We start from the raw sequence: 57671 nt of genomic DNA on the forward strand, positions 1-57671 counted from the left end.
AGCCAACAACAACAAAACAAAAAACGACACACTATCGAGTTCTCAAACAACACAGTCCAACCACAACAACCGGAAGCTATTTTCAGCCCCTGTCGCGGTGACTCGATTAAATGTACACACAAGCTTAACGCTTGACAAATCCGCAGCGCAGAGGGCGTTTCTTGGGTTCATCAAACGCGAAACCCCGCACCGCGTTGCGGGAAAATGCAACGTCGGGTGCGGGGCGTCGACAAGCGCCTTAAGGGCGGATAAGTGCGCCGGCGAAGTTTTTCTTACCTCGCCGCAGCACCAGCCACTGCCCATGCAACAAATCCTCAGGCCCGGGGCGCCAATCCTCGGCAGCGACGCGGTTGTTGTTGACGTAAATGCCGCCCTCCTTAATAGAACGGCGCGCGGCACCGCGGGAATCGGCGAGACCGGCGGCTACAATGAGGTCGATAATTCCGAACTGTTGTTCTGGGCTAAATTCCGCGACCGTAGTTTCGGAAAGCGCCCCGGCGAGGGTCGCCTCGTCAAGGTCTGCAAGCTCCGCCTTGCCAAACAACGCTTGGGCGGCCAGCTCCACGGACTCCGTTGCCTGGGCACCGTGCACCAACGTGGTCAACTCGCGAGCCAAGCGACGCTGCGCTTGCCGCTGGTGCGGACGCTCCGCAACCTCCACCTCATACGCGGCGATTTCCTCCTGCGTGAGGAAGGTAAACCAGCGCAGATAGTCAATCACCACAGCGTCGCCGGCGTTCACAAAGTACTGGTACCACGCATACGGGCTGGTCAGTTGTGGGTCCAACCACAGCTTGCCGCCACCGGTCGACTTGCCAAACTTCTGCCCCTCCGCGTCCGTCACCAGTGGCACCGTCAGGCCGTGGGTGCGCTGCTGGTCCATGCGTCGATTCAAATCCACGCCGGAAACAATGTTGCCCCACTGATCGCCACCGCCGATTTGCAGTACGCAATCGAACTCACGTCGCAAATGCACAGCGTCGAACGCCTGAAGCAACATATAGGAGAATTCGGTGTAGGAAATGCCGTCGCTTTCCAAACGCCGCTTCACGGTTTCCCGGTCAAGCATGGTGTTCAGCGAGAAGTTCTTGCCAACATCGCGCAAAAACTCGATCACGCTCATGCTGCCGATCCAATCCGCATTGTTGACCATAATCGCGCGACCGTCAGTGTAATCAATAAAGTTACGAATCTGCGCCTGGATGGACTCGACATTGCTTGCGATTTCCTCGCGGCTCAGCATGGAGCGCTCACCTACGTCGCGCGGGTCACCGATCATGCCGGTCGCGCCGCCCGCCAAGGTAATCGTGCGGTGACCCGCGTCCTGGAAGCGCTTCAACATAATCAGCGGCACGAGGTGACCGGCGTGCAATGACGCCCCGGTAGGGTCAAAACCGCAGTACACGGTGATGGGTTGCTCGGCGGCTTCGCGCAGGGCGTCGATATCCGTGGATTGGTTGATTAGCCCACGCCACGTGAGCTCGTCAATGATGTTCATTACCATGCCTTAGAAAATGAGTCCGGTTCAGGAGTTGGAGGCGGAATCCGCAGGCCACGCGAACGCTTCGTCGATCAGCATGACAGGGATGCCGTCGTCGATGCGATACGCGATACCCAGTCGCTCGTTGACAAGCACCTGCTCGTCCTCGAGATATCGTAACGGCCCGTGATCCTGCGGGCAGGCTAACACTTCCAACAACTGGGGGTCGATACTCATGCTTGGTAATTGTAGCCGGTCACCACGGGGGTAAAGACATAGGAGGCGCCAATCAGACCGGCGTCTCCGCCCAGGTGCGATGCTCTGCCGCTGCTTGTTGCACCCGCGCACGTTGTTCGGCAACGCGCACGCCGGCGGTACCGCCTCGAGTCGTACGGGACGCCACGGAACCAGCCACCGTGAGAACCTCACGCACCGCCGGAGTAAGTGTGGCGTGCACGCTCGCCAGCTCCTCGTCGGTAAGTTCGTCAAGTCCCACGCCGCGAGCCTCGGCGATGCGCACGCAGGCACCGGAAGCTTCGTGCGCCACCCGGAACGGCACACCTTCCCGCACCATCCATTCGGCGAGGTCCGTCGCCAAGGTATATCCGGCGGGCGCGAGCTCCAAAAGCCGGTCGGGATGGAAGGTAAGCGTGGACACCAAACCGGTCATGGCGGGCAGCAAAAGATTCAGCTGCGCCACCGAATCGACGATTGGCTCCTTATCTTCCTGCAGGTCACGGTTGTAGGCCAACGGCTGGGCCTTCAACGTGGCGAGCAAACCGGTGAGGTTGCCAATCAAACGTCCGGACTTGCCGCGCGTTAGTTCCGCCACATCGGGGTTCTTCTTCTGCGGCATAATCGAACTGCCAGTCGACCAAGCATCAGCCAAGGTGACGTACCCGAACTCTGGCGTGGACCACGCAATGATTTCCTCCGCGAGCCGCGACATATCCACGCCGATTTGCGCCAACACAAACGCGGTTTCGGAAGCGAAATCGCGGGAACTGGTGGCATCCAGCGAATTGTCCGCCGCGGAGTCAAAGCCGAGCTCTGCGGCGATCGCCTCCGGGTCGAGGTGTAGCGAGGAGCCCGCGAGCGCACCCGAACCATATGGGGAAACGGCGAGTCGCTTATCCAAGTCACGGAGGCGATCCAAATCCCGCAGCAGCGGCTGCGCGTGCGCCAACAATTGGTGCGCCAGCAGCACCGGCTGCGCGGCCTGGAAATGGGTCTTGCCAGGCATGATTACCTCAGGGTGCGCCGCCGCCTGCCCCACGAGGGCGTAGATGAGGTCAACAACGCCCGACGCGATTTCCCGCACGGCATCCCGAATCCACATTCGGAACAGGCATGCCACCTGGTCGTTGCGGGAGCGCCCAGCACGCAACCTGCCGCCGACCTCAGCGCCGACGATTTCGATCAGTCCGCGTTCCAGCGCGCCGTGCACATCCTCATCGGTAGGCGCCGGGGTGAACTCCCCCGCCGCAACCTGCTCGCCAAGCTTGGTCAGGCCAGCAAGCATGACGTCCAAGTCTTCGTCGCTTAACAACCCCGCAGCCGACAACACTTTCGCATGGGCCTTCGATGCGCGGATATCGTACGGCGCGAGAACCCAGTCAAAGTGGGTGGAGACGCTCAGCGCGAACATCGCCTCGGCGGGGCCGCCCGCGAACCTGCCGCCCCACAGCGCACCCTCGTTGGTTTTCTGCCCCTGCATTAGCGAGCCTCTCGGTCCCGACGGCAAGCGATCTTCGAGGACAAACCATGCAGCTCAACAAATCCGCGGGCAAGCGTCTGGTCGAAAGTATCGCCGGTGTCGTAGGTGGCCAGGTTGAAATCGTACAAGGATTGCTCGCTCCGGCGGCCGTTGACCACTACCTTGCCAGCGTGCAGCACCAGCCGGATATCGCCGGTGACGTTTTCCTGCGTGGAGTTAATAAACGCATCCAACGAACGCTTCAGCGGCGCGAACCACAAACCGTCGTACACTTCTTCGGACCAGCGGGCGTCGATAAGCCGCTTGTAGCGGGCGAGTTCACGCTCCATGGTGACGTCCTCCAGCGCCTGGTGTGCGGCGATCAAGGTCACCGCGCCCGGGGCCTCATACACCTCGCGGGATTTGATGCCTACGAGGCGATCCTCCACCATGTCCAACCGGCCAACGCCCTGGGCGCCCGCGCGGCGGTTAAGCTCTTCGATTGCCTGCAACACGGTGACGGGGCGGCCGTCGATAGCCACGGGCGCGCCCCCTTGGAAGGAAATAATGAGCTCATCCGGGGCGTTACCAAGTGCGGGGTCCTCCGTGTAGGCGTAGAGGTCCTTTGTCGGCGGGTTCCACAGGTCTTCAAGGAACCCGGTCTCCACGGCGCGGCCCCACACGTTCTGGTCGATGGAGAACGGTGACTTTTTCGATTGCTCGATGGGCAGGTTCACCTCTTCCGCAAATGCGATCGCCTTGTCACGGGTCCACGCATAGTCCCGCGCCGGGGCAATGATTTTCAGATCAGGGTGGGTATTGGCGAACCCCACTTCGAACCGGACCTGATCATTGCCCTTGCCGGTGCACCCATGTGCGACATGCGTGCCGCCGAACTCTTTTGCGGCTTCCACCAGGTGCTTGACGATCAACGGCCGGGAAATCGCAGACACCAGCGGGTACTGCTTCATGTACATGCCGTTGGCTTTGATGGTGGGTAGGCAGTATTCCTCGGCGAATTCGTCTTTCGCATCCACAACGATTGACTCGACTGCGCCGCAGTCCAGAGCGCGTTGCCGCACGGACTCCATGTCTTCGCCGCCTTGACCGAGGTCGAGGGAAACGGCGACCACTTCACCGCCTGTCATCTTGGCCAAATACGGAATCGCCACCGAAGTGTCGAGGCCGCCCGAGTACGCGAGTACGACGCGATCAGTCATGAAAAGAATCTCCTTGCGAATAAAAAATTAACGAAAACTCAACCTATTGTATTGTGCCGCATGACACGGCCGAACAGCACACCGCACCCGCTAGCGCCGTTGGAACATCTCTGCCAGCTCTGCGCCGGTGAGCGGGTCACGCGCCAACACAAAAATCGTATCGTCGCCGGCGATGGTGCCCACTACTTCCGGAAGCTGCACGCGATCAATGTAGCTGGCCAGGTATTGCGCGGCACCCGGCGGGGTGCGTAAGACCGCAATATTGGCGGAGGCGTCCACGCTCACCACCAAATCATCCAGCATGCGGCGCAGCTTTTCGCGGGGTCCGCGCAGAGTTTCCAGCAGCACTGTGTCCCCAGAACCCACCGCATAGTAGGCGCGGCCGGATTCCGGGCGAACCTTTTTGGCCCCGAGTTCATCGAGATCGCGTGACAGGGTGGCTTGGGTGATGTCAATGCCATCGTCGAGGAGCAATTCCGAAAGCTGCACTTGGCTGGAAACCCGGTATTGCGACAAAATTTCCAAGATTCGGGCCTGCCGCGCCGTCCGGCTCACCGGTTGCGCCACGGGATGCGACTCTTGACCAGCGCCCAGAAAATCCTTGTCCATATGTTTGCGCTTCACTTTCTAGCAGCTCGTCTTGTCGTACTGCTGTTCCAATAGCCACACCATGAGTGCCTTTTGCGCATGGAGGCGGTTTTCCGCTTCGTCAAACACCACGGATTGCGGGCCGTCGATAACGCTTTCGGTGACCTCGTTGCCGCGATACGCGGGCAAGCAATGCAGGAAAATAGCGTCCCCGCCCGCCCGCTGCATCACCGCATCATTCACTTGGTACGGCAGCAGCGGGGTACGACGATCCACGCCGTCATTCTCCATGCCCATCGACACCCAAGTATCGGTAATCACCACATCCGCGCCGTCCACCTCGTCAAGGGAATCAGTAACATGCACGCGGGCACCGGTGTCCTGGGCGCGCGCCTCGGCCCTTGCCACATACTCCTCCTGAGGCTGGAACCCCACCGGAGCCACGATCGAAATGTCCATGCCGGCGGTGGCGAACCCCAACAGGTAGGAATGCGCCATGTTGTTGGCGCCGTCACCCAAGTACACCGCCTTGCGGCCGCGCAGGCCAGCCGGCCCTTGTTCGGGGCACAGCTGCTCCACGCAGGTTTGCAGATCCGCCAGGATTTGGCAGGGGTGTAGATCGTCGGTGAGCGCGTTAATGATCGGCACAGTCGCGGTTTCCGCCATATCGAACAAGTTTTGGTGGGCCGTGGTGCGCCACACGATCATGTCCACGAATCGGCTCAACACCGCACCCGTGTCCTGGAGGGTTTCCCCCTTCCCGGTCTGCGTGCTGTTGCTATCGGCGACGATTGGGTGTCCGCCAAGTTGCGTAATTCCCGCTTCGAAGGAAAACCGGGTGCGGGTGGAAGTTTTATCAAACAGCACGGCGACGCTGCGGGGCCCCTCAAGCGGGCGCCGCGCGTAAGGCCGTGCCTTCAACTCCGCGGCCAGCGACAACACCGTCGCCTGTTCGGCGGGCGTCAAGTCATCGTCTGCGAGAAAGTGACGGACGTTGGGGGTGGGGCTCATGCTTACTGTCCTTTCAGAGTTTCCAACAATTGCGCAATGCGTTCACTACCCTCCCGCATCTCGACGCCGCTGATCACCAACGGCGGCGTCAAGCGGATGACGTGGTCACTCGGAGCATTGATAATCACCCCGAATTCGAACGCGCGGCTGGCGGCCTGCTTCGCGATGGGTTCACGGAGCACCACCCCCAGCATCAATCCACGACCGCGAACCTCCGCTACGGCAGGCAACGTTTCCAATGCGTGGCGCAGCCACGCACCCTTGGCGCGCACCTGCTGGCAGAACTCCTCGTCGATGACGTCGAGTACCACCTGGGCCGCCGCGCAGGCGATGGGGTTTCCGCCGAAGGTGGTGCCGTGCGAACCCGGCGTAAACAAGGTTGCAGCCTTGCCGTGCGCCAAGGTTGCCCCCAGTGGAAGTCCCCCGCCTAGACCTTTGGCCATAGTGACCACGTCCGGAATGACGTCGTCGTACTCGTGGGCGAAAAAATTGCCGGTGCGACCGACGCCGGTTTGCACTTCGTCCACAACCATAAGGATGCCATGCTGGTCGCACAGCTGGCGCACCGCGGCCAAAAATCCTTCCGGTGCGGGGATCACACCCGTCTCACCTTGGATAGGTTCCAGGAAAATCGCGGCCACGTCCGTCGGATTGATCGCCACCAACTTGGACAAGTATTCGACGTCTCCGTAGGGGAAGAACTCCACCCCACCCGGCAGCGGGGCAAACGGCGCGCGCTTATCGGACTGCCCGGTCAAGGCCAAGGCCCCCATGGTGCGACCATGGAACCCCTGGGATGCGGCGAGGATTCGCGAACGGCCAGTCAAGCGAGCAAGCTTGAACGCAGCCTCATTGGCTTCCGCGCCCGAATTGCAGAAGAATACGCGGGTGGATGCGGCCAACGCGGCGTCGTCACGCGCAAAACGTTTGATAAGCGTATCTGCAACACGAAGCGCGGGTTCGGCAGCAAACAAGTTGGAAACGTGTCCAAGCTTTGCGGCCTGCTCCGCGACGGCGCCCACAATCCCTGGATGCGCGTGCCCCAAGGAATTCACGGCGATCCCCGCGAGCATGTCGATATGGCTGCGGCCTTGCTCATCCACAACCGTCGCCCCGGAACCACTCACCAACGCCAACGGTGGCGTGCCGTAGTTATTCATCATGCGCTGTGGCCACTGCGCCAGCATGTCACTCATTCGCGGCTACCTCCTCTCGAAAGACCATATGTTCGGGATAGTCGCCGCGTTCGAAGCTGTCGGGCACCACCATGGTGCCGATGCCGCCTTCGGTCAGCAATTCGAGCAACACGGAATGAGCGACGCGGCCGTCGATAACGTGTGCGGCAGAAAGCCCGCCGCTCACGGCGTGCAAGCACGCCTCCATCTTCGGAATCATCCCCGCATCCAACGACGGCAACAACGGTGCCAACTCGCCCGCCGTAATCAACGAAACCAGCGATGAACGATCCGGCCACTTGGTGTACAAACCCTCCACGTTTGTGAGCATCACCAAACGTTCCGCGCCCAACGCAACCGCCAGCGCACCCGCCGCCGTGTCCGCGTTAATGTTGTACACCTGCCCTTCCGCATCAGGGGCGATGGTTGAGACGACGGGGATACGGCCGGCGTCGATAATATCCATCAGCGCCGCCGGGTTCACCTCCACAATGTCACCGACCAAGCCGATATCGGTGAGCTGACCATCCACCTCCACGAGGCGTTTGGTGGCGGTAAACAACCCAGCATCCTCGCCGGAAGTGCCCACCGCATACGGCCCGTGGGAATTGATAAGCCCCACTAAATCGCGGCCTACCTGCCCAAAAAGCACCATGCGCACCACATCCATGACCTCCGGCGTGGTCACACGGAAACCGCCGCGAAACTCCCCCTGTAACCCCAACCGGTTGAGCATGGCAGAAATCTGTGGGCCACCGCCGTGCACCACCACCGGCTTCGCACCGACCGTGCGCAGAAACACCATGTCCGCCGCGAATGCCGCCTTCAGCGTCTCATCCACCATGGCGTTGCCGCCGTATTTCACCACCACGATCTTGTCGCGGAAATATTGCAACCACGGCAAGGCTTCCGCGAGTACGTTCGCGCGAATTTCCGGCCCGATGCCGGCGAGCATTTTATTCAACTTCAACCGCCTTTACGTGGTGTACGCCGAGTTAATTTCCACATATGCGTGGGATAAGTCCGTGGTGCGCACCGTCGCCTGACCGGGACCACCGGTGCCGAGATCGATGACCACCTCTACGTTCGATCCGCTGAGGTCCACCTCGCGGGCATTCGGGGTGGGGCCGGAGCGTTCGCACACCGTGTGCCCATTGAAGGTGACGCTGATGTTTTCCGGATCCATGTCCGCCTCGGCCATGCCCACCGCGGCGAGCACTCGGCCCCAGTTCGGGTCCGCACCAAACATGGCACACTTGAACAGATTGTCGCGCGCGACGGTGCGCGCGGCGGCTCGGGCCTGATCATCCGTCGTCGTGCCGGCAACTGTCACGTTCACCCGCTTGGTCACACCCTCCGCGTCAGCTTGCATCTGCCCCGCCAGGTCCGCGCATGCTTCCAGGACCGCCGCCGCAAACTCCGACGCGTCTGGGGTCACACCAGAGGCACCGGAGGCCAACAAAAGGACGGTGTCATTGGTCGAGGTAGATCCATCAATATCCAGCAAATCAAAGGTTTGCGCAGTAGCGGCGCGGAGGGCTGCATCAGCGACGGCCGGGGTTACCGCAGCATCCGTGGTCAAGCACACCAGCATGGTAGCCAACGAGGGCGCCATCATCCCCGCGCCTTTCCCCATACCTCCGACCGACCAACCAGCGCGCTGCACGAACGTCTGCTTGCACACCGTATCAGTGGTCATAATCGCTGTAGCTGCAGCTTCCCCGTGATCGCCAAGCTCTGCGGCGAGCGTGGCCACGCCTTCGCGAACCGCCTGCATTGGCATCGGCTCACCGATAATGCCTGTAGAACACACCGCAATGTCTCCTTGCGAAACATCTAAAAGCGCGGCGGCTTGGGCAGCCATTTCGTGCGCATCCGCGTCACCTTGAGCACCCGTGCAAGCGTTCGCGTTGCCGGAATTGTAGACGACCGCGCGGAGCTTGCCATCCGCAATCGCCCGGCGAGTAAGTTTCACCGGGGCCGCCACCACACGGTTGCGAGTAAACACGCCAGCAGCGGTAAACATCGGGCCCTGGTTGCACACCAATGCCATGTCCGGATTCCCAGAAGCCTTGATTCCCGCCGTCGTGCCGGCGGCAAGAAAGCCTGCTGGGGCACTGACACCCGTGGTGCTTGCAGTGCTCGTCATGTGTGGTTCTCCTTGTACGTATTGGGCATGTAGCTGTCGATTGGTGAGGTGCTGGTTGCTCGTTGGTTACGGTGCCACACCCGCGCGCGGCAACCCCGCCGTTTCTGGGAACCCAAGCGCAATGTTCATGCATTGCACAGCAGCCCCGGCCGTCCCCTTGGTGAGATTATCAATCGCACTGGTGGCTAAGAGACGGCCAGCCCCGTTATCTACTTCCACCTGTATCTGACACATGTTTGAACCGACGACATGTTGGGTCTGCGGCTGCTGTCCCGCAGCCACAAGCTGCACAAATGGCTCAGACTCATACGCCTGGCGGTATACCTCGCGGGCTTGCTCCTCGCTGACCGTTCCGCGAAGCGGCGCGGAGGCCGTGGTGAGAATGCCCCGCGACATCGGCGCTAGGACGGGAGTAAAACTCACCGTCACCGACTCGTCCGTATATTCGCCGAGGTTTTGCATGATTTCCGGCGTGTGACGGTGCTTGCCGGCGGTGTTATAGGCCTTCGCGCTGCCCATGGTTTCCGAACCAAGCATGGCCACACTTGCCTTCTTTCCAGCACCGGAGACGCCGGTAATAGACACCACCGCGACGTCGGGAATAATCAACCCGGCGGCCACTGCTGGCAGCATTGCAAGCGTCGCCCCCGTGGGGAAACACCCTGGGACAGCGACCCGCTTGGTGTGTTGCAGCTGCTCTCGGTGGCCGGGCATTTCGGGGATCCCGTAGGGCCACGAACCTGCGTGCGAAGTTCCGTAGTATTGCTCCCACGCCGTCGCGTCCCGCAACCGGAAATCCGCCGCGCAATCGAGCACCAGAACATCCTCGCCAAGCTGCTGCGCGATTTCCGCCGAGTGGCCGTGCGGTAGGCCAAGGAACACCACGTCGTGTTCGGCCAGCGTGCCTATATCCGTCGGCTCGATGACGCGATCCGCGAGTTCCGGCAAGTGCGGCATGAGCTCGCCGACACTGCTTCCGGCGTTCGAGGCGCCCGTCAGTGCGCCTATTTTCAGTTCACCGCTCGCGTATGCTGGGTGGCTGAGCAATAGCCGCAAGATCTCACCACCCGCGTAGCCGCTCGCGCCAGCTACCGCAACAGAAAGAGTCATGCCGGCAAGCATAACATTTATGCAGAGAAGTGCAAGTTATGCATTATTTGGTGAGGAACCAGCTCACAACATGGACCAGCACCAACACCGGCAAAACCAATACCGCAATGGCAAAAGCTTGCGGATCATTATCACGCAATCCTTCCTTCCGCAACGCACTTCGAGCATAAATCCAATAAGGAATCACAATGATTGGTGACGTAGCTACACCCGTTGTGTAACGCCCAGCAATCACGGCAAAGAGAATATGGGTAAACCCATGCAAACCGAACGCCAAGAGCGCACCCCGAAACAATGGCGAAGCGCAAACACTGAGGCAAAAGCAAACATTTCGGCATTCGCGGCAAACAATCCACCGCTCACTTTGTCTACGGTGTTCATCAATCCAGCCCCTAATTAGGGAATCAGTTCACAGTAATAAAGTCACCCTAGGTAGCGTTTCTTATATATAAGCTGTAAGGCATGGCACAACGTACTGGACGCCCACAAGACGAAACAATTGACCACAAAGTTTTGCAGACAACCCTCAGGTTGATGCAGCTTTACGGATATACAGGCTTACGCATCAATGAAATCGCTCACCGCAGCGGCATCGCCAAAACCACCATTTACCGCCGCTGGCCGTCACTGGCACACCTCGCCGTCGCCGCAATCCAACAGGAACTCGGCGAGCGTACCGTCGACCTCAGCGGAGACTTTGACAAGGATCTCGATACCTTTATCAGCGCCTACGCAGACCTGATTAACAGCCCCAACGCCACCCTCGTTGCCATCAGCCTGGATATCCACCGGCAAAACAACCCCGAACTTTCCAAGCTCTACCGCGAAACCATTATCCAACCCGTGCGCAGCCAAGCGGTGGAGCTGGCCAAGCTCGCCGACATCAAGCCCGCCAGCTTTACCGATCTCACCGATTCCATTATCGGCGGCCTCATCTACCGATCCGCAATTTTGGGCGAACAAATGGACAATAACGAAATCAAGGAATACATCCTCAACCTCCTGAAAGGTTACACAAGCGCCCCGTGATCGATTGGGCCGTGACCAGTACCCACCTCCAATGCGTCCGCGCCCTCCAGCGCAGCTTGCAACCAAGGTTTGACCAGGCTCAGCGCCTCATCCCAACGCCCCGTCCGCACGAACGCCGTCGCCATCGCGGACGATAGTGAGCACCCCGTACCGTGGGTACAGCGAGTGTTTACGCGGGGAGATTCGCACGGAAACACACCACTGCGATTCACCACCACATCGGAAACCACGTCGCCATCGAGGTGCCCACCCTTGACCAACACCGCCAGCGCAGTGCCACCAATCAGGCGCTTCGCCTGCAATACCGCCGCGGCCGAAGTTTCCGCAGGCTCCTCCCCCACCAACCGTGCCAGCTCCGGAATATTCGGGGTGAGCAATACGCCGCCGTGCCGTTCCGCGAGTTCGCCAATCAGTTCACGTAGCGCGCTTTCCGCATCCGCCGCCAATAACGAGTGCCCCGAGGTAGAGACCATCACCGGATCGAGCACCACCGGGGCATCAATATCTCGCAGCCACTCCGCAACCACCGCAATCGTCGCGGTATCGCCTAGCATGCCTATTTTCACGGCGTCGATATGCACGTCTTCGCTCACAGCGTCGAGCTGCTCGCGGATCCACGTCGGCGCCAACGAATGCACGTGCCGCACCCCCTGCGTGTTTTGGGCAACGATTGCAGTCACCACCCCCATGCCGTAGCCGCCAAGCGCCATAATTGCCTTCAGATCCGCGTGGATTCCGGCGCCCCCAGTGGGATCCGTGCCGGCGATTGCCAAGATGCGTGGTCTCGCTGCAGTCATGCCGTACATAGTAATAGCTTTTCCACGGGACGATCCGCCTCTCGACGCCGCGGCCGCCACCCCCGCAGCACTCCTACGCGAACGCGCGCTTCCCGGCCACGCAGTGAGTGGCGCATGACGCAATATCACCGGTACATCCGCATGAAGTAGTTCACATGTCGATGCAATAATCTCCCATCACAGCTGGCTGCCGAACCACGCACAGGGGCAACCTTGGAAAAGAGACGGTATTCACAGTAGCCGTCGTCGCGGCTATTGCGCTACACTACAGGCTGAGCATTTGCGTAGTAAATCCTAAGGCAGCGAGTGATTCATTCACGTCGCACTTGCGGGTTTTTGAGTTGTGGTATCGAAATCAAGGAAAGCGCCGAACATGAATCAAGGTCACAGTGAAAACTCTCACCATTCGGGAGGTGGGCAGCGCAATGACCACCAAGCTTTTCCCGAAACCATGCAATACCAACCCGTGACCCCGCCACCGCAATACCCAATGATGCCCGCGCCAGCCCCGAAAAAGCAAAGCAACCTCGGCTGGATCGTTGCTGGTGTCGCCGTCGTCAGCTGCTTCGCAATATTGGTCACGGTGGTGATCGCAAGCGCGGTATTCATCAAGTCCAACCAGCGGGTGGATGCAAGTCCCGAACGCACCGTCACCAATACGGAACGCAACCGCCCAGCACCGTTACCCGCGCCGCCAAGCGATCGCACCGTCCGGCAGTCCTCTATTACGACAGCCCAACAGCGAGAAATCCAGCGTTCGATCCAGCACTCGTTTCCGCCAGCGGTGGGTCGCGAACTCATCATGGATTCCTGCACCGAAGTGGAGTTCCTGCTGGAACCAACATTTCGGCAATTGGAATGCTCGTTCCCCTCGCCGATTCGGAGCGGGAAGGTGGAATATGCCGGCATTGTCACGGACCCAGGCGCGTTGAACGTCCTGCTCAACGATTTTGAATTCGATGAATTCCGCCATATTCGTTCCGCACCGAACCATGATTTTCACCTCATCGCAGAGGTGTACGGCGAAGAGTTCGGTTACGCCACCTATGCCTACGATCTGCACGGGCCGGACCTCGCCACCACCTATATCGTGTTCGCGGATGAGGCAACTGCCTCCGACTTTTTCGTCGACGTCGGCCTAGCCGAACCGAAATTCGAGCGCACTTCCTAACGCCAATCCCCTACCCGCAAGCACGAAGGGCGAAAACACCATGTCCTGGACTCCACCACCACACCAACCGCCACCTCCAGGGCCGCGACCGGCCGCGGGGCACAGCAACCTGATCACGTGGCTGATCGTCGGGGCGACCTGCGTGCTATCCATATTGATATTTTTTGTTCTTGCGCTCAACCCCCCGCTGTTTCGGGCGCAACCGAAAGACACCGGCAATGGTGAGACAAACACCCGCGCAGATACCGTGGGATTGGAATCGGAGCGCCAGCGTTCACAGGTCTATCGGCTGAGCCGCGGGTTCGAGTTTCTGCGACACCCGGGTGGTGTGATCCCGGGCGGCCGGTACATCAACATGGACAAACAACTCGAGTGTTCCTTCGGCTGGACTGTGGTCTCAGACGAGATGCCAGGCACGTATCTGAACCTCACGGCTGGGCACTGCGGAGACGAGGGCGACAAGATCGGCATCGAAGAGCAGGACGGCAGCCTTGTAGAAATCGGCGAGGTCGTGTGGACCACCGGCTGGAATGGGAAACGGCAACCGGATTGGGCGCTTCTAAAAATCTACGATGACAATGTGCAAACGGCGTTACCGGTGGAAGGTTATCGCGTTGTTGATTGGGTGGGCAAAGACTACTTAGTGGAGAAACGCCCATACGCGTGTGCACTCGGGTTTCGGTCTGGGATTTCCTGCGGCGATTTCGTGGAAATGAGCAATGACATCACATTGTCGTTTGAAAGCATCTCCGACCACGGGGATTCCGGCGGGCCGATCTGGGTGTTCGACCCAGACACCGACGAGGTGCATGCCGCGGCGGTCAACAGCTGGGGCGAAAGTACGAACGCGACGGTGTCGCGCGTAGTTACGATCGAGCCCGTCATGCACGAATTTGGGTTGAAGTTGGTGATCCCGGACTAGCACGCCGGAATCACCAACGGGCGCGGACTAGCGCATGTCTGCACCGCAATGCTGCTTGGCGGCTTCGGCCGCAGCGAGACGCGCGGTGTTGCACTCCTCGTCGGTAAGTGTGCGGTCGGGGGCACGGAAGCGCAGCGAAAACGCGAGGGACTTCTTGCCCTCACCCAACGATTCGGAACGGTACACATCAAACAGGTGTACGCCTTCGAGCAACTCGCCTGCGCCCCGTTCAACCGCAAGGCGTACGGATTCCGCGGGGACGGATTCGTCGACCACCAACGCCAGGTCCTGCAGGAGTGCGGGGAATGCAGACAACACCGGCGCGGGCAGGCTGGGCGCCACCGGCAACGAGGACACATTCAGTTCCATCGCACAGGTGCGCGCCGGAAGTCCGGCCCGCTCCAGCACCTGCGGATGCAACTCACCGGCGTAGCCCACCAGTGTCTCCCCCACATACAATGCGGCGCACCGGCCAGGATGCCACGGCAACTGCTCCGCATTTTCCACCCGCAGCGAGACATCCGCGGCGCGGGCAACCATGCGCGCAGATTCAATGGCATCCGCGTAGGTATAGGCACGCCCCTGGCCCCACGGACCCTCCAACTCCCAATTCCCGCTGCCCACGGTAGCCACGTGAAGTGGTTGCAGCGGCAGGGAGTCCAACAGTGCGGACACTTCGTCATCGGCGGGACGCGCAGACACATCAGGCATTGGGGAAATCCCGTCGCCGCGGGCGATACTCACCTGCTGTACGCCGAAAAGGTGTACGTCTTTATTGCCGCGCGCCACATTGCGCTTCAATGCATCCAACATGCTGGGCAGCAGCGTGGTACCCAACATCGCCCGGTCAGACTCCAGCGGGTTTTGCACGGTGACAACGCGGCGACGTTCATCGTCCGCATCCAAGCCCCACACGTCGAACACATCATTGGCAATAAACGGAGTGGGCAAAATTTCCGCATACCCGCCATAGGCGAGTGCGTGACCGATGGCACGGCGTCGTAATTGCGTGTTGGACAGGCCACGACCAGCGGGCGCGGTGGGAACAATGGAGGGAATATCCTCGAGCCCCTCCAAACGCAGCACTTCCTCGACAAGGTCAGCGGTCATGGTGAGGTCACTACGCCACGTCGGGGGCGTAACCTCCAGCTTGCAGCCACAAGCGAGCACATCAACGGCACACCCAACCTCCTCCAGGCGAGCAATCACGGTTTCGCGCGAGTACTCGACGCCGGCGATGTCGCCGGGGTGGGAGGCGGACATGGTGATCACGGGCATCGACGCAACCTCCCCAACAAGCGTGCGTTCCGGAGCAATCGTGCCGCCGCCGTAGGTGGCAAGGAGGTGACAGGCCAAATCGAGAGACGCCTCAATCACCGCGGGGTCAACACCACGTTCGAAACGACGGGAGGCTTCGGAACTCAACTTGTGGCGCCGCGAAGTCCGTGCCACGGTGATCGGATCCCAATTCGCCGCCTCAAACAACACGTTGACGGTGGTGTCCGCGATTTCGGAGGTGGAGCCGCCCATGACACCGGCCAGCGATTGGATACCGTTGGCGTCGCAAATCACCACGTCGCCCTCGTCGAGCACGCGGGTGACGTCGTCGAGGGTAACGAGCGTTTCGCCGAGGTTTGCGTTGCGCACCACGAGGCCGCCGCTAATGCGATCGGCATCGAATGCGTGCATCGGCTGCCCCAAAAGCAGCATCACATAGTTCGTGATATCGGTGGGCAGGTTGACGGGGCGCTGGCCGCACAACATGAGCTCGCGCTGCATCCAAAACGGGGTTTCCGCCTGCGGGTCCACGCCGGTGACGCTGCGCAGCCCGAAGCGTCGCGCCTTCGTCTCCGCGCCAAGGTCCACGGGCAACACGTCCGCCTGCGTGGTGGGGACGTCGAGCTGTTGCGCGGCGGGGTCCACGAACTTGAGTTCAAATGCAGACGCCAACTCGCGCGCCAAACCACGAGCGGAAAGCGCATATCCGCGATCCGGCGTGATATTCACCTCGAACACAGTGTCATCGAGGCCGAGGATCGGGCGGGCGTCGGCGCCTGGCTCCCCCACGGCTGGGTCCAAGGTAATAATGCCGGCGTTTTGCTTTTCCGCCAAGCCCAACTCGGCGGCGGAACAAATCATCCCGGCAGACATCCTGCCGTATGTTTCGCGCGCGGAGATAGCGAAATTGCCCGGCAGTACCGCACCCGGCAAGCACACCACCACTGTGGAACCGACGGTGAAATTCCGTGCGCCGCAGATAATGGACTGCAATTCGCCGGTACCGTTTGCGTCGCCGACGTCGACCATGCAATGGCGGATCGGCTTTTTAAACTCGGTGAGCTCTTCGATGGATTCCACACGGCCGAGCACCAGCGGGCCGGTCGTTGCGGGGATTGGTGCGTAGCCCTCAGTTTCAAAACCAACGCGGATGAACCCAGCGTCGAATTCTTCTGGGGTAACGGACCAGCCGGGGTTTGCCTGCTGCAGCAACCCCGTCAACCAGCTTTGAGCGATGAACATGTTGGAGTACTCCTGATGTGAACGGGGTGGATTTATGCTTGGATGCCGAACGGCAAAGTAAAGCGAACGTCGCCTTCAACCATGTCGCGCATATCGGCCAAACCATTGCGGAATTGCAGCGTGCGTTCGAGGCCCATGCCGAACGCGAAACCGGTGTACTCCGCGGGGTCGATGCCCGCGGCGCGCAGCACGTTCGGGTTGACCATGCCGCAGCCGCCCCATTCAATCCAGCCGGCCCCGCCTTTTTTGTTGGGGAACCACACGTCCACCTCCGCGGAGGGTTCCGTAAACGGAAAGTAGTTTGCCCGCATCCGCGTGTGCGTCTCTGGGCCGAACAAGGTTTTGGCAAGGTGATCCAGCGTACCGCGCAAGTGCGCCATGGTCAGCCCCTTGTCCACCGCCAGGCCCTCGATTTGGTGGAACACCGGCGTGTGGGTGGCGTCCAGCTCGTCGGTGCGGAATACGCGGCCGGGGCAGGCAATGTACATCGGTACGTCCCGCGAGAGCATGGTGCGCATCTGCACCGGCGATGTGTGTGTACGTAGCACTTGGCGGGAACCGTGCGGCGCGATGTGGAACGTGTCCTGCAAGGTGCGCGCGGGGTGATCCGGAAGGAAGTTCAGCGAATCGAAGTTGAAGTATTCCGCCTCCACCTCGGGGCCCTCGGCGATTTCCCACCCCATGCCAACGAAAATGTCAGCGATTTGCTCGCTGAGGATGGTAATGGGGTGCAGCGCTCCAGTTTGGCTTCGCGTGGTGGGAACGGTCACGTCCACCCGCTCCTCAACGAGCACCTCAGCGTTGCGTTTTTCCTCCAGCGCCACCTTCGCCTGTGCAAACAGCTTTTCCACGCGCCCGCGGGCCATATTGACAGCCCGCCCGGCATCCTTGCGCTCGGCCTTCGGCAACGAGCCGAGTGCTCGTCTGGCTTGCGGGATTGGGGCGTCGTCGCCAAGGTGCGCGCGGCGAGCTTCAGCCAATTCGGCCAAGTTTTCGGCGGCTTGAAATGCTCGCTCGGCGGCGTCTGCGGCGGCGTTCAAGTGGGCTTCGGTTAACTGGATTTCTGACACCTTCTGTTTCGGCCCTTCACAATGTTTATAACGACTACGCTAACCGCACTATCATAGCCGAGACGTGCCAAGCTGCGAATATAGGGCCTTCGCAGACTCGTAGAGGCATATCGACGCCGCGGTAGCAAGGTTCAACGATTCGGCGCGGCCACGGATGGGAATGCGCACCCGATGGTCCGCAGCATCAAGCAACTCTTGGTCCAGTCCATGCGCCTCATTGCCAAACAGCCAAGCAGTTGGCTGGGTAAGCAACTCGGCGGCGTGGTCAAGGTCCACTTCCCCATCAGCCGTGGTAGCAAGAATTTGCAGCCCGCCCCCGCGCAGCTTGTCCACCAACGCCGAGGCGTCAACCGCCCGCGCAACGGGGATGTGGAACAGTGAGCCAGCGGACGAGCGCACCGCTTTCGGGCCCTGCGGGTCCACGCTGTCACCCGCAAACACCACCGCATCCGCGCCGACTGCGTCGCTCACCCGAATGAGCGTGCCCGCGTTGCCAGGATCGTTGGTGGCAACAGGGACGGTAACCAACCGTGGTTTCGCTTTTAGTACTTGGGTCGTTTGCCACAGCACGGGCGAACATACGGCAAAAATGCCTGGGGTGGTGACGGTGTCAGCGAGTGCGCGGGCCGCGGTGTCGGTAATCGGGTGCACGTAGCAATTCATATGCCGCGCCGCCCGCAGCAGTTCACTATAACGATCAGCTGCCTTCTCGGTGACGTACACGTCAATGGCAGCCCCCGTCGCGATCGCAGAATCGACCGCGTTTTCCCCCTCGGCGAGGAATCGATTCGCTTTCCTTCGCCCGGCCGTGCGATGCAGTTTCGCCGCTTGAACGATGCGTCCGGTACGTTCCGTAAATGCTGAATCAAAATCCAAGTGCATGCGACTAAGGCTAGCAGTATGCACGCGGTTCACGGGCTGGTGCGAACAACCTTATGCCGCACCATCACGCGCCCAAGTCGCGTTACCGGCGCAACGGCACATTGTTCGAATCGCGGTCAAAGGGGCTAATTCCCAGCAGCACCATGATGAACTCAACGAATGCCCAAATGCTCACGATAAACAGCGGAATAAAACCAATCAATATAAATGAGGTAATACTGCCACCCAAGAACAGTCCCAGCTGTACCATGCCTCGCTGCGTGTTCCCAAGGTAGAAGTTGTGCAAACCGAAGGTGCCAAAGAAAAACGCCAGTAGCACGGCCACGATCCATTGCTTCTGCGGGGCTCCCACAACCCCGTATCCACCAGCACCATAAGGCACCGGCGTGTTCATGAACGCTTGCGGTTGCTGCGGCAGGGGCACATTTGGGATCGCCGAAGCACTCGGGTCAGCGAACCCGGCCGTTGGTTGCGAGAACGGATCTGCGTACGGGTTCGGTTGTTGCTTCGGGTTGTTTATCGGCAAGCCATCGCGATCATAGTGGACTTCACCGAAAGGATTTGTCATTGTTCCTTGTCCATCTCCCTATGTTGAAAAGTCTGCTCTAGTCTACAGACGATTGCCCACAAGCGTAGTCTCTCGGATAGCCAAAACCCCCTCGCCGGATCCGGCGAGGGGGTAAACGAGACACTAGCTCATGTGCTCCAATTAGGCTGCCTTCGGCGCGTTCACATCGGCGGGCAGCGCGGCCTTCGCGGACTCGCAAATTGCGGAGAACGCGGCAAAATCATTGACGGCCAGCTCGGCCAAGATCTTCCGGTCCACCTCGATGCCGGCGAGACGCAGGCCCTGGATAAGGCGGTTGTAGGTGATGCCGTTCATGCGGGCAGCAGCGTTGATACGCTGGATCCACAGTTTACGGAACTCGCCCTTACGTGCGCGACGATCGCGGTAAGAGTAAGTCATGGAGTGCAGCCACTGTTCCTTGGCCTTACGGTAAAGGCGGGAGCGCTGGCCACGGTAACCCTTGGCGGATTTGAGGATTACGCGACGCTTCTTCTTGGCGTTGACGGACCGCTTGACACGTGCCACGGTGGTACTTCCTTAATACAATCTTCGGGGGTAGAGGGGTTGACGGGCGTGGGCCGTATCTTAAGCCTTGCCGAGCAAACGCTTCACGCGCTTGACATCGACCTTGTCGACATCGGCAGTGCCCTTCAGGCGACGAGTGCGGGTGGAGGGCTTGCCCTCAAGGAGGTGACGGCGATTAGCCCTCTCGCGACGGAGTTTGCCGGAGCCGGTGACCTTCACGCGCTTGGCGGTGCCCTTGTGGGTCTTCTGCTTCATGAGATGAGTGTCCTTGAAACTTGAAACTTATGAGGTATTTACTTCTTGCCTTTGCGCAACGGACCAATGACCATCGTCATATTTCGCCCGTCTTGCTTGGCCTTCGTCTCTACGACGCCGAATTCAGCGACGTCCTGCGCGAGTCGGTCCAGAAGACGGAAACCGAGTTCGGGGCGCGATTGCTCACGGCCACGGAACATAATGGTGACCTTGACCTTGGAGCCCTTCTCCAGGAACCGGATCACATTACCCTTCTTCGTCTCATAGTCGTGATCGTCGATCTTGGGACGAAGCTTTTGCTCCTTGACCACAGTCTGTTGCTGGTTCTTTCGAGCCTCGCGCGCTTTCTGCGCGGCCTCATACTTGAACTTTCCGTAATCCATGATCTTGCAGACCGGGGGCTTTGCGTTCGGGGCGACCTCTACGAGGTCGAGGTCTGCATCGTATGCGAGCTTGCGAGCATCCTCGATACGGACGATGCCAACTTGCTCACCACCCGGGCCAACGAGGCGAACCTCGGGGACACGGATACGCTCATTAATGCGAGCTTCAGCGCTGATGGGTACTCCTAAGTCGCAGCGAATGGGTAATGTGTATACCGCACCGCAACCGGTTGCCCGCTCCCCCAACACACAACTAAAACCCGTTCACTGCAAGCGAACGGGAGATCTCCGTGGGCATTGCCGCGACACGCGCGGGAAATGCTTGTTGTTACCATGATCCAGTCAGTTTCCTGACGGCCTCTGGTGGGAGGGACCTCCACTTGCGGCCTTTGCGCACACACAGGGTTGCGCGTACACAAAGGCGGTAGTGGTGAAAACGTAACACACATGAAACTCAAGCACAAAATTAAGGCCCCAACATAGGTAGACACCCTCAATGTTGCGCCCCCAAAAACAACTGCCAGGACACGGATATTCGAACCCACATGGTGCCTAATAAGAACCTAGAATAGTGACTTATGAAACACTGGGAAGCTGAGCGCACGCCCCCTGCAACGGCGCGGCGTGCGACCATTCCACTGCCAGAATTCGGGCCGCGAGCAACCCACACGGTTGAGCTTCATCGCGAGCCTGCCATTCTTCTCACGCCCCCGGCACCAATTCCACACCCGGCGCCTTCCGGCACCCTCGGCCAACCCGATTCCCGCCTCTCGACGCCCTCCCCTGCCGCGCCGCGGCCGCAGTGGAAAGTACCAACAATCCCCTGGTGGGACAAAGAGCAGTTGATTTTGCGGGCCTTGGCATCGTCGGGCGGACTGTCAATTCTCATCGGCGCAGTGCTGCTGGTGATCCGCTTCCCCGAGCTGTTTTCGTTCACCCCTCCGGTGCGGGTGATGCTCGCCTCCGTGCTCGGGTTGCTCTTGTTGGCTTTGGCTGTGTGGCTGCGCCGCAAGCAGGCGCATTCGACTGTGGTGGGAGCCCCATTTGTCGCCTCCGCCGGGATTCTTTCGAGCATGCCGTTGATCTCCACGTTCTATTACACGTGGGTCGCGGAATGGCTGTGTTTGCTCCTACTACTCGTGGTGATCGCGTGCTATCTTGCCTTATCGCGGCGCTGGAGCGAACAGTATTTCGCGCTACTCGTGGGCTGCATCTTCGCCTTAGCCGCGCTGGTGTTTAACTCTTCCAGCTCCATTGGGTTCTGGCTCCCGGGCGCACTTGCGGGCATCGGCCTCGTGTTTGTAAGCCGCGGAAACAATTGGCGCACCGCCCAGTGGACCGGCGGACTCCTCTCCCTGTTCGGAATTTTGTTCGGTGACCGTCTTGCCATGTCGCTTGACGCCGTGCACCCGATGCAATTCGGCAACGGGATCGCGGCGGCAATCGCCTTGGTGTGCATCACGCACTTAGACCGCGCGATCAGCCGCCCCATCTACGTTATCAATGGGTTGATCGTCGCCTCCGCCATGTTGGCTACCCTTGCCGCCAGTGCGGCAAACGCCACGCAAAGCTGGATTTGCGTGGCACTGGCCGGCGCGTGGGTCGCGTTCGGGCACCTAAAGGAAAAACTCGCAACATACTATTGCACCACCGTGGCGTTAGTGTGGTTGCCGGTGCTGTTTATCGGTGTTGTGCTGAACGCCTCGGAGACGAGCATCATCAAGGGCCACATGGTGCCGTGGGTGTTCCTGCTGGTATTCGCCGCCGCGATCGCATGGGTTTCCGAACAGCGGGAGCATTGGTCAGTGTGGGCGGCGTGGTCGCTGGTCTCGCTCTACATGGTTTCCCCCATGCACAGTTCCGTACTGCTGAAACGGCCGTTGTGGCTCACATCAGCGAACTCTGTGACCATTGCAATCCTGCTATTCGTGGTGTTGGCGGTGGGGTTTATGCACCGTCGTGCAATCCTGCGATTGCCGAATTGGGCGGCGCTGCTCATCGCACTGTTGGGTTTGCACTATTCCACCCTCGGCGTGGTAACTACGACGACCTTTATCGGTGCCGCGATTGGCGGGGACCCGACCATGTGGTTGGGCTACCTGATTGGGCACGCGTTGATCTCCATCAGCTGGATCGCAGCGTCCGGTTGGATCCTGCTTGGACACACGAAGCTATCCTCCCGCGCCGCCCTTGGTGTGGGCATCACACTATCCATCGCGGGCACCGTTAAACTTGTGTTCTTTGATATGGCCACCCTCACCGGTGTTCCCCGCATCGCGGCGTTCCTGATCTCCGGCATCGTGCTGTTTATCATCGCAACGCGCCGCGGAAAAATGCTCGACAATGCTCACGGCCCGGTTGGCTCCCCCACGCCCCAACCAACCGGTGAACCGCATACTTCAACGCCTCGGGAGCGAACATGACTCAGCAACACCCCCACTACGACGCGAAACCGACCGTGAACGCCGCTGGACGGGGCGTCGATACGCCCGCGCCCGAACCACCCTGGTGGGCGAACGAACGTCGGGTAATCCAGTTGCTGGCAATTTTCGGCGCGGTGATTACCATCGTGGGCGCTGGCTACCTGGTGTCGCTGGTCGCCGACCTGGACTACATCACTCCGGCAATGCGCGTGGGCGCGGCCGTCCTGCTCGGCGCGGTGCTGCTCGCGGCGGGGCTGGTACTGCATCGACGAGGGGTGCTGCCGATTGTCAGCAGCGGCATCCTGATAACGTCGGCCGTAACATTCGCCTTTGTCTTATACGCCGTGATGTTTATCTATCATTGGTCACCGCCGCGGATTACCATGACGGTATTCGCACTGATAGTCGCCGGATTTTTCGCCGTTACCCGAATGTGGAACGCCCCGAACACCGCGATTTGGCTGGGATATATTTTTAGCGTCTTTTTCATTCAATACGCGCATTCAACGAGCGAGTTTTTGTTTGTTCCTGGTGGGATCATTGGCGTGTTTATGTATGCCGCCGGCTTCCGTCATCGCAGCTGGACCAACCCGCGGTACCATGCGTGCGCAATCGTCGGTCTTGGCCTGCTGGCGGCGGAGCTTCCCACCACCACCAACAATAGTTTTAGTGCGACGTTTATTCTGGTGACTGCCGCAGCGGTGGTGCTCCTCGCGACATGGGATCACACCCACACCCCGCGGACGTGGCTGTATTGCTCGGGCGTGTTCCCCGCAGTGATGATTGGGGTGAGCTGGGTTGTCGCCAGGGACCACCTCTGGCTGTTGTGGGTGAGCTTTGCGCTGTGCGTGGGTTGGGTAGCGCTGACTTACTTCGTCCCAAACCGCCAGCTTCCGCAAACGGCCTACATTCACATCATCGCCTGGTGCGTTACCGCTACCGCTTTGGTTGCGATTTTCGCCCTGGATACCCAACGCACGGTGGCGACTGTGGTCACCGTCATGGGGTTGGCGTTCACCCTGTATTGGTTTACCATCCACCGGCTTTCAGAAATCGTGTGGGGTTGGTGGGTTACTGTCGTCCTGATTGTCACGATCCCCATCGCCGCCTCGGCAGCATTGCCGAATAACCACTTCTACCCCGCCTGGCAGGAAGCACTCGTTGCCGTAGTAATATTCGGCTACCTGGCCGTCACCGCATGGCGCGCCCGAGCGGTAGCTCAACTACCAGTGTGGGTGCGGTACTGCGTGCTGCTGCTGGCGTTGCATCTGCAAGTGCTTGCGGTAGCGGTCTTAGGCAAAACCCTCGCCGGTAGTTATGGTTTCAACACCGCACACGCACTCAGCACCATCGCGTGGGTTGCGGTAGGTGCTTGGCTCATTGCGTGGCCGACACGTATTCCGCATCCGTGGAGTATCAAACTCGCGGCCGTAATGATCGTCGCCGCTGGGGTGAAAATGATCAACGTGGATGGTACCGTCCTGCCACTGCTCCTTTCCTCAGTGGAGTACTTGTGTATAGGCGCGTTGCTGCTGATAGCGGCCGCGCGGCGCAGTAAACAAGCCCACAAACCTGCAACCGCGCCAAACGGCTCACCCCGCTAAACCCCAGGCGCGGGGAGCAGCTCCCGCAAAAACATCCCGGTGTATGAACCGGATACCTGAGCGACATCTTCCGGGGTGCCGGCCGCGACAACGGTGCCGCCGCCGGCGCCGCCCTCGGGGCCCATATCAATAATCCAGTCCGCTGCCTTGATCACGTCAAGGTTATGCTCGATGATCAACACGCTGTTGCCTTTATCCACAAGGCCTTGAATCACCAGCATGAGCTTCCGAATGTCTTCAAAATGCAGGCCCGTTGTCGGCTCGTCCAAGATGTAAATCGTGCGGCCGTTAGAACGTTTGTGTAGCTCTGAGGCAAGTTTCACGCGTTGCGCTTCGCCGCCAGACAATGTGGTTGCGGATTGCCCGAGGCGCACATACCCCAAACCCACCTCCACCAAGGTGTTTAAGTACCGGTGAATCGAGGAGATCGGGGCGAAAAACTCTGCCGCCTCACCGATGGACATGTCCAATACCTCAGCGATGGTCTTGCCCTTGTACAGCACTTCGAGGGTCTCTCGGTTATAGCGCGCGCCGCCGCACACCTCACACGGCACATACACATCCGGCAGGAAGTTCATTTCAATTTTCAATGTGCCATCGCCGTGGCAGGCTTCACACCGCCCACCCTTCACGTTGAAGGAAAACCGCCCCGGCTTGTAGCCACGCACTTTCGCTTCGGTCGTTTCCGCAAACAACGTCCGGATCTTATCGAATACGCCGGTATAGGTGGCGGGGTTTGAGCGCGGCGTGCGCCCAATCGGGGATTGATCCACCTGCACAAGTTTGTCGAGGTGTCCCACGCCTTCCACGCGTTTGGCTTTCCCCGGCACCTGACGCGACCTATTCAACTTGTTCGCTAGGACTTTTGCCAAGATTTGGTTGATCAGCGTGGACTTGCCGGAGCCGGACACGCCTGTGATACAGCACAACACGCCGAGCGGAATATCCACATCCACGTCCTGCAAATTATTTTCCCGCGCACCAACAACGCGGAGTTGCCGGTCCTGGTCCACTGGCCGCCGGGAATCCGGCACGCCGAGGGTCTTTCGGCCGGAAAGATAGTCACCAGTGATGGAGTTTTCGCACGCGTCGATGCCGCTGGGCGGCCCCTGGTAGACCACCTCGCCACCATATTCACCGGCGCGGGGGCCAATGTCCACGAGCCAGTCCGCGGCTTTAATCGTGTCCTCATCGTGTTCAACCACGATGAGCGTATTTCCAATATCACGCAGGTGCTCAAGCGTGGAAATCAGGCGTTGGTTATCCCGCTGGTGCAGGCCGATCGAAGGCTCGTCGAGCACATACAGCACACCCGCCAGCCCGGACCCAATTTGGGTAGCCAAGCGAATGCGCTGTGCTTCGCCGCCGGAGAGCGTTCCCGCAGCGCGATCCAGCGACAGGTAGTTCAACCCGACGTCGAGGAGGAACTTCAGGCGTGCCTGTACTTCTTTGAGTACGGCACCGGCAATCATCGCTTCGCGGTGACCGAGGGTTAGGGAATCCAAAAACGCGGAGGCTTCCTCCACCGACATGCGGGTCAAACCGGCGATCGATTGTTCGCCATGGCTTTCGGACGCTAACCGGACCGCCAGAATTTCCGGCTTCAGCCGCGAACCCTGGCAAGTAGGGCACGCCACTTCCCGCATGTATGACAATAAGCGTTCTTTTTGCGCATCAGAATCCGTGTTTTCCAGCCGGCGCGTCAGGCTGGGCAGCACCCCTTCAAACGAGGAATTCCAGGTACGGGTTCGACCATAGCGGTTCGTGTATTGCACATTGACTTTCCGCCGTGAGCCGTGCAGGATTGCCTTGCGCTGCGCCGCCGTTAACTCCGAAAACGGCGTGTTCACGTCAAACCCCATGACCGCCGCGAAACCAACGAGCAGCTTCTGGTAGTAGCCTTCCCCCGCGCCGGTCATCCAAGGTTGAATAGCCTCCAGCACGGGCGCATCCGGGTCGGGTATCACCAGGTCAAGATCAACTTCCAGGCGCGTGCCCAAGCCATCGCACGCCGGGCAGGCGCCGTATGGTGAGTTAAACGAAAACGATCGTGGCTCCAGCTCATCCACCCCGAGAGCGTGACCATTGGGGCAGGCGAGTTTTTCGGAAAAGCGGCGGGTGCGATGCGGATGGTCGTCGCTCAGGGTGAGGAAATCCAGCTCCACTACCCCGTCAGCGAGCTGCAATGCGGTTTCGATCGAATCGGTGAGGCGTTGGCGCTGCGTCGGCTTGACCTGCAGGCGATCCACCACCACCTCAATGTCGTGTTTGATTTGCTTTTCCAGGGTGGGTGGCTCGGTGAGTTGGTACACCTCGCCGTCGACTCGCACACGGGCGTATCCCTGCGCGGCGAGATTCGCAAACAGGTCCACGAATTCGCCTTTGCGGGTACGCACCACCGGGGCCAACACTTGGAATTTCAGCCCCTCTTCCATTGCCAAGATCTGGTCCACAATTTGCTGCGGGGTTTGGCGTTCAATGACTGCGTCGCACTCGGGGCAGTGCGCGGTGCCGGCGCGAGCGTACAGCAGACGCAAATAGTCGTACACCTCGGTGATGGTGCCCACCGTGGAGCGCGGATTCCGGTTCGTCGACTTCTGATCGATCGACACTGCGGGCGACAGGCCTTCGATGAAATCCACGTCCGGCTTGTCCATCTGGCCGAGAAATTGGCGCGCATACGAGGACAGGGATTCCACATAGCGGCGCTGCCCTTCAGCGAAGATAGTATCGAACGCCAGCGAGGACTTTCCCGAACCCGACAGACCGGTAAACACCACCATGGTGTCGCGTGGAATATCAATATCCACGCCCTTGAGGTTATGCTCCCGCGCTCCTCGCACAATAAGGCGATCAGCCATGCTTTGGACACCTTTCGTTTTAAACCGCACACACCCGTATCAGCCACGGGGTTTCGCTACGCTGGGCGCTATGACCACCTTGTCGCTTCACCACATATCCGTGTCCGATATGGACAACAATTGCTATCTTCTCACCTGCGGGCAAGAAGCCCTACTTATCGACGCCGCGGACAACGCACCCGCGCTCCTCCAACTCGCCGCCGACCACGGGGCGAAGATCACCACGGTGATCACCACGCACAGCCACGCAGACCACGTGCGTGCCTTGCCTGAAGTCCTGGCTGCGACCAATGCGACGCATATTGCCTCGGCGCTGGACGCGCCCGCATTGCCGTGCCCGGTGGACGTCGAAACGCACGACAACGACACCGTAACCTTTGCGGGGCATGAGTTCCCCGTTCGAATCCTACGTGGGCACACTGACGGCGGGATGGCAATCGCCGTTGAAATCAACGGTAAAACTCACCTTTTTGTTGGGGACAGTTTATTCCCCGGCGGCGTCGGTAAGACAAATTCACCGGCGAAATTCACCCAGCTCCTCGACGATGTTACCGAGCGAATTTTCGAATGTTATCCCGACGATGCCATCGTACACCCAGGGCACGGAAAGCCTACCACGCTGGGCCAGGAGCGTCCGCACCTTGCGCAGTGGCGGGAACGGGGCTGGTAAATGGGTGTTTGCCTAGGGCATTTTCGGCAGCGGAGTCGCGGAAGTTTCCGTAGACTCGTAGGCGCCTCATCCGCGAAACTTAAAGGAGCTTTACAGCAATGATCCGTAAGCTTGCACGTCCCATGCTGGCGTCCGTGTATGTCGCCGATGGTGTAGACACCCTCATCAATACAGACGAACACGTTGAGGGTACGCAGGCCGTGATCAATCACGCCCGCACTGTCCTGCCGTACGAATACGCCCGCCAGATTCCGCGCGACCCTGAATTGGTGGCGCGTTCCGTGGGTGCGACGAAGGTCGTGGCCGGCTCGCTGCTCGCATTGGGCAAGCTTCCCCGCCTGTCCGCCGGTGTGCTCGCACTCGTTTCGGTACCCACCATTTTGGCCCGCCACGCGTTCTGGGAAACCCAATCCCCGGAGGAAAAGAAAGCCCGCCGCGCCGGGTTCACCACCAGCGTCGCCCTGCTCGGTGGCCTGATCATCGCGTCCGCAGACACCGCCGGCAAACCGGGGTTAAAGTGGCGTGCCAGCCGCGCCGCCAAGGACGCCAACAAGGCGATTCAGCAGGCACTGCCCACAAAGTCCGAAACTGAAAAGTTCGCGGATTCCGCCCAGGAAACCGCCTCCGCGCTGGCGTCGAGTACCCGCAATTTCCTCGGGGAAGCCGCTGGCACCGTCGGCGGATACGCGGACCAGGCGCGCGAATACGTGGAAGACAACAAGGACGATTGGTTGGAGCGCGCGCAGCACCACGCCGCCGCGGCCCGCAATGGCTTGGTCAAGGCTGCCGCCGCTACCCAGGCTCGCGCCGACGAACTCTCCGCGCAGGCCGAAACCTACGCTGGGCGAAAGTCCAAGAAGTTGAAGAAGTCCGCCGCCGTGTACCAAAAGCGCGCGGATAAGGCGCTGGCTCGGGCCCAAAAGAAGCTGACCAAGAAGTTCGACATTTAGTCCTCGCGGGCTGCCGCAAGACACGCCGCCGTGCTCCCGCTACTAGCGGGGTGGGCGGCACATAGGGCACACTAGTGGGCCGAACACTTCACCGGTTTCCACGAGCAGAAGGTGCCCTCCCATGAACGATGTTGCCACGACGGAAATCGCCGCCGAACAGAAGTACGTTCATTCGCTCTTCGCGCGGCTTGATGCTGAAGTGCAGCGCTCCCACGAGCGGCTTGCGGCGGTGATGCTGCGGGTGGATCGGGCTAACCCCGACGCCGAAGCGCTGGTAGAACGCGAGGCCGAATACCACGCACTGAACGCCAAGCTCGACCGGTTGAATCTGGCGCAACTTGGGTTGGTGTTTGGGCGTATCGACGTCGCGGCTGACGAAGTGGAGAACCCCGTCCCCGGCCGCCCAGACCTTGACCGTCGCTACATCGGCCGCATGGGACTCGACGCGCGGGAGGACAATTACCGCACGTTGCTGCTGGATTGGCGCGCCCCGATGGCGCGGCCGTTTTATCTTGCCACCACCCTGCACCCCGAGGGCGTAGAAACCCGCCGCCACATACGAACAAAAGGACGGTTGGTGGTTGGGGTTGACGATGAGCATCTCGGCGGGCACACCACCGTTGTCGAGCGCGCCGACGTAAGCAGCGAATCCGCCTTGTTCCGGGCGCTGGAGGCTGCCCGCACCGGTTTTATGTCCGATATCGTGGAAACCATCCAACGCGAGCAGGACGAGATCATCCGCGACACCACTCGCGGCGTCATGGTGGTAGAGGGTGGTCCTGGTACCGGCAAAACGGCCGTGGCTCTGCACCGCGTTGCGTATCTGCTCTACACGTGGCGGGAGCAATTGGCCAAAACCGGTGTGCTGATCATCGGCCCCAACGCCACATTTTTGGACTATATTTCCCGCGTGCTCCCCGAGCTCGGCGAAACCGGCGTCGTGCTGTCCACCATTGGCGAACTCTACCCTGGCGTGCGCGGCGTCGCCGAGGAATCGCTGCTCACCCGGGAAATCAAAGGTAGCGAGGAGATGGCACACATCCTCAACCAAGCCGTCAAGGCCTACCAAACGTTGCCGGAGCAACCCATCGAACTGCGCGTGGATGGCATCGCACTGCGCATCGACGCCGCCATGGTGAAAAAGTCTCGCACCCGTGCGCGCCGGGCCCGCCAACCACACAACCGCGCCCGCGCAGTGTTTCGCGAACATATGCTGGAGCAGCTGGCCAACCAGCTGGCCGACACCATTGGTGCGGATCCGCTGGGCGGCGGCAACCTACTCTCCGGTGGCGATGTGGCCCAATTGCACGAAGACCTCGCCGAAGAGGCGCAAATCCGCGCTGCGCTCGATTCCTTCTGGCCACACTTGGAGCCCCGCCAAGTGCTCACCGAGCTGCTCGAATCCCCCGCCCGAATCGAGGTTGCGGCGGCTGAATACGATGAGGAAACCAAGGCTGCATTATTGCGGGAATCCGGTGCGCCGTGGGCTCCCTCCGACGCCGCATTGCTCGACGAACTCGCCGTACTTATCGGCGTTGCCGACCCGCAGGAAGCGCAAGCGGAGGCTGATCGCCAGTGGCAGGAACAAGTCGCCGAAGCACAGGGGGCGTTGGACATTCTCACCGGCTCCGCCTCCCAAGACTTAGACGATGGGTTCGACGCGGAAATTTTGATGGCCCATGACGTCATCGACGCCGAAACCCTCGCGGCCCGCCAACGCACGCGCGATGTGCGTTCCACCGCGGAACGCGCCCAGGCGGATCACACATGGGCGTATGGGCATGTGGTTGTGGACGAAGCCCAAGAACTCTCCCCCATGGAATGGCGTATGGTGATGCGCCGCTGCCCGTCGCGCTGGATGACCATCGTGGGCGACACCGCACAAACAAGTTCCCCCGCAGGTGTGGACAGCTGGGCCGACACGCTCGCACCATATGTGAAACAGCGCTTCCGCAGGCACCAGCTCACCGTCAACTACCGCACGCCCGTGGAAATCATGGAGGTGGCGCTTAACCTCTTACCGACGGTCGCACCAGACCAGCAGCCAAGCACCTCCATCCGCCGCACCAACCGTGCCGTGAATTTCCTCGACGAACATGCTAGCGCTGAGCAGATCGCCGCAACGCTGAAAGCCGCCGAGCCGGACAGGCTCACCCACATCATCAACGCCACCAACGTCAGCGATGTGAAGGGCCTCGAATACGACCACGTCATCGTGGAACACCCGGCCAACATTGTGGATCGCTCCCCCCAAGGGTGGCAGGACCTCTACGTAGCGTTGACTCGCGCGACGCAATCACTGACCGTGATCGGCGACATCCCAGCGTAAGTGTTAGCTCACGGTGTGAACGATCATGACGTCGCACTGCGATTGGCGCGCCACATCCGCCGGCACCGAACCAAGCAGGCGGCCCGTAAGGGAATTGATGCCACGGTTGCCCACCACAAGCAGGTCCGCTTGGTTCTCATTGACAATACTCATGAGGGCTTCCACAGGGGTGCCCGGCTTGATGCAGGTTTCAATGTTCTTTGCCCCAGCAGCCTGCGCGGCAGTCATCGCTGTTTCCAGATTCTTCTGAGCAGGATCATCACCCAACACCGTCACCGAATCCTGGCGCAGCGTCTTAGAAGCGTCTTCCTTGGTTTCGTAATAGGCGCAGCCGATAATCAACGTGGCGTCGAAAGCACCTGCGATTGCGGCAGCGCGCTCCACAGCGAGCAGAGAGGACTTAGAACCGTCCGTGCCGACGACAATCTTTTTGTAATCGCTCATGATGAACCTTCCCGATGGGTCGTTGTAAACCGCTCATATCCTAGCACCGAACAAGCGAGACGAACGCCCCTTTGGCGCTAGATTCCCGCGGCTCGCATACCGCGAAGCTCCTTCTTCAGATCAGCAATCTCATCACGCAGGCGTCCTGCCAGCTCAAACTTCAATTCCCGAGCTGCCGCCCCCATCTGAGCAGTAAGCTCATCAATGAGTTTCTGCACTTGATCCTGTGGCATATCGCTAACATCTGGGCGCTCCACCACCGCGACATCACCAGCCGCATCAGCAGGCACATCTTCGTACACTTGATCGAGGATGTCGGCGATTTTCTTACGCAGCGGCTGCGGATCAATCCCGTGCTCCTCGTTGTAGGCAATCTGGCGCGCCCGCCGCCGATTCGTCTCATCAATCGCCTGCTGCATCGAATCGGTGATCGTATCGGCATACATGTGTACCTCGCCGCCGACGTTTCGGGCTGCTCGGCCAATCGTCTGAATGAGCGAACGCGTGGAGCGCAAAAAGCCTTCCTTATCGGCATCCAAAATCGACACCAGGGACACCTCCGGAAGGTCCAAGCCCTCGCGCAACAGGTTAATGCCAACCAGCACGTCGTATTCGCCAAGCCGCAACTGGCGCAGCAATTCCACGCGCTGCAAGGTATCAATATCGGAATGCAAGTACCGCACGCGCACCCCATGCTCGAGCAGGTAATCGGTGAGATCTTCCGCCATCTTCTTCGTCAGCGTCGTTACCAGCACACGTTCGTTTTGGTCCGTGCGCTGGCGGATCTCCCCGATCAAATCGTCAATCTGCCCAGCGGTAGGTTTCACCACCACCTTCGGGTCGACCAGCCCAGTGGGTCGAATCACCTGCTCCACAAACTCGCCACCGCTGGCAGCCATTTCGTAATCGCCGGGCGTAGCCGACATGTACACGCATTGGCCTTTTCGATCATCGAACTCCTGCCAAGTCAACGGGCGGTTATCCAAAGCTGATGGCAACCGGAATCCGAAATCCACCAGATTGCGCTTTCGCGATGCGTCACCCTCGTACATACCGCCGATCTGCGGCACAGTCACGTGAGACTCGTCAATGATCGTCAGGAAATCCTCTGGGAAGTAATCAATCAGGGTGGCTGGCGCGGAGCCGGCGGCGCGGCCGTCGATATGCCGCGAATAGTTCTCAATACCGGAACAAAAACCCACCTGTTCGATCATTTCTAGGTCGTATTCGGTGCGCATGCGCAACCGCTGCGCCTCCAGCAACTTCCCGCGGTTTTCCAAATCCGCGAGCCGTTCGGCAAGCTCCTCCTTAATGGCAGCCACCGCTTTTTCCATGCGTTCCGGGCCCGCAACATAATGCGTTGCAGGGAAAATCCTCACCTCGTCGGCCTGCCGGATCACATCCCCCGTCAGGGGATGAATGTAATACAACGAGTCAATCTCATCGCCAAAAAATTCGACACGAACAGCGAGTTCCTCATACGCCGGGATGATGTCAACGGTGTCCCCTTTCACGCGGAACGTACCGCGGGTAAACGCGACGTCGTTACGCCCGTATTGGATGTCCACGAGCAGGCGCAAAAACCGGTCACGCTCAATCTCTTCCCCCACCTGCAACACAACGGAACGATCCAAATAGGACTGGGGCGTGCCCAAGCCGTAAATGCAGGACACTGAACTCACCACCACCACATCGCGACGCGAAAGTAGATTCGACGTTGCGGAGTGGCGGAGACGCTCCACATCCTCATTGATCGAGGAATCCTTTTCAATGTACGTATCCGTCTGCGCGATGTACGCCTCCGGCTGGTAGTAGTCGTAATAGCTCACGAAGTACTCCACGGAGTTGTTCGGCAACAACTGGCGCAGCTCGTTGGCAAGCTGCGCCGCCAGCGTCTTATTCGGCGCCATCACCAATGTGGGGCGCTGCACTTGCTCAATTAACCAGGCTGCGGTGGCGGATTTGCCGGTGCCGGTGGCGCCCATCAGCACGATGTCGCGCTCCCCCCGATTGATGCGTTCCGTAAGTTCCTTAATCGCCGCTGGCTGGTCGCCCGCGGGCTGATAGTCAGAAACAACTTCGAATATTTTTTCGGTGCGCTCGATTTCGCCGACGGGACGGAACTCGGAGACGGACAGTACCGGATGCTCAGCAGCAAAAGCCATGCCTTCTATGGTAAGCGAAGTTCCCGGACAAGCTGTTCCACTTGTGGCTTCAATGCCTCCAAGTCACCGTTATTGTCAATGAGATAGTCCGCCGCCGCGTTGCGCTGTGCATCGCTGATCTGCTGGGCGGCTCGCCGGCGGGCGTCCGCCTCCTCGAGGCCGCGATAACGCACCAACCGTTCGATGCGCAACTGCTCATCGGCGTGTACGACCACCACCACATCCATGTCAAGGTGCAACCCATTGTCCACCAACAGCGGCATGTCGTACACCACTTCCTGGCAGCCCTCCGCGGCGGCATCCGCGAACCTCCGCGCAGTTTCCGACGCAATCTTCGGGTGCGTAATCGCGTTTAACAACGCCGTGGACTCCGGGGCACTAAACGCCAATCTGGCAAGTTCGCCCCGGTTGAGATGGCCATCTTCCAACAACACCCCTGGGCCGAATGCTTGCGCCAATTCCTCAAGGGCAGGCTGCCCCGGAGCCACGATATCGCGGGCGATTTGGTCCGCGTCGATGATGTGAAACCCTGCCTGGGCCAACAGATCCGCTACGGTTGATTTGCCACTTCCAATTCCACCTGTCAATCCGATCTTTTTCATAGCCATAAACACCAACCTACAAGGATTTTGCAGACGCGGCCGCAACCCAAAACGCACGAGCTCAGGCCGTCAGCCGCGCCCAGGCCCTCAAAGTAAGCATTCCCCCGGGAGCGGCGAGCGTCGGCAGGCACCAGGCCAGCGTCACCGGCACACCCGCCAGCGCTAATACCTGCAGCGCCACCAGCAGTACCACCGTCGCCCCCACCCCCGCCAACAGCGAGCGGAAGTGGGTAGCCACCCAGGCCACCGGAGCCGCGCACAGCATCGCAGCCATCCCATGCGCCCACACTGCTGCCAGCCGCCAATCCGGCACATACCCAAGCACCAAACCGAACACGTAAACGACCACTGTGACCGCCGCGCTTATCGACGCCGCCCAACCCACAAATACCGCCAATTTCGCCGCCGCGACTTGGAACCTCGTCACGGTGGCAACCAGCAAAATCGGCAAGGTGCGGTCACTAAACTCACGCGCGAACAACCACGTGAGCACGACCCCAGCAGTGAGCAAACCACCGGCAGTCACCAACTGCTGGGCTATCACCATCAACCCCGACCAATCCTGCGTCACACCAGGGCCCGCCTTGGCTATCAACTGCTCGTTGCCAGTTCGCAAGCCAAATGTGACCACGCCGAGCAAGCACACCGTGCCCACCAAATACATTGCGCTGCCGATCCGGCCGACACGAGATTGCCGGAACTTGAGGAACTCAACGGCGAGCGCGGTGTTGGTGCTCATCTTCAACCACCTTTGCGAAAAACTCTCGTTCAATGTCTGGCTGGGCGGGGTCAATTTCGCCGATCACACAGCCACGGTTCAACACCAAAATTCGGCGGGCGATGCGAGCAACCTCGTCGAGGTGATGGCTACTCACCAACACCGCCGCACCCGCCCGCGCGTGATCGAGCAGCTGCTCGCGTAACAACACCACGCCAAGCGGGTCCAAGGCATTCGTCGGTTCATCCAATACCAGCAACTCCGGCCGGTGCTGCGTGGCACGAGCCAACCCGACCCGTTGCTGCAGCCCTTGGGATAAATTCCCGAACCTTCGTTCTGCGACTTCACCCAGCCCCCACGTGCGCAGCGCCGGACCCACCACCGCACCATGGTCAACCCCGTGCAGCTTCGCCCCGATCACCAAATTCTGGCGGGCTGAAAGCTCCGGGTAGCCGGCGGCGCCCTCGATCAAACATCCCACGGTTGCGGGGCGTGAAACCACACCTGCGGTGGGGCGCTTGAAACCCAACACGCACCGCAACAACGTAGTTTTCCCAGCCCCATTCGGCCCCACCACCGCAACGATGCCCCCGGCTGGGACATCGAAACTCACGTCCCGAAGCCCAAGCGGAGCAAACCCAAGGCCACGCACGCTTAACATGAGCAATCCAACGCTTGAAAAATCTCGGCGATGGCGTCGCGCAGCGACACGGTACTCGCGGCCGCCCAAACCAAAAGCCCTTCACTCAAACCGGCAATTGCGGCGGCGGCAATGACCTGCGCACGCAACCGCGACTCGCCACGAGCAACCAACGCCTCAGCAATCACCACAACGGTCGGCTCGTTATGGCGGGCAATCACATTCGCCGACAACCCAGCGTCCGCCACGAGCCGCAAGCGGCAAGTAATTGCCGATTCGTCCAGCGTTTCCAGCGCACAGGCAAGTCCACGAGCCACCGCCTGCATCGGGGATTCACTCGCTGGGCGATCGCGGACGGCTTCCGCGATAAGCGGGTCGAACGAATCCCCAAGCAGCAGGTGCTCCTTGGTAGGAAAATGCCGAAACAAAGTCATCTCACTCACCCCAGCGGCTCGCGCGACCTGCGCCGTCGTGGTGGCCCGAAAGCCATGACGAGCAAACAACTCCAATGCCGCATCCTGCAACTGCTGGTGTGTACGCGTCCAACGTCCCATGAAAGAGAATGTTAGTTACTAACTATTGCCACGTCAAGGCTACTATCAATGCCGACGGGCGGAAATCTGCCCCAGCCGCCACGAACGTGAAAAAGCCCAGAGTTCGGGTGGGCTTCCGAACTCTGGGCGGGGTTTTCGCCTAGGGGCTAGGCGGTCACCTCGATAATGGCAGTATCGCCAGTCACGATCTCAGCGGGTTTGCCAACGACGGACTCGTACTTCGCATGGTTGGTCACCAACACAGGTGTAGTCAACGGGTAGCCCGCTTCCTTAATGACGGCGCGGTCGAAGGTAACCAGCGGATCGCCGGCCTTCACCTGCTGCTTGCGGGTGACGTGCACCTCGAAGCCCTTGCCGTTGAGTTGCACAGTGTCCAGACCGACGTGGATGAGCAGATCCACACCGGACTCCAGTTTCAGCGCGATAGCGTGCCCGGACTTTTGCACCATAAGCACTTTGCCGTCCGCGGGGGCCACGACGGTATTGCCGGTCGGTTCGATGGCCACGCCCTTGCCGACGCGCTCGCCAGCAAAGACTTCATCCGGAACATCTGCCAACGGGATCGCGCGGCCAGCGAGCGGCGACTTGATAAGCACCTGGGTGCCGGCCGCCAGCTCGGTAACCACCGGGGCTTCTTTCAACGCGGTACCTGCGGCGGCTGCGCCACCAGCTACAGCGGCGGCAGGGGCGGGAGCGGGGACCGCTGGAACTTGCTCACCACGCTCTTCCGCAAGCAATGCCTCATTTTCGGCGCGCATATTGTCCCGTTCTTCCGCAGTGCGATAGTCGAAGAAAATCACCAGGAAGAAGGAGGTGAGGAACGCCACGGCGATACCGATAGCGTAGCCACCCATCGGCTCCATCGCGGGAATGGTGAGCAGCGAGGTGAACACGAAGGCGTGGGCTTTCACGTCGAACAGGCCCATAATCACGCCGCCAGCGAAACACCCTGGCAGCAGGCGCATGTAGGACTTCCGGAAGCGCAACAGCACACCGTAGAGGGAGGGTTCAGAAATACCGCCAAGGAGACCGGCCATCATGCCACCGAAGGAAACCTGACGCATCTGGCGGTTGCGTTCCTTCATGGACACGAACAGGACGCCGGAAACAACACCGAAGCAGGCAAAGTTCCAGGCACCCATTGGGCCTTGGATGAAGTCATAACCCAAGGTCGCAATGTTCTGAATCATGATCGCGTTGAGTGGCCAGTGCAAACCAAGCGGCACGAGGAATGGGTACAACAGCGGCACGACGATCGCCAGAATCAGCGGCGAGAATCCGTTGACGGCACCGAGGAAAGCGGAGATGCCGTTACCCACACCGATACCGAAGGGGCCGAGCAGGAATGCGGTGGCTGGAATCAGGATCAGCAGCGAGAAGAACGGTACGAACACCATGTGCACGGCGGTTGGGATGATCTTCTTCAGCAGTTTTTCCAGCCAGAACAATGCGATTGCGGCCAAAATCGGCGGGAACACCTGTCCGCCGTAGTCGCTGAGCACCATGGGGATACCGAAAACGTCGACGGTGTAGATTTCGGTGCCGACGTCGTTCAGGGTCACGACCGTTTCCGGCAGTTCCTTCATCTTCAAAAACTCGGGCGTCAGAAGCGCCGCCGGGATTGCCGCACCGACCCACTCGTTAGCGCCGAGTTTGCGGGCAGCGGTTGCGCCGACCATGACCGGCAGGAAGTAGAACACGCTGCGCCACATGGCGTGCATGAACTGGAAGGTAGGCGGCTGCTCTTCGGCACGGAAATCTTGAATGCCGAAGGTGTCGCACAGCACCAGCAGCGTGATGATGAGCGAGGCGCCAAGCAGTGCCCACAGGACGGGACGGAACGTGTCTGACAGGAATTCAAACGAGTAATCGATCCATCCGTACTTGCCGCGGACGCCGCCATAGTCCTTCCCTCCCGAATCGGCCTTGGGGCGTTCCCCTTCGCCCATGCCCGGCTGCTGCATAATGCCTTGGTAATAATCAGCGACGCCACCGCCCATAACCACCTGGAGGCCGGTAGTGCCTTGCGGCACCACACCTAGGACGTCGGGATTGCTGTCCAGAGCCTTCTGGTCAACCAAACTTTGATCCACCAGCTGGAACCGCAAACGCGTTGCACAGTGAGTCAGACTCGTAATGTTCGCTGCGCCGCCTACCTTTTCGAGGATAAACTGCGACGTGGTCAGTGTTTTTGAGGCCACGAACACACCTTTCTTTTTGAGAACCCCCCTTCAGCGCATTTCACGCGGACGCCACCACAGGAAGGTTGCACTGGATATGATCCCCCGCTGTCCGCTGTTCACGGAAATGCGAGGGTTATAGTCGAACGTCCGAGCAATGCCCATCTGTGCCCGCATTATTCGACTCTCTCGACTATCATATGCCCGTTCCCAACGAAATCCAAGATCGATCGGGCTTCTGCGGACCCCACCACCACCCGAAAATGTTGCGAAAGACCGACACAGCCCTACCGAACACTCATCAGACCAATTAGCCGAATTTGCAGGAACATTCAATGCCCCAGCTGGTTATGACCTCCGCCACATGAGGTGAGCCCGCCCTGCCGATAGTTTCACGATTCAGAACTCCGAAAATATAGAACACACGATTGCGTAAACAAGGGCTTTTCAAAACCTAGGAGACCAACACGTTCCGTCGGCAGAGACGACCAAATGGGCGAATCCCACCCTTAGATTCACGCCCAAACCCCCAACCGCCGCAACGAATATTGTTTCGATTGTGAGGAGGGCGTCGAGAAGCGGTGCGGCGACGCTACACCTTACAGAAACCCGCACCCTCGCACACACAACAACCAGCAGCAGGCGCGGCACAATGGGTGCCAACCTTGACAACCGAACACCCCACACGCCCCAAACGGCGGGGGTACCGCTACACCCTTGACGACGCCCAGCGCGCAAAAAACGCCCCGCAGTTCCTATTGCTAGGAACGTGCAAGGGCGTCGTTCGCGTAACTAGTTACGGCCTAGTTGCCGGCGAGCTTTTCGCGCAATGCGGCGAGCTGCTCATCGGAAGCCAGCGAGCCACTCACCTCGGCGGCCTCTGCAGCTGCAGGTGCCTCCGCAGCGTCAGAAGAGTACTCGCTTGCATTCGACTCCGCTGCGGCGTCGGCCGCGTTGCGGTGGCGTTCGATCTGAGCGGTGTGCAGCTGGAAGAGACGCTCGGACTCTGCGTAGCGCGCCTCCCACTCTTGACGCTGAGCGTCGAAGCCTTCGAGCCATTCGTTGGTCTCGGGGTCGAAGCCTTCGGGGAAGATGTAGTTACCCTGCTCATCGTAAGAATCACCCATGCCGTACTTGGACGGGTCGAATTCTTCGGTGTAGTCCTCGTCGGCCTGCTTCAGCGACAAGGAAATGCGGCGGCGCTCAAGGTCAATATCAATCACCTTGACCATTGCCTCTTCACCAACGCCGACAACCTGGTCCGGCACCTCGACGTGGCGCTCAGCCAACTCGGAGATGTGGACGAGGCCTTCGATGCCTTCCTCGACGCGGACAAACGCACCGAACGGAACCAGCTTGGTGACCTTGCCGGGAACAATCTGGCCCACGGCGTGAGTGCGGGCAAACACGCGCCACGGATCTTCCATGGTGGCCTTCAGCGACAGCGAAACACGCTCGCGGTCAAGATCAACGTCGAGCACCTCAACGGTAACCTCGTCGCCGACGGTGACAACCTCGGACGGGTGATCAATGTGCTTCCAAGAAAGCTCGGAAACGTGCACCAGACCGTCGACGCCGCCCAAATCGACGAACGCGCCGAAGTTGACGATGGAGGACACAACGCCCTTGCGGACCTGGCCCTTCTGCAGCTGGTGGAGGAACTCGGAACGAACCTCGGACTGCGTCTGCTCGAGCCACGCACGACGAGAAAGCACAACATTGTTGCGGTTCTTGTCCAGCTCAATGATCTTCGCTTCGATTTCCTGGCCAATGTAGGGATCCAGGTCACGAACGCGACGCATTTCAACGAGGGAAGCAGGAAGGAAACCGCGCAGGCCAATGTCCAGGATGAGACCACCCTTGACAACCTCGATGACGGTACCGGTAACCGGCTCGTCCTTCTCCTTGAGTTCCTCAATGGCACCCCAGGCACGCTCGTACTGGGCGCGCTTCTTGGAAAGGATGAGGCGGCCTTCCTTATCCTCCTTGGTCAACACCAGAGCGTCGATCTCATCGCCGACCTGGACGACCTCGCCCGGATCGACATCGTGCTTGATGGAAAGCTCGCGGGAGGGAATCACGCCCTCGGTCTTGTAGCCGATGTCGAGCAGTACCTCATCGCGGTCAACCTTGACGACGGTACCTTCCACGATATCGCCATCGTTGAAGTACTTGATGGTTGCGTCGACTGCGGCGAGGAAGTCCTCAGCGGTGCCGATGTCGTTGATGGCAACCTGAGGGGTGTTGTTGGTGGGCATATAAAGTGCTCCGAATGCGGATAGGAATAGAAAACGGACAGGAAGCGAGTCTCTCAAAAATACTGATAACCATCAGGATTTGATCCCGCCCGCCACCGAATTTCACCCTCCTATGTAAGCGAAACGCACCAGCGAGCACAGACACGCTCTTTCAAAGCTACAGCGTTTGCCCAGCTAAAGCAAATAGAATCGCACGCTATGAGCAACTTCACCGGGGCCGAACCCGATCACCGAGAATCCGCCCGCGCAAATCGCTATTGGTGGGACTTAGACGCGGCGGATTATCACGCACAGCACGCAAACTATCTACAAGGATTTTATTGGTGCCCCGAAATGCTCCACGAAAAAGACATTCGTTTACTCGGCGATGTCTCCACCCTCGACGTCCTCGAAATAGGCTGCGGATCCGCGCCCTGCTCCCGCTGGCTCGCCGAGGACGGCGTAGGCTTTATCACCGCATTCGACATCTCCGCAAACATGCTCAACTTTGGTCGCTCCCCGCGCATTCCCCTCGTGCAGGCAGACGCCACCGCCATGCCATACGCCACAAACAGTTTCGACGTCGCGTTCTCCGCCTTCGGCGCCATCCCCTTCGTCGCCGACTCCGCAGCGCTCATGCACGAAGTGGCCCGCGTGCTCCGCCCCGGCGGAAAATTCGTCTTCTCCATCACCCACCCCATGCGGTGGATTTTCCCAGACGACCCCGGCGTGACGGGATTAACCGTGTACACCAGCTATTTCGACCGCACACCCTATGTGGAACGCGACTCAGTCACCGGCGCGGCCACCTATGTGGAACACCACCGCACCCTCGGTGACCGCGTACGTGAACTTATCGGCGCAGGATTCATCCTCACCGACCTGATCGAACCGGAATGGCCAAACAACCTTACGGAAACTTGGGGCCAATGGTCACCGTTACGCGGCGCATTGTTCCCAGGCACGGCAATCTTCGTTGCCACGCTGCCGGGCGAACCTAACCAGCCTCACGAGTAGGCGGCGTGTGCCGACGCTTCGTATGCTGCTCGAACGCATACGCGTACTCCAAGAGCTTCGTATCCGCGCCCCGCTGTGCGAAGAACATCGCCCCGGCAGGCTTGCCGTCATAAGTACCAAACGGCACGGTAATTTCAGGCGCGCCCGCAATACACGGCACCAGCACACTATCGTTGTCCTTGGAGACGATCACATCGACGTTGTGCTCCGCCATGATTAAATCCAACCTCGATTGCGCCGTGCGTACCATGTTCGCCACCTTTGCATCGTCGTGCTCGGAATACGAAAGGCTCTGCTCCACCAGATTTTGCCCGTAGCGCATTCGGGTTTCGGGGTCCTGCCTGTTGTACTCGGCCAGCGCCACCAGCGACGAGATGGGGGCCTTGTGTTCCGTAAGCCACGCGTTGAAGTCCCGCTCGAAATCGTTGAACAAAATCACCGTGTTATCGAGGTCCGTTTCATCAACCTGCATCTCGACGACCGTCGCACCCAAGAACTCCAGCGCAGCCTTCAGGTTCGCGGCAAAGTCCTCAGGGAGGCCCTGAGCGACTCCCACCCGCTTCCCCTCAAACGGGTTTCCCGACAATTTCGGTGTCACCGGCGTCGTTGCGGCGGCATTATAGGCGGCAACCACATCCTCGACACGCTTACCAAGCGGCCCGATTGTATCCAGGGTGGACGAAATCGGGACCACCCCACCGGCATCAATATTATCTTTGGTCGGTTTGAAACCCACCACGGAATGCACACTCGCAGGGGCCATAATGGACCCAGTAGTTTCCGAACCAAACGAGACCGCCGCCAAATCCAACGCCATCGCAGCGGCACTCCCAGAACTGGAACCCAGCGGCGAAATTTCTAGCGGCCCAAACGGATTGTGGGTTTGCCCCTTTTTGCCGCTATACCCGCTGGGATTCTTCGTGGACATGAAATTCGACAACTCCGAAAGGTTCGTTTTCCCCAACACAATTGCGCCTCGCCCGCGCAATTGGCGCACAAACGGCGCGTCCACGTCCGGGACAAAGTCACGCAAAGCGTGCGTGCCGGCGCTCGTCGGCATATCACTCGTATTGATGTTTTCTTTCAATAACACCGGCATGCCGAACAAATCCTCCAGGCTGTCACCCCGCCCAATCGCGTCCCGGTACTCCGCATCTTTCGCGCGCGCCTGCTCCATAGCTTTCGGATTAATTTCACTCACCGAATTAATACCGTCTGCGTTCTGATCCAACTGACGAATACGCAACAAGTAGAAAGCAACAATTTCCTCGTACGTCAACGCTTCCTGCCGAACTAACGCCTGCAATTCCGATATTGATTTGTTGTAAATTTGATCTGTTTTCTTTTCCACCGCGGCGACATCTACATCCGCCAATTGCGCATCAATACTGTTCAGGATTTTATCATTCCCAAACGAAATCCGCTCTTCTTGAGCGGGCAACAATGAGCGAATATATAAATACACTCCCCCAGCCGCCACGACCGCGAGCACCACACAAACAATCGCGCCACGAACGAGAATCTTTTTCACGCACGTTTCCTTCCTCATGCACTGGGCTTTCACGCTACGCGAACCCCACCGTAAACACTAATTTCGTGCAATTACGGCATTTTCACTCGACACCCAAACGCACACAAGATACGCGAAAAAGAACCGGCAACAATCGCGGGGTGGCGGCGTACATGCACACCGTCACCCCGCGAGTTCATCGCGCAACGCTAGCGCCGAAACCGAAATGGCAAACTACATCGCCCACTTGCTGCCGGGTGGCACATCGCCGGTGCGAGTGATCTGCCGCTCGGAATCATCCAAGGTGATTCCTGCGCTAATCCGGCCAGACGATTCAGCGTTCGACTCCCCGTCCAAGGCATAACGGAACGTAATGGAGATTCCGCTATCCCCGTGGATACGGGTAATCTCCACTGGCTCGAACGCAAACGCCTCCTCAGTGATCCGCGTGAGGAAATGTCCCCTCCGGAAAATCAACACTTGGTGCGGTGACGAGGCAGTACCGCCATCAATCTTCAGCACAATCCACGACAGCTTCGCACACGGATCGTAGGTGTCCGTGGGGCTGTTTGAGCTCCAGTGATTCTCAACCGGATCAGTGTTGCTAGGGAATGGCGGAGGCACAGTGTCCTTATACATTTCCAGCGCCTCCTGGCCGGTAAGGTTGGCGCACTTGCCGTCCCCACCGGCGGCTTCCGACATCGCGGACTCCTCGCTCGTCATGGTCACAGCAAGGGAATCCGCAGTTGTCCCCGCAGCATCAGTTGTGCCCGAAACGCTGCCACCTGCCGTTGACTGCACAGCCGAGCTTTGATCGCCCGCCGCATTTTGTCCAGTAGTTCCGCCATCACAAGCAACCAACGCGCAAGCAATCGCAACGCTTACCGCAGCTGTTCGAAATAGCTTGATGCTTCGCCGTGTCATTGAAATCATCTCCTTTGGCCCTGCCGTTGCGCACCCAACTTTGCCGCATTAGAAACGCTCACAACAACCGGCTACGCAATCAGCTACACGGTATTGAATTACTGTTCATCGGAAAAACATTGACACCAATTCACGCTTAATGAGTTCTTTCATTAAGACTATCGAAGCCAGCAGCAAACGCGTTACCCCGCCGCCACATTCTCACTATATTATTCGAATCTATTGCTGTAATTATTGGCAAAATATAAGCACGGCATGCGTAACAAAAATGGCAAAATACCTCGTCGTAATGAGCGCAAACAGTCATTCATCGGCGAACACTCATGAGCGACACTAATGGGCGGCAGCATCCCAATCAGGTCCAACGCCAACCGAAACCTCCAACGGAACCGAAAGCTTGATCGCTTGGTCCATTTCCCGTTCGAGGATGGCTTTCACTTGCTCAAGCTCCTCAGGCACCGCATTGATCACCAACTCGTCGTGGACTTGCAGCAACATTTCAGAAGCAAGGTTATGCTCCTTGAACGCGGCGTCGATACGCACCATCGCCACTTTAATAATGTCAGCGGCAGTCCCCTGGATAGGCGCATTCAACGCGGCACGTTCAGCGTTTTCGCGCGCCACTCGATTATCAGAAGTCAATTCCGGCAAGTAGCGGCGGCGACCAAACAACGTGGAAGTGTAGCCATCGCGGCGCGCCTGCTCAACCACCGAATCAAGATAGCGCTTCACCCCACCAAAACGTTCGAAGTAGGTTTCCATGATGACCTTCGCTTCACCCGGGGCAATGCCCAATTGTTGGGACAAACCAAACGCGGACAGCCCGTACACCAAGCCGTACGACATCGCCTTCACTCGACGCCGCAGCTCCGGCGTAACCTCGTCGATACCCACGTTAAACACCTTGGAACCCACATAGTTGTGGAGGTCTTCACCTTGCGAATAGGCCTCAATCAGCCCCGGATCCGCCGACAAATGCGCCATCACACGCATTTCAATCTGCGAATAATCCGCAGTAATCAACACATCCGAATCATTGTTCGCCACAAATGCGGAGCGAATTTTACGTCCGTCAGGCGTACGCACCGGGATGTTCTGCAAGTTGGGATCCGTGGAACTCAGCCGCCCCGTAGAGGTCACAGTCTGCTGGAAAGTGGTACGGATACGACCGTCCGGCTGGACCGCCTTAATTAACCCATCAAGCGTCGTTTTCATTTTCTGGTACTCGCGGTGCGCCAGCAAATGATCCAAAAACGGGTGCGGGGAATTCACCGCAAGAGCTTCAATTTCCTTCGCGGCAGTGGAATACCCCGTCTTGGTCTTCTTGGTTTTCGGCATACCGAGAGTCTCAAACAGCACCACTTGCAGCTGCTTCGGGCTCGAAAGATTCAACGACGGATCGCCCGCCAGTTCACGCGCGGCAGTCTCCGCCTCGGAAACTCGATCAATAAAAACCTCACGCTGTTCCTCAAGGCGGGCAACATTCACAGCAATGCCCGCCTGCTCCATGCGGGCAAGCACACCCGCCAACGGAACCTCTAAATCCTGGTACAACTCAAAGGAATCGATCGCCTGCAGTTCTTTCGTCAGCGCAATCACGAGATCGTAAGTAGCCGCCGCTTCATCAACAAGTTCGCGAGAATTATCCGGCGCATCCAACAAAGACAACTGACCCGACTGCGGCTCAGGAAGCTGCCGCTGCAAATGCCGCTGCAACACATCTTTCAACTCATACGTCCGCTGGCCAGGGCGCAGCAAATACGCCGCAATGGCCGTATCGTGAATCACACCGCCCAATTCGAACCCACGGCCGAACAGCATGTGATAGATAGGCTTAGCGCCGTGCACCAACTTCGGCCGCTCGGAAGCCAACCACTCCGCAAGGACCAGCTCATCTTCACCGCTGATCTCCCGCAGATCGACGACCACGGCGTGGTAATCGACGTCGAGAAGCGCGAGCGCCCAAGCATCACCTTCGCCGGGGGTAGCAACACCCGACACCGCCATCGCAAGCGCCTGGTTCTCGCGGCGGGGCAACCATGTACGCACCGGCTCGGAATCGATAACAATTTCGGCCGCCTCCGCCACTTCCACAGAGGTGGATTCGCCCGCGTCAATCACACTCAGCACACGCTCACGCAAGTTAGTGCCAAATTGCAGCTCATCAAACTTCTCCGCAATCTCCGAAACATTCGCGGGGCGAAACTCAAGCTCGGCGGGCCCATACGGCAACTCCAGGTCCTTGACCATCTCCGTCAACTTGCGGTTCATCCGCACCTGATCCAACCGCTCACGGAAATTATTCCCCGCACGCCCCTTAATCTCCTCCGCGTGCTCGAGCAGATTATCGAGCGAACCATACTCCTTAATCCACTTCGTCGCAGTCTTCTCCCCCACCCCCGGAATATTCGGAAGATTATCCGAAGGATCCCCACGCAACGCGGCAAAATCCGGATACTGCACCGGCGTCAAACCATACTTCTCCTCCACCGCAGCCGGAGTAAAACGATGCAACACACTCACCCCACGCATCGGATACAGCACCGTGGTGGAATCATTCACCAACTGGAAAGAATCCCGGTCACCGGTAACCACCAAAGTTTCAAACTCAAGCGAACCCGCAGCCGTGGCGAGCGTGGCAATAATATCGTCAGCCTCGTAATTCTCCAGCTGCATAGTGACAATTCCCAGCGAGGAAAGCACATTCTGGATCAACTCCACCTGGCCACGGAACTCCTCCGGTGCCGCCTCCCGCTGCGCCTTATACTCCGGAAACATCTCCGTTCGAAACGTTTTGCGGCCAACGTCAAACGCAACCGCAATGTGCGTCGGGCGCTCCTCCTTCAGCAACGTGGTCAACATCGAAAGGAAACCGTACACAGCGTTCGTATGCTGCCCACCCGTAGTGGAAAAATTCTCGGCTGGCAGTGCGTAAAACGCGCGGAAGGCCATCGAGTGGCCGTCAATAAGCATGAGGCGAGGTTGGGTTTCAGTCACTCGCCCGATTCTAAACCACCAACCCAACCACCGCGCGGCACCAACCGCACACCTGTTGGGATACCACTGGGGGAACTGTTGGGGTAGCGCACCAAAACCGCCGATTTCGCGTTCTCGGCGCAATGCGCTAACATCATCCACGCAGCGGACGCCCCAGTAGCCCAATTGGCAGAGGCAACGGATTCAAAACCCGTCCAGTGTGAGTTCGACTCTCACCTGGGGCACCAAAATACCCCCTTGCTGGAGCGCCATGTTGCGCCTACGCAAGGGGGTTTGTTGCGTCGTGTGGGCCGCGGTTATGGCGCTGGGGTATATATCCAAAATGGTTTTTTACACCTGTAAAAGATTTAACAGGTGTATTTTGAAAATTTTACTATTACCCCAGCAGGCGCCCGACACGGTCAAACGCCGCAAACATTGCGGTTTTGTCTCCATCGAATATCACTTTCAGCAGGCCCTTGACTGATCCTCACCTGCGGTTTTTCAATGGTAGTAGGTGCTACGAAGGAGAGGATTAAAGGAGGCCGGACCGATGCTGAAGCATCCCGATGAATGCACGAAAGACCAATTGGATGTGCGCATCGTTATCCTGTCGATATTGTGCCTGCTGGCCATCCAGGTTTGTTTGCTGAGCGAGCACGCGAGCGTGGTGCACGCCATTCCGATTGCGGTGACGTTGTATGGCCTTGGGGTGTTGGGGCGCGCGCGGCTTCGGTGGCGGACGCGGGGCCGACTCCCATCGACGATGGGGCTACCTAGGGTGAAGCACACCTCCTAGCCGGGAAGCGCCACAGCGGGAAACGGTTCGTGTTTCTGCTCACTTTTGGTTGGCGCGGCGTCGATAAGCTGGGCTGAAACCACGTAGAGTGATTGTGCGTTTTCCTCTTACAAAAAGTTCAAAGGATTCTTCGTGAATGTAGACACCCCTGTGCTTACCCGATCAACAAAGCAACCGCTGCAAGTTTTGCTCAATGTGATCCGTGGCGGTTTGATCGCTATGGCAGAGCTGGTGCCTGGTGTTTCCGGCGGTACCATCGCGCTGGTTGTGGGCATTTATGAGCGCGCATTGTTCGCGGGCAACCAGCTGATATCCACCGCGAAAACCGCTGTTACCCACCCTAAGTTGGCGGCTGAGAAGCTGCGCGAGGTGGATTGGTGGCTGCTGATCCCGGTGGGCGTGGGCATGATTCTCACTGTGTTTGGCATGGCGGGGGTGATGCATGATTTTGTGGAGCATCACCCTGAGGTTTCGCGCGCGTTGTTTATGGGCATGGTGGCTGTGTCGATTATCGTGCCGGTGCGTATGGCCGACCGCGCTGATTTCAAAGCTAAGGCGATTGTGGCGGTGCCGATGATGCTGCTGGCTGCGGCGGTAACGTTTTGGGGCACTGGGTTTACGTCTGCGGAGCGGCAGGATCCGTCGCTGTTGATTATTTTTGGGGCGGCGGCTATTGCGATTTGCGCGTTGGTGTTGCCGGGCGTTTCGGGTTCGTTTTTCCTGCTTGCGGTGGGATTGTACGCGCCGGTGATTGGTGCGATTAAAGACCGCGATATTACCGTCATTTTGGTGTTCGCTTTGGGCGCGATGACTGGTATTGCGTTGTTTATTCGGTTGTTGAATTACTTGTTGGAGCATCATCGCACGGTGACTTTGTTTACGATGGCGGGGCTGATGTTGGGGTCGATGCGTGCGCTGTGGCCGTGGCAGTCCAGCGATGCGGCGTTGCTTGCGCCTGCGGATAATGCGGTGAAGATTTTCGGGTTTATGGCCTTAGGCGCCGCTATTGTTGCGCTGACGATTATTGCTGAAAAGTATGCACCGGCGCCGGGGGCAAAACACGAGTAAAAACGCCTGGGTGCGCGCGAATATCGCCACAGGCGGATGCATATGTTACATTTATGCGCATGAGTTTGCGTTCACCTACACGCCCACCGTGGCTTGTTGCTGCGGTGGTGGCCGTGGCTGCGTTCCTCGGCGGCTGCGTTACCAATGTGGAAGGCGGCCACCCTGACGGTTGGGAGCCGATCACCCCGGCCCCCGTTGCCGAAGTGCAGGCGTTAGTGCCGCCGGAGATTGCCAAGCGTGGCACGATTTCCATTGGCACGAATCCTCCGTTCGCGCCGGCTGAGTTTAAAGATTCGCACGGCGAGATCATCGGGTTTGATATTGATCTTGCGCGCGCGGCCGCTTCCGTGATGGGCCTTGAGTTGGAGGTGAAGGATCAGGATTTCAGCCTGATCCTCCCGGCGGTTTCCGCTGGCACGGTGGATTTCGGCGCGAGTGGTTTCACTGACACTGAGGAGCGCCGCAAGAACTACGATTTTGTCAATTATCTGAACGCGGGGATTCAGTGGGCGGCCCGCCCGGGGGTGAGCATTGACCCTGACGATGCGTGCGGCCGCGTGGTGGCCGTGCAGCGCACGACGGTGTCGGATACTGATGATGTCACCGGCCGCAGCGAGGCTTGCGTGGCGGCGGGTAAGGAACCGATTGAGAAGCTCGCCTATGATGCTTCGGATGCGGCGGCGACGTCGGCGATTTTGGGGCGCGCGGACGCGTTTTCCGCGGATTCTCCGGTGGCGGCGTGGGCAGTTGCCCGCTCCGACGGCCGTCTCGAATTGATCGGCGAGATTTTCGACGCCGCGCAATACGGCTGGCCCGTGAAGAAAGACTCGGAGCTGGGGCCCGCGTTGGCGGCCGCGCTCCAATATTTGATCGAGTCCGGCGAGTATGACCGGATTCTCAACCAGTGGGGCTTGGAAGACGGCCTCGTCGAGCACGCCATGATTAATGGTGAGCCTGTTGCCGGTTCGAAACCCGGAAAGGATAAATCATGAGTTCCCCCGCGACTCCGAAACCCATCGAGGCGAAGTCCCTTCCGCATCCGGGGCGGTGGATCACCGCCGGCGTGTTAGCGCTGCTGGCGATCTGGTTCGCATTCTCCGCAGCCACAAACGAGGCTTACGGTTGGGCCACCTACCGCGCATACTTGTTTGACACCCGGGTGGCGAATGCGGCGCTGCATACGTTGGCGCTCACGGTACTTGCCATGCTCATTGGCGTGGTGCTCGGCGCTATTTTGGCGGTGTTGCGCATGTCCCCCAACCCGGTGCTGCGCGCGGTGAGCTGGGGTTACCTGTGGGTGTTTCGGGGCACCCCAGTGTATGTGCAGCTGGTGTTTTGGGGCTTGGCAGGTTCCATTTACCAGAGTATCAACCTCGGGTTTGCTGAAATCGACCTGCAGAATGTGTTGAAGAATGCGTTTTTCCTCGCCGTAATCGGCTTGGGTTTGAACGAATCTGCCTATATGGCAGAGATTGTGCGTGCCGGTATTCAGGCGATTCCGGAGGGGCAAACTGAAGCCTCTCAAGCGTTGGGCATGAGCTGGTGGCAAACCATGCGGCGTACTGTGCTGCCGCAGGCGATGCGGATTATTATCCCGCCGACTGGCAACGAATTGATTTCCATGCTGAAAACCACGTCCCTGGTGGTGGCTGTCCCCTACTCGCTGGAGCTGTACGGACGCTCCATGGACATTGCCAACAGTCTGTTCGAGCCGGTACCGATGCTGCTGGTGGCCGCCACGTGGTATTTGGTGATCACTTCCATCCTCATGGTGGGCCAGTACTACCTGGAAAGCTACTTTTCGCGGGGCGCATCGCGGCACCTGACTGCGCGCCAGCTTGCCGCGTTGGCGGACGCTGAGGGTGTCCCGCCGTCGAACGTCACCGTTGACAACAACTAGAAGGAATCCCATGTCTGAACTTATGATCGACGCCCAGCAGGTGTGTAAAGACTTCGGTCAGCTGAGGATCCTCAAGGGTATTGACCTTCAGGTTCCCAAAGGTACCGTGAGCTGTCTTATTGGCCCTTCCGGTTCCGGCAAGTCCACCATGCTGCGCTGTGTCAACCATTTGGAAAAGATCACTGCGGGCCGGTTGTACGTGGACGGCGAACTCATTGGCTACAAGGAGCGCAACGGCACCTTGTACGAAATTTCGGAGCGGGAGGCGGCCCGGCAACGCGCGGACATTGGCATGGTGTTCCAGCAATTCAACCTGTTTCCGCACCGCACGGTGATTGAGAATATTATCGAAGCCCCCGTGCAGGTAAAGAAACAGCCGGAGGCGCAAGCCCGTCAGCGGGCGATGGAATTGTTGGAGTCGGTGGGGCTTGCCCACAAGGCGGATGCGTATCCGCTGCAGCTTTCCGGTGGCCAGCAGCAGCGTGTGGCCATTGCCCGCGCCGTGGCCATGGACCCGAAATTGATGTTGTTCGATGAGCCGACGTCCGCCCTCGACCCCGAGCTTGTGGGCGAGGTGTTGAACGTGATGAAAGGTTTGGCCGCCTCCGGCATGACGATGCTGGTGGTCACCCACGAGATGGGCTTTGCCCGCGAAGTGAGTGACCAGGTGGTGTTTATGGATAACGGCACCGTGGTAGAGGCCGGCACGCCTGCGCAAGTCCTGGACAATCCGCAGCACGAGCGCACGCAGGCGTTTTTGTCCAGCTTGCTGTAGGGGTGTGCCACTGGCTCCAGCACCCAGCGGCGCTACGCGGCCTTGCTGAGCCGCCACCGCAGGCACATTGCGCCCGTGGCCGCGAACGCGCCGGTCATGACCGCGGTGGCGATAAGCATCTGGATAACTTTGGCGGCGCTGACTTCGCTATCGCCAACGGCGAGCGATCCCATGAGGATGCCTTCGGAGAGCAACGAGTAGGGGGTGAAGGAGGCGAATTCCGGCGCTGCCATGGAGACGCCGATGCCGAGGATGCACCCCAGCAATGCCACGCCGACGGGGGCGGCGAAGGAACGCATCCAGATGGAGAACACCGATTGCAGGGCCACGAGGGGCGCGGCTACGATGACGGTCAACGCGGTAGCGCTCAGCATGGTTGGCGAGGGCAACCCCGGCAACCCCATGGCAAGTTTCCCGCCAATAAACGCCCCTACCAGCAGCATCAGGCTCATGCCTGCCACGGGTACGAGGAGTGCGATGATTTTGGCGAGGACGAAGCGTAGGTAGTGCGGGGTGGTGGTGCGCACTTGGATCCAGTTGGTGCCGCTGTGCTCCATGCGCCAACCTGCGGCGACGATGATTGCTACGCCTATTGCACAAAAGAACAATCCGTAGAAGAGGGTAATTTGGCTCATTAAGCCGTCCCAGCTTTGCGTGACCACTCCCGCGTTCGCAGTTGTATTCACGGTGCCGGTGACAACGGCGAGGATTGGTAACACAATGATGACTACCCACAGCTGGGCGCGCTTGAGCTTGGTGAGTTCTGCAATCAACATGACTAATCCTTACTGTTCATGGCGCGGGTGAGGAGTACGAATGCGGCACCACCGACGACGGCGAAGATCACGAATGGTACCCAATGGACGTTGGTGTAGACGACGGTGGCGTGTTCGTTAAACATCGCCGTGGTGGCGTTTGCGTAGTAGCTCCACGGCAGCAGGTTTACCGCGAGGCCGTCGACCGGCATAAGGAAGCTGAAGGCCCCTATAAATGATCCAAGTACGCCGACGCCGAGCCCTGCGACTTGGTTCTCTACCCGGGCGGACAGCAGGATATGCATCGCGACAAGCCAGAGGTTGACCACGCACAGGCCTATCCACAGCATCGCCCAATTGCCCAGGTTGGTCAGTGGCCCCAGCCCGTTGGCCGCGCCCAGCGCCAGCAACGCCGCCATTGTAAGTGTCGTTGCCACAATCACCAGGGGTGCGAGCGCGATCATTTTCGCCCGGCACAACTGCCCCGGCGTCGCGCCTAACGACGCCGCGGCCAACCACCCACCGCCCGAATTCTCCATGTCCGTCACGCGGCTGGCAACAACTGCCACCATGATGGGAAACGTCAATGCCAGCGAGAATCCAATGTCGAGCATGTAGTCAGGCCAGAACTTCTCATTATCCCCGCGAAAAAACACGCTTGCGAGGAGAAAACCGGCGACCAACGGGCTCAGCATGATCAGCGGCAGGCGCAGGCGCCGCATCTTGAACCATTCGAGCTGTACTGCCGTACGCATTATCGCAATCCTCCTTCCGCCGTGAGATCCAAGAACACGTCTTCGAGGCTTTGGTTCGCGCGGGAAAATTCGTACACATCCACGTTGTGGTGCACCAGGTAGGACAAGAACGTCGACGCAGCCTGCTGGTTCAACCCGGGCACGCTGATCGTGCCGTTGGGAAGCTGCGTGGCCTGCGGCGCCATGGCCAGCACCGCAGCCGGATCGGACGCTTGTACCAGCACATTGGGCATACTGCGACCGAGGAGCTCCGCCCGGGTGCCCTGAAATATCAACTTGCCGCGCACAATGATGCCCAGCAAGTCAACCATTTTGTCGATCTCATCGAGCAGGTGACTGGATACGAAAATAGTCACCCCGTCAGCCGCCAGCTGCAACAATAAGCTACGGATCTCGTCGATACCGGAGGGGTCGAGGCCGTTGGTCGGCTCGTCCAAGATCAACAACCTGGGTTCTCGCGCTAGCGCCATCGCGATGCCAAGGCGTTGCTTCATGCCCAGCGAATAGTGCTTGACCAGTTTGTCTTGGTGCTTGGTCAGGTGGACCGTATCAAGGGCGCGTGCAACCTGAGTATCCGTCAGCCCAAGCGTGCGCTGCATAACCTTCATGTTTTCCGCGCCGGTAAGGTGCCCATAGCCGGAAGGGTTTTCAATGAGCGAACCCACTTGGCGCATCAGCGTCTTATTCGGCTTGGTGGTCACGCGCTCCCCCAGCACGAACGCCTCCCCCGCCGTGGCCTGGAACAGGCCGAGCAGAAGTTTCATGGTGGTGGATTTACCGGAGCCGTTGGGGCCGATAAAACCGTAGATGCTTCCTTCGGGCACCGTGAGGTCAAGGCTGTCAACTGCGGCGTGCCCGTGGAACCGCTTGGTTAACTTTTCGGTGTGTATTGCGAGCGTTGTCATGACTCTTATTGTGGCCGTGACCTGCTGGTTTCACATCAACCCGCGAGTTGATTTTCCGGGATCAGCCCTGGGGATGATGCGGGCGCTCAGGGGTGAGTATCCGCGGCGTCGGAAAGCAATTCGTCGCGGCTGACGAGGCCGCTGCGGTAGGCGTACAACACGGCGTGGACGCGGTCGCGGGCGCCAAGCTTCATTAAGATGTGCCGTACGTGCGTTTTCACGGTGGCGAGGCTCACTACGTGCGCTTCTGCGATCTCAGTATTGCTAAACCCGAAGGCCATGAGCCGCAGTACCTCAGTCTCACGCGGCGTTAGCTCCTCACAGATGGCGGAGGTGGCTGCGGGGCGTGGAACGAATTCGGTCAGCAAGGTAGCGGTGACACGTGGGGCGAGCACGGCTTCCCCGGCGGCGACCACGCGAATGGCTTTGAGTAACTCCTCCGGCTCCGCGTCTTTGAGGAGAAACCCGCTCGCACCTGCGGCGATCGCGTCGGTGACGTAGGTGCGATCGTCAAAGGTGGTGAGCATGATCACGCGCACGTCGGCGTCGCTTTCAAGCAGGGCTTTCGCTGCGGCGATGCCGTCCACACGCGGCATTTGCACATCCATGAGCACGACATCCACCGGCGGTTGGTTGGGGACTTCGCTGCCGTCACCGGCCTGCCAAACCACTTCCAAATCCGGCTGGGAATTCACCAGCATCGCAAACCCGGATCGCACAAGGGGTTGATCGTCAACGAGGGCCACGCGGATCATCGCGGAATCACCACTTGGGTGATAAAGCGGCCGTCGGCGTGTTGAAAACGGACGCTACCGCCGATGGCATGGACGCGTTCCTCTAACCCCATCAGGCCAGATCCTTTCTCCCAATCTTGAGCGCAATCATTTTCTGCGAGGCATTTTACGGCCAGCGGGGTGGCTTCGAACAGCAGCGAACCGCTCCGAGTTTCCGCATGTCGAATCATGTTTGTAAGCAGCTCCTGCACCGAGCGGAACAGCACAAACCCCGCCGCGGGCGAAAGATCGCCCGGAACCTCACCGGTGACATGCAACCGAAAACCACCAGCTTGCGCATCGGAAATGAGGGCGGCAATGCCGTCCGACGATGGGGCGAGGCGAGGGCGGGGATCCTCCCGTAACAGAGTGACTAGCCCGCGGACTTGCTGCAAAGCTTCGCGCGAAGATTCCGAAATTGTTTTCAAGGTGTCCACGGCAATTTGGGGATCATTTTGGGCGGCGAAACGGGCGCCGTCGGCGAGGGCAATCACGGAGGTTAAATTGTGCCCTACAATATCGTGTAGTTCTCGTGCGATGTGTGTTCGCTCAAGGACGGCGGCGAGTTCGGCACGTTCGGAAAGTGTCACCAGTACTTCTTGTTGCCGGCGCCTTGTGAGGCCCGCCAGCCACATAAAACCGATGCCAAACAATGCGGGCACCACCACAGCGAACGCCATACTCGGCGAGTCGATTGCAACGAAGGTATTACCAAACAATGGTGCAGCTACCACTCCGATGATCCCCCACGCTAACCACCGATTACGGTGCGTCGCATACGCTGCCGCCAGATACAGCGCATACAAAACTGGCGGTACGATCACCACAGTTTCTGCAACATTTGGGACGAAAATGAGTAGGGTCAGCGCTGCACACACGGCAAACAACGCACGGTCCTGCCCCCACGGATGCACAAGCAGCCCGAGAAAAACAACCACGGCGAGGATAAAACCGAACGCCCCTGCGGGCTGATCACCCACCAGTGGGCTGCCAAAATACACGTCGACCAAACCGACGATTCCGATAACGAGTATCAAACTCCAGCGCGGAAACGAACCAAGGTACCGTTGCAATTGCATAATACCCCTACCCTAGCCAGCTCACCTGGAAGGCTGCGTCAACCCATGGGCTGATTTCGCCGTTGAAACGCCTGATTAGAGTGTCATCAATCCACGTCCGAGTGCCGACGCCCCGCCCGCCGCCGCTACCCATAAGGACAAGGTTCGCGCGCGTGACCTCGGTATGCGGTCCGCCAGCCGCAGCCCAAGCCAATTGCCCAGCAGCATACCAAGAATGCCAACCGGCCAGACCCAAACGTTCGTGTCACTGATGGTGCCCGCCCCCAACACCAGTTTGGCAACGAGGGAGATCAGGCCGGCTACCATAAAGATCGGTTGCAGGGTGGCGGCAAAACTCCGCTGCTCCCACGCGGAAGCCACCGCATACACGGTGACCGCCGGACCGGCTACGCCCGCGGTGGTATTCATAAAGCCAGCAGCAATTCCGGACGCTACCGCAGCACTGGGACCGCCAATCGGCGGGATCCACCGTTGCCCATAAATCACCAGGACCAACGCAACGAGCAGCAACGAGCCGACAAGGACTTGCAGCACTGCTGGGGAGGCGAGGCCCACCAAGTAGGCACCCGGCACCGCGCCCACGACCAACACCGATGCTATCAGCGAAAACTTTTTCCAATCGATCCATGCTCGCACCGTGACGCTAGCGATCGCAGCGTTGAAAAACGCCAGCAGGTTCACCACCAGCACGCCCACCACCGGCCCCATCAACAAGCTGAGGATCGGGGCGGAAAGCAGCGCCAACCCCATGCCCGAGACCCGCTGTAGGAACGCCCCTAAGAGCACGATGGCGAAAACGACCGCTAGCTCAAACACACCGACTCCTTTAAAACTTGGTTCGCAGCGCCCGAACCACCACATCTGGCAGCAACCCAGTCACGTCACCACCGTACTTAGCCACTTCCTTGCACAATGTGGAGGAGATATATCCGTATTTCGGATCCGTCAGCAGGAAAAAGGTATCCACGCCTGTGAGCCTACGGTTCATTTGCGCCATCGGAAGCTCGTACTCGTAATCGATGCCACTGCGGAGCCCTTTGACCAATGCGGTGATGTTGTGGGCGCTGGTGTAATCCACCAACAACCCACTCCAGGAATCCACGCGCACGCCCCGCAGCTGTTTGGTGGCCTCAGTGATGAGCTCCATACGCTCAGCCACGGTAAACAACCCCGCCTTGTTGGGGTTGTGGGTGACCAACACCGTCACCTCATCGAATTGCTGTGCGGCACGGGAGATGATGTCCACATGCCCGAGGGTGACTGGATCGAAAGAACCGGGGCACACGACGCGGCTAGGCATGGTACACCGCCATATCCATGCGGGCGATGCCATAGGTCCGCTTTTTTAGCTTTTGCGTGGTTGGCACGAAACAGTCCGGCCAGTCGGTGTCGGGCGAGCTAACATGCCGCTCCACGATGACCGCCGCGCCGTCGACAAGCGTGGGAATGAGCGCTTCAAGCATTTCGCGGACGGCGGAATCCGCCAGCTCGTACGGGGGATCGGCGA

General features: G+C 59.4%; 53 protein-coding genes and 1 tRNA gene (1 of these 54 running past the window's edge). 15 read left to right on the plus strand and 39 right to left on the minus strand.

The genetic code is table 11. From position 1 onward, the window contains the following. Positions 1-238 precede the first annotated feature (238 nt). The 11 genes from tyrS to Q4D83_RS11675 all read right to left on the minus strand — a co-directional run bounded on the left by tyrS (position 239) and on the right by Q4D83_RS11675 (position 10826). The gene (gene tyrS, locus Q4D83_RS11625) at positions 239-1498 is read right to left on the minus strand and encodes a tyrosine--tRNA ligase (protein WP_303175477.1); all 1260 of its coding nucleotides are present in this window, start codon (positions 1496-1498) and stop codon (positions 239-241) included. Between the two features lie 27 nt (positions 1499-1525). Next, positions 1526-1717 carry a Trm112 family protein gene (locus Q4D83_RS11630; RefSeq protein WP_303175478.1) on the minus strand — a complete coding sequence of 64 codons (192 nt, stop codon included), beginning with the start codon at positions 1715-1717 and terminating at the stop codon, positions 1526-1528. 52 nt (positions 1718-1769) lie between these two features. Further along, complete coding sequence (gene argH / locus Q4D83_RS11635; protein ID WP_303175479.1) at positions 1770-3197, minus strand: argininosuccinate lyase; 1428 nt, start codon at positions 3195-3197, stop codon at positions 1770-1772. Further along, on the minus strand, positions 3197-4396 hold the full coding sequence (locus Q4D83_RS11640; protein WP_303175480.1) for an argininosuccinate synthase: 1200 nt from the start codon (positions 4394-4396) through the stop codon (positions 3197-3199). The genes argH and Q4D83_RS11640 overlap by 1 nt, the downstream gene beginning before the upstream one ends. Before the next feature lie 90 nt (positions 4397-4486). Further along, positions 4487-5005, minus strand: a complete 519-nt coding sequence (locus Q4D83_RS11645) for an arginine repressor (RefSeq protein ID WP_303175481.1) — start codon at positions 5003-5005, stop codon at positions 4487-4489. 18 nt (positions 5006-5023) lie between these two features. Continuing rightward, positions 5024-5995, minus strand: coding sequence for an ornithine carbamoyltransferase (argF, locus tag Q4D83_RS11650; protein WP_303175482.1), 972 nt, complete (start codon positions 5993-5995; stop codon positions 5024-5026). A gap of 2 nt (positions 5996-5997) precedes the next feature. Continuing rightward, the gene (locus Q4D83_RS11655) at positions 5998-7191 is read right to left on the minus strand and encodes an acetylornithine transaminase (protein WP_303175483.1); all 1194 of its coding nucleotides are present in this window, start codon (positions 7189-7191) and stop codon (positions 5998-6000) included. Beyond that, positions 7184-8134 carry an acetylglutamate kinase gene (gene argB / locus Q4D83_RS11660; RefSeq protein ID WP_303175484.1) on the minus strand — a complete coding sequence of 317 codons (951 nt, stop codon included), beginning with the start codon at positions 8132-8134 and terminating at the stop codon, positions 7184-7186. Before argB ends, Q4D83_RS11655 begins: the two co-directional genes overlap by 8 nt. A 12-nt stretch (positions 8135-8146) precedes the next feature. Continuing rightward, positions 8147-9319, minus strand: coding sequence for a bifunctional glutamate N-acetyltransferase/amino-acid acetyltransferase ArgJ (argJ, locus tag Q4D83_RS11665; RefSeq protein WP_303175485.1), 1173 nt, complete (start codon positions 9317-9319; stop codon positions 8147-8149). Positions 9320-9385: 66 nt separating this feature from the next. Then, entirely contained in the window at positions 9386-10429 is a 1044-nt protein-coding gene (argC, locus tag Q4D83_RS11670; protein WP_303175486.1) for an N-acetyl-gamma-glutamyl-phosphate reductase, read from the minus strand. Positions 10430-10472: 43 nt separating this feature from the next. Then, complete coding sequence (locus Q4D83_RS11675; RefSeq protein WP_368502220.1) at positions 10473-10826, minus strand: HXXEE domain-containing protein; 354 nt, start codon at positions 10824-10826, stop codon at positions 10473-10475. Between the two features lie 65 nt (positions 10827-10891). Between Q4D83_RS11675 and Q4D83_RS11680 the strand changes: the two genes are divergently transcribed. Next, complete coding sequence (locus tag Q4D83_RS11680) at positions 10892-11458, plus strand: TetR/AcrR family transcriptional regulator (RefSeq protein WP_303175487.1); 567 nt, start codon at positions 10892-10894, stop codon at positions 11456-11458. Here the strand turns inward: Q4D83_RS11680 and thiD are convergent. Then, entirely contained in the window at positions 11440-12255 is an 816-nt protein-coding gene (gene thiD, locus Q4D83_RS11685) for a bifunctional hydroxymethylpyrimidine kinase/phosphomethylpyrimidine kinase (protein WP_303175488.1), read from the minus strand. The genes Q4D83_RS11680 and thiD overlap by 19 nt on opposite strands. Before the next feature lie 373 nt (positions 12256-12628). Between thiD and Q4D83_RS11690 the strand changes: the two genes are divergently transcribed. Further along, positions 12629-13426, plus strand: coding sequence for a hypothetical protein (locus tag Q4D83_RS11690; RefSeq protein ID WP_303175489.1), 798 nt, complete (start codon positions 12629-12631; stop codon positions 13424-13426). Positions 13427-13466: 40 nt separating this feature from the next. Next, positions 13467-14348 (plus strand): hypothetical protein, encoded by an 882-nt coding sequence (locus tag Q4D83_RS11695; RefSeq protein ID WP_303175490.1) that lies wholly within the window; start codon positions 13467-13469, stop codon positions 14346-14348. A 27-nt stretch (positions 14349-14375) separates the two neighbouring features. Here Q4D83_RS11695 and pheT read toward each other — a convergent pair whose 3' ends face one another. The 7 genes from pheT to infC form a co-directional block, all read right to left on the minus strand. Then, positions 14376-16868, minus strand: coding sequence for a phenylalanine--tRNA ligase subunit beta (pheT, locus tag Q4D83_RS11700; protein ID WP_303175491.1), 2493 nt, complete (start codon positions 16866-16868; stop codon positions 14376-14378). A gap of 32 nt (positions 16869-16900) precedes the next feature. Then, positions 16901-17938: a phenylalanine--tRNA ligase subunit alpha gene (gene pheS / locus Q4D83_RS11705; RefSeq protein WP_303175492.1), complete on the minus strand. Its 1038-nt coding sequence runs from the start codon at positions 17936-17938 to the stop codon at positions 16901-16903. A 51-nt stretch (positions 17939-17989) separates the two neighbouring features. After that, the gene (locus Q4D83_RS11710) at positions 17990-18820 is read right to left on the minus strand and encodes an RNA methyltransferase (RefSeq protein WP_303175493.1); all 831 of its coding nucleotides are present in this window, start codon (positions 18818-18820) and stop codon (positions 17990-17992) included. A gap of 82 nt (positions 18821-18902) precedes the next feature. Continuing rightward, the gene (locus Q4D83_RS11715; RefSeq protein WP_303175494.1) at positions 18903-19388 is read right to left on the minus strand and encodes a TM2 domain-containing protein; all 486 of its coding nucleotides are present in this window, start codon (positions 19386-19388) and stop codon (positions 18903-18905) included. Positions 19389-19529: 141 nt separating this feature from the next. Continuing rightward, a complete protein-coding gene (gene rplT, locus Q4D83_RS11720) occupies positions 19530-19913 on the minus strand; it encodes a 50S ribosomal protein L20 (RefSeq protein WP_303175495.1) in 384 nt (127 codons plus the stop codon). Between the two features lie 60 nt (positions 19914-19973). Continuing rightward, on the minus strand, positions 19974-20168 hold the full coding sequence (gene rpmI / locus Q4D83_RS11725; RefSeq protein WP_303175496.1) for a 50S ribosomal protein L35: 195 nt from the start codon (positions 20166-20168) through the stop codon (positions 19974-19976). A 38-nt stretch (positions 20169-20206) separates the two neighbouring features. Continuing rightward, positions 20207-20752, minus strand: coding sequence for a translation initiation factor IF-3 (infC, locus tag Q4D83_RS11730; protein ID WP_303175542.1), 546 nt, complete (start codon positions 20750-20752; stop codon positions 20207-20209). Positions 20753-21129: 377 nt separating this feature from the next. Here infC and Q4D83_RS11735 point away from each other — a divergent pair, with 377 nt between their 5' ends. Then, positions 21130-22974: a hypothetical protein gene (locus Q4D83_RS11735; RefSeq protein ID WP_303175497.1), complete on the plus strand. Its 1845-nt coding sequence runs from the start codon at positions 21130-21132 to the stop codon at positions 22972-22974. Further along, positions 22971-24578, plus strand: coding sequence for a hypothetical protein (locus Q4D83_RS11740; RefSeq protein ID WP_303175498.1), 1608 nt, complete (start codon positions 22971-22973; stop codon positions 24576-24578). Before Q4D83_RS11735 ends, Q4D83_RS11740 begins: the two co-directional genes overlap by 4 nt. Here the strand turns inward: Q4D83_RS11740 and uvrA are convergent. After that, a complete protein-coding gene (gene uvrA, locus Q4D83_RS11745) occupies positions 24575-27439 on the minus strand; it encodes an excinuclease ABC subunit UvrA (RefSeq protein ID WP_303175499.1) in 2865 nt (954 codons plus the stop codon). The genes Q4D83_RS11740 and uvrA overlap by 4 nt on opposite strands. Before the next feature lie 70 nt (positions 27440-27509). On the opposite strand from uvrA, the gene Q4D83_RS11750 reads away from it, so the two are divergent. The 3 genes from Q4D83_RS11750 (at position 27510) to Q4D83_RS11760 (ending at position 31388) form a co-directional block, all read left to right on the plus strand. Further along, complete coding sequence (locus tag Q4D83_RS11750; protein WP_303175500.1) at positions 27510-28109, plus strand: MBL fold metallo-hydrolase; 600 nt, start codon at positions 27510-27512, stop codon at positions 28107-28109. A 98-nt stretch (positions 28110-28207) separates the two neighbouring features. Then, positions 28208-29059 carry a DoxX family protein gene (locus tag Q4D83_RS11755; protein WP_303175501.1) on the plus strand — a complete coding sequence of 284 codons (852 nt, stop codon included), beginning with the start codon at positions 28208-28210 and terminating at the stop codon, positions 29057-29059. A gap of 121 nt (positions 29060-29180) precedes the next feature. Continuing rightward, complete coding sequence (locus tag Q4D83_RS11760) at positions 29181-31388, plus strand: UvrD-helicase domain-containing protein (RefSeq protein WP_303175502.1); 2208 nt, start codon at positions 29181-29183, stop codon at positions 31386-31388. Between the two features lie 3 nt (positions 31389-31391). Here Q4D83_RS11760 and Q4D83_RS11765 read toward each other — a convergent pair whose 3' ends face one another. The 8 genes from Q4D83_RS11765 to rpsA all read right to left on the minus strand — a co-directional run bounded on the left by Q4D83_RS11765 (position 31392) and on the right by rpsA (position 40949). Then, positions 31392-31832, minus strand: a complete 441-nt coding sequence (locus Q4D83_RS11765) for a universal stress protein (RefSeq protein WP_303175503.1) — start codon at positions 31830-31832, stop codon at positions 31392-31394. Positions 31833-31909: 77 nt separating this feature from the next. Further along, positions 31910-33997 carry an excinuclease ABC subunit UvrB gene (uvrB, locus tag Q4D83_RS11770; RefSeq protein ID WP_303175504.1) on the minus strand — a complete coding sequence of 696 codons (2088 nt, stop codon included), beginning with the start codon at positions 33995-33997 and terminating at the stop codon, positions 31910-31912. Positions 33998-34002: 5 nt separating this feature from the next. Next, positions 34003-34599: a dephospho-CoA kinase gene (coaE, locus tag Q4D83_RS11775; RefSeq protein WP_303175543.1), complete on the minus strand. Its 597-nt coding sequence runs from the start codon at positions 34597-34599 to the stop codon at positions 34003-34005. Positions 34600-34660: 61 nt separating this feature from the next. Next, complete coding sequence (locus tag Q4D83_RS11780) at positions 34661-35338, minus strand: ABC transporter permease (RefSeq protein WP_303175505.1); 678 nt, start codon at positions 35336-35338, stop codon at positions 34661-34663. Next, complete coding sequence (locus Q4D83_RS11785; RefSeq protein WP_303175506.1) at positions 35310-35978, minus strand: ABC transporter ATP-binding protein; 669 nt, start codon at positions 35976-35978, stop codon at positions 35310-35312. Before Q4D83_RS11785 ends, Q4D83_RS11780 begins: the two co-directional genes overlap by 29 nt. Next, the gene (locus tag Q4D83_RS11790; RefSeq protein ID WP_303175507.1) at positions 35972-36511 is read right to left on the minus strand and encodes a TetR/AcrR family transcriptional regulator; all 540 of its coding nucleotides are present in this window, start codon (positions 36509-36511) and stop codon (positions 35972-35974) included. Before Q4D83_RS11790 ends, Q4D83_RS11785 begins: the two co-directional genes overlap by 7 nt. Before the next feature lie 146 nt (positions 36512-36657). Then, a complete protein-coding gene (locus Q4D83_RS11795) occupies positions 36658-38712 on the minus strand; it encodes a glucose PTS transporter subunit IIA (RefSeq protein ID WP_303175508.1) in 2055 nt (684 codons plus the stop codon). Positions 38713-39494: 782 nt separating this feature from the next. Beyond that, positions 39495-40949 carry a 30S ribosomal protein S1 gene (gene rpsA, locus Q4D83_RS11800; protein ID WP_303175509.1) on the minus strand — a complete coding sequence of 485 codons (1455 nt, stop codon included), beginning with the start codon at positions 40947-40949 and terminating at the stop codon, positions 39495-39497. 198 nt (positions 40950-41147) lie between these two features. Between rpsA and Q4D83_RS11805 the strand changes: the two genes are divergently transcribed. Then, on the plus strand, positions 41148-41945 hold the full coding sequence (locus Q4D83_RS11805) for a class I SAM-dependent methyltransferase (protein WP_303175510.1): 798 nt from the start codon (positions 41148-41150) through the stop codon (positions 41943-41945). Here the strand turns inward: Q4D83_RS11805 and Q4D83_RS11810 are convergent. The 3 genes from Q4D83_RS11810 to polA all read right to left on the minus strand — a co-directional run bounded on the left by Q4D83_RS11810 (position 41926) and on the right by polA (position 47352). Continuing rightward, complete coding sequence (locus Q4D83_RS11810; protein ID WP_303175511.1) at positions 41926-43476, minus strand: amidase family protein; 1551 nt, start codon at positions 43474-43476, stop codon at positions 41926-41928. The genes Q4D83_RS11805 and Q4D83_RS11810 overlap by 20 nt on opposite strands. A gap of 213 nt (positions 43477-43689) precedes the next feature. Continuing rightward, entirely contained in the window at positions 43690-44178 is a 489-nt protein-coding gene (locus tag Q4D83_RS11815; RefSeq protein ID WP_303175544.1) for an LppP/LprE family lipoprotein, read from the minus strand. A 534-nt stretch (positions 44179-44712) separates the two neighbouring features. Next, positions 44713-47352 (minus strand): DNA polymerase I, encoded by a 2640-nt coding sequence (gene polA / locus Q4D83_RS11820; protein WP_303175545.1) that lies wholly within the window; start codon positions 47350-47352, stop codon positions 44713-44715. A 174-nt stretch (positions 47353-47526) separates the two neighbouring features. On the opposite strand from polA, the gene Q4D83_RS11825 reads away from it, so the two are divergent. The 6 genes from Q4D83_RS11825 to Q4D83_RS11850 all read left to right on the plus strand — a co-directional run bounded on the left by Q4D83_RS11825 (position 47527) and on the right by Q4D83_RS11850 (position 51897). Then, positions 47527-47603: transfer RNA gene (locus tag Q4D83_RS11825), tRNA-Leu, on the plus strand. Positions 47604-47908: 305 nt separating this feature from the next. Next, positions 47909-48154, plus strand: coding sequence for a hypothetical protein (locus tag Q4D83_RS11830; RefSeq protein ID WP_303175512.1), 246 nt, complete (start codon positions 47909-47911; stop codon positions 48152-48154). Between the two features lie 132 nt (positions 48155-48286). Further along, positions 48287-49222 carry a DUF368 domain-containing protein gene (locus tag Q4D83_RS11835; RefSeq protein WP_303175513.1) on the plus strand — a complete coding sequence of 312 codons (936 nt, stop codon included), beginning with the start codon at positions 48287-48289 and terminating at the stop codon, positions 49220-49222. Positions 49223-49281: 59 nt separating this feature from the next. Next, positions 49282-50214, plus strand: coding sequence for an ABC transporter substrate-binding protein (locus Q4D83_RS11840; protein WP_303175514.1), 933 nt, complete (start codon positions 49282-49284; stop codon positions 50212-50214). After that, positions 50211-51122 carry an amino acid ABC transporter permease gene (locus tag Q4D83_RS11845; RefSeq protein ID WP_303175515.1) on the plus strand — a complete coding sequence of 304 codons (912 nt, stop codon included), beginning with the start codon at positions 50211-50213 and terminating at the stop codon, positions 51120-51122. The genes Q4D83_RS11840 and Q4D83_RS11845 overlap by 4 nt, the downstream gene beginning before the upstream one ends. Before the next feature lie 10 nt (positions 51123-51132). Beyond that, positions 51133-51897: an amino acid ABC transporter ATP-binding protein gene (locus Q4D83_RS11850; RefSeq protein ID WP_303175516.1), complete on the plus strand. Its 765-nt coding sequence runs from the start codon at positions 51133-51135 to the stop codon at positions 51895-51897. A 32-nt stretch (positions 51898-51929) separates the two neighbouring features. Here the strand turns inward: Q4D83_RS11850 and Q4D83_RS11855 are convergent, their stop codons facing one another. The 8 genes from Q4D83_RS11855 to rsmD all read right to left on the minus strand — a co-directional run. Continuing rightward, positions 51930-52673: an ABC transporter permease gene (locus Q4D83_RS11855; protein ID WP_303175517.1), complete on the minus strand. Its 744-nt coding sequence runs from the start codon at positions 52671-52673 to the stop codon at positions 51930-51932. 2 nt (positions 52674-52675) lie between these two features. Further along, positions 52676-53407 carry an ABC transporter permease gene (locus Q4D83_RS11860; RefSeq protein WP_303175518.1) on the minus strand — a complete coding sequence of 244 codons (732 nt, stop codon included), beginning with the start codon at positions 53405-53407 and terminating at the stop codon, positions 52676-52678. After that, complete coding sequence (locus tag Q4D83_RS11865; protein ID WP_303175519.1) at positions 53407-54312, minus strand: ABC transporter ATP-binding protein; 906 nt, start codon at positions 54310-54312, stop codon at positions 53407-53409. The genes Q4D83_RS11860 and Q4D83_RS11865 overlap by 1 nt, the downstream gene beginning before the upstream one ends. A gap of 86 nt (positions 54313-54398) precedes the next feature. Next, on the minus strand, positions 54399-55067 hold the full coding sequence (locus Q4D83_RS11870) for a response regulator transcription factor (RefSeq protein ID WP_303175520.1): 669 nt from the start codon (positions 55065-55067) through the stop codon (positions 54399-54401). Continuing rightward, complete coding sequence (locus Q4D83_RS11875) at positions 55064-56164, minus strand: sensor histidine kinase (RefSeq protein WP_303175521.1); 1101 nt, start codon at positions 56162-56164, stop codon at positions 55064-55066. Before Q4D83_RS11875 ends, Q4D83_RS11870 begins: the two co-directional genes overlap by 4 nt. A gap of 75 nt (positions 56165-56239) precedes the next feature. Then, positions 56240-57025, minus strand: a complete 786-nt coding sequence (locus Q4D83_RS11880) for a sulfite exporter TauE/SafE family protein (RefSeq protein WP_303175522.1) — start codon at positions 57023-57025, stop codon at positions 56240-56242. Further along, a complete protein-coding gene (gene coaD / locus Q4D83_RS11885) occupies positions 56991-57464 on the minus strand; it encodes a pantetheine-phosphate adenylyltransferase (protein ID WP_303175523.1) in 474 nt (157 codons plus the stop codon). The genes Q4D83_RS11880 and coaD overlap by 35 nt, the downstream gene beginning before the upstream one ends. After that, positions 57457-57671 carry the 3' portion of a 16S rRNA (guanine(966)-N(2))-methyltransferase RsmD gene (rsmD, locus tag Q4D83_RS11890; RefSeq protein ID WP_303175524.1) on the minus strand. 349 nt of this gene lie beyond the right edge of the window, so the window shows 215 of its 564 coding nt (coding positions 350-564); the start codon falls outside the window, past its right edge; it ends in the stop codon at positions 57457-57459. The genes coaD and rsmD overlap by 8 nt, the downstream gene beginning before the upstream one ends.

The sequence above is a fragment of the Corynebacterium sp. genome (assembly GCF_030532715.1).
Lineage (GTDB): Bacteria > Actinomycetota > Actinomycetes > Mycobacteriales > Mycobacteriaceae > Corynebacterium.

Excerpts from the sequence above, each read along its gene's own strand:
- tyrS (WP_303175477.1), bottom strand. The coding sequence starts at position 1,498 with ATGAACATCATTGACGAGCTCACGTGGCGTGGGCTAATCAACCAATCC.
- Q4D83_RS11630 (WP_303175478.1), bottom strand. The coding sequence starts at position 1,717 with ATGAGTATCGACCCCCAGTTGTTGGAAGTGTTAGCCTGCCCGCAGGAT.
- argH (WP_303175479.1), bottom strand. The coding sequence starts at position 3,197 with ATGCAGGGGCAGAAAACCAACGAGGGTGCGCTGTGGGGCGGCAGGTTC.
- Q4D83_RS11640 (WP_303175480.1), bottom strand. The coding sequence starts at position 4,396 with ATGACTGATCGCGTCGTACTCGCGTACTCGGGCGGCCTCGACACTTCG.
- Q4D83_RS11645 (WP_303175481.1), bottom strand. The coding sequence starts at position 5,005 with ATGGACAAGGATTTTCTGGGCGCTGGTCAAGAGTCGCATCCCGTGGCG.
- argF (WP_303175482.1), bottom strand. The coding sequence starts at position 5,995 with ATGAGCCCCACCCCCAACGTCCGTCACTTTCTCGCAGACGATGACTTG.
- Q4D83_RS11655 (WP_303175483.1), bottom strand. The coding sequence starts at position 7,191 with ATGAGTGACATGCTGGCGCAGTGGCCACAGCGCATGATGAATAACTAC.
- argJ (WP_303175485.1), bottom strand. The coding sequence starts at position 9,319 with ATGACGAGCACTGCAAGCACCACGGGTGTCAGTGCCCCAGCAGGCTTT.
- argC (WP_303175486.1), bottom strand. The coding sequence starts at position 10,429 with ATGACTCTTTCTGTTGCGGTAGCTGGCGCGAGCGGCTACGCGGGTGGT.
- Q4D83_RS11680 (WP_303175487.1), top strand. The coding sequence starts at position 10,892 with ATGGCACAACGTACTGGACGCCCACAAGACGAAACAATTGACCACAAA.
- thiD (WP_303175488.1), bottom strand. The coding sequence starts at position 12,255 with ATGACTGCAGCGAGACCACGCATCTTGGCAATCGCCGGCACGGATCCC.
- Q4D83_RS11690 (WP_303175489.1), top strand. The coding sequence starts at position 12,629 with ATGAATCAAGGTCACAGTGAAAACTCTCACCATTCGGGAGGTGGGCAG.
- Q4D83_RS11695 (WP_303175490.1), top strand. The coding sequence starts at position 13,467 with ATGTCCTGGACTCCACCACCACACCAACCGCCACCTCCAGGGCCGCGA.
- pheT (WP_303175491.1), bottom strand. The coding sequence starts at position 16,868 with ATGTTCATCGCTCAAAGCTGGTTGACGGGGTTGCTGCAGCAGGCAAAC.
- Q4D83_RS11710 (WP_303175493.1), bottom strand. The coding sequence starts at position 18,820 with ATGCACTTGGATTTTGATTCAGCATTTACGGAACGTACCGGACGCATC.
- Q4D83_RS11715 (WP_303175494.1), bottom strand. The coding sequence starts at position 19,388 with ATGACAAATCCTTTCGGTGAAGTCCACTATGATCGCGATGGCTTGCCG.
- rpmI (WP_303175496.1), bottom strand. The coding sequence starts at position 20,168 with ATGAAGCAGAAGACCCACAAGGGCACCGCCAAGCGCGTGAAGGTCACC.
- Q4D83_RS11735 (WP_303175497.1), top strand. The coding sequence starts at position 21,130 with ATGAAACACTGGGAAGCTGAGCGCACGCCCCCTGCAACGGCGCGGCGT.
- Q4D83_RS11740 (WP_303175498.1), top strand. The coding sequence starts at position 22,971 with ATGACTCAGCAACACCCCCACTACGACGCGAAACCGACCGTGAACGCC.
- uvrA (WP_303175499.1), bottom strand. The coding sequence starts at position 27,439 with ATGGCTGATCGCCTTATTGTGCGAGGAGCGCGGGAGCATAACCTCAAG.
- Q4D83_RS11750 (WP_303175500.1), top strand. The coding sequence starts at position 27,510 with ATGACCACCTTGTCGCTTCACCACATATCCGTGTCCGATATGGACAAC.
- Q4D83_RS11755 (WP_303175501.1), top strand. The coding sequence starts at position 28,208 with ATGATCCGTAAGCTTGCACGTCCCATGCTGGCGTCCGTGTATGTCGCC.
- Q4D83_RS11760 (WP_303175502.1), top strand. The coding sequence starts at position 29,181 with ATGAACGATGTTGCCACGACGGAAATCGCCGCCGAACAGAAGTACGTT.
- Q4D83_RS11765 (WP_303175503.1), bottom strand. The coding sequence starts at position 31,832 with ATGAGCGATTACAAAAAGATTGTCGTCGGCACGGACGGTTCTAAGTCC.
- uvrB (WP_303175504.1), bottom strand. The coding sequence starts at position 33,997 with ATGGCTTTTGCTGCTGAGCATCCGGTACTGTCCGTCTCCGAGTTCCGT.
- coaE (WP_303175543.1), bottom strand. The coding sequence starts at position 34,599 with ATGAAAAAGATCGGATTGACAGGTGGAATTGGAAGTGGCAAATCAACC.
- Q4D83_RS11780 (WP_303175505.1), bottom strand. The coding sequence starts at position 35,338 with ATGAGCACCAACACCGCGCTCGCCGTTGAGTTCCTCAAGTTCCGGCAA.
- Q4D83_RS11785 (WP_303175506.1), bottom strand. The coding sequence starts at position 35,978 with ATGTTAAGCGTGCGTGGCCTTGGGTTTGCTCCGCTTGGGCTTCGGGAC.
- Q4D83_RS11790 (WP_303175507.1), bottom strand. The coding sequence starts at position 36,511 with ATGGGACGTTGGACGCGTACACACCAGCAGTTGCAGGATGCGGCATTG.
- rpsA (WP_303175509.1), bottom strand. The coding sequence starts at position 40,949 with ATGCCCACCAACAACACCCCTCAGGTTGCCATCAACGACATCGGCACC.
- Q4D83_RS11805 (WP_303175510.1), top strand. The coding sequence starts at position 41,148 with ATGAGCAACTTCACCGGGGCCGAACCCGATCACCGAGAATCCGCCCGC.
- Q4D83_RS11815 (WP_303175544.1), bottom strand. The coding sequence starts at position 44,178 with ATGACGAGCGAGGAGTCCGCGATGTCGGAAGCCGCCGGTGGGGACGGC.
- polA (WP_303175545.1), bottom strand. The coding sequence starts at position 47,352 with ATGCTTATTGACGGCCACTCGATGGCCTTCCGCGCGTTTTACGCACTG.
- Q4D83_RS11830 (WP_303175512.1), top strand. The coding sequence starts at position 47,909 with ATGCTGAAGCATCCCGATGAATGCACGAAAGACCAATTGGATGTGCGC.
- Q4D83_RS11840 (WP_303175514.1), top strand. The coding sequence starts at position 49,282 with ATGAGTTTGCGTTCACCTACACGCCCACCGTGGCTTGTTGCTGCGGTG.
- Q4D83_RS11845 (WP_303175515.1), top strand. The coding sequence starts at position 50,211 with ATGAGTTCCCCCGCGACTCCGAAACCCATCGAGGCGAAGTCCCTTCCG.
- Q4D83_RS11850 (WP_303175516.1), top strand. The coding sequence starts at position 51,133 with ATGTCTGAACTTATGATCGACGCCCAGCAGGTGTGTAAAGACTTCGGT.
- Q4D83_RS11855 (WP_303175517.1), bottom strand. The coding sequence starts at position 52,673 with ATGTTGATTGCAGAACTCACCAAGCTCAAGCGCGCCCAGCTGTGGGTA.
- Q4D83_RS11860 (WP_303175518.1), bottom strand. The coding sequence starts at position 53,407 with ATGCGTACGGCAGTACAGCTCGAATGGTTCAAGATGCGGCGCCTGCGC.
- Q4D83_RS11865 (WP_303175519.1), bottom strand. The coding sequence starts at position 54,312 with ATGACAACGCTCGCAATACACACCGAAAAGTTAACCAAGCGGTTCCAC.
- Q4D83_RS11870 (WP_303175520.1), bottom strand. The coding sequence starts at position 55,067 with ATGATCCGCGTGGCCCTCGTTGACGATCAACCCCTTGTGCGATCCGGG.
- Q4D83_RS11875 (WP_303175521.1), bottom strand. The coding sequence starts at position 56,164 with ATGCAATTGCAACGGTACCTTGGTTCGTTTCCGCGCTGGAGTTTGATA.
- Q4D83_RS11880 (WP_303175522.1), bottom strand. The coding sequence starts at position 57,025 with ATGTGGTGGTTCGGGCGCTGCGAACCAAGTTTTAAAGGAGTCGGTGTG.
- coaD (WP_303175523.1), bottom strand. The coding sequence starts at position 57,464 with ATGCCTAGCCGCGTCGTGTGCCCCGGTTCTTTCGATCCAGTCACCCTC.